Source organism: Enterovibrio gelatinilyticus, from assembly GCF_028683095.1.
Taxonomy (GTDB): Bacteria; Pseudomonadota; Gammaproteobacteria; order Enterobacterales; family Vibrionaceae; genus Enterovibrio; species Enterovibrio gelatinilyticus.
This window is the reverse complement of sequence record NZ_JAJUBC010000006.1, coordinates 1-57671: the sequence shown is the minus strand read 5'-3', so window position 1 is coordinate 57671 and position 57671 is coordinate 1. Positions and strand designations below refer to the sequence as shown.

Below are 57671 nucleotides of genomic sequence, written 5' to 3'. Positions count from 1 at the left end.
CATGTTGCTTTGACTTCAGTGTATTTTTCAAACGCATGCAGCGACTTATCACGTCCGTTACCGGATTGTTTATACCCGCCAAACGGAGCGGTCATGTCGCCACCATCGTAGTGGTTAATCCACACCATGCCAGTGCGGAGGGCTTTGGCGGTTTTGTGCGCTTTGGAGATGTCTGATGTCCATACCGCGGCGGCAAGACCATAATCAGTATCGTTAGCGATGGCGACAGCTTGCTCTGGGGTGTCAAAGGTAATGACTGAAAGCACTGGGCCGAAAATTTCTTCCCGAGCGATAGGCATTTCATTGTTCACATTGTCAAACACCGTGGGCTCAACGAACAAACCGCCAGTATCGGGCATGACTCGACGTCCGCCGCAGACCATGGTTGCACCACTTTGTGTACCTTTTTCGATGTAACCTAAAACGGTATCAAGTTGTTGCTGATCGACCACTGCGCCGACTTGCGTCTCTGGGTCGAGAGGGTGACCGGGTTGCCAGTCTTTGAGTTGTTCAACGACCTTCGCAACGAAGGCATCTTTAATGGACGCTTCTACCAACAAGCGAGAACCCGCTGTGCACACTTCCCCTTGGTTGAAAGCAATGGCAGAGGCCGCTGAAGCTGCAGCCACATCAAGGTTCGGTGCATCCGCAAAGACAATGTTTGGGCTCTTACCGCCTGCTTCGAGCCAAACGCGTTTCATGTTGGATTCGCCCGCGTAAATCATCAATTGCTTGGCGATTTTTGTCGAGCCAGTAAAAACTAACGTATCGACATCCATGTGAAGGGCGAGTGCTTTGCCTACGGTGTGACCATAACCGGGTAATACGTTCAATACGCCTTTGGGCATGCCTGCTTCTAGCGCAAGTTCCCCTAACTTAATGGCGGTTAGCGGCGATTTTTCCGATGGTTTTAATATCACTGAATTACCCGACGCTAAAGCAGGGCCGAGCTTCCAGCATGCCATGAGCATAGGGAAATTCCACGGAACGATAGCGGCAACAACACCAATAGGTTCGCGGGTGATCATACCGATTTCATTGTGAGGCGTTGGGGCTAGCTCATCGTAGATCTTGTCTACCGCTTCACCTGACCAGCGAATAGCACGTGCAGCGCCATTGACGTCAACGGCTTTGGAATAACGGATAGGCTTACCCATATCCAGCGTTTCTAGAAGGGCTAACTCATCGCCATTTTCTTCGATAAGTTCAGCAAAGCGAATAACAACCTTTTTACGTTCTGCTGGAGGTAAATGCGCCCATGAACCAGATTCAAATGTGGCGCGGGCGTTGGCGACGGCAATATTTGCATCTGCCAGATCGCAACTCGCGACCTGGGTAAGAGTTCGGCCGTCGATAGGGCTGATACATGAAAACGTATCGCCCGATACGGCGTCAGTGTGTTCGCCGTTGATAAATGCTTGCCCTTTGATTGCCAGTGAATCTGCGAATAATTCCCAGTCTTGACGTGACGTGCGAGAAGTCATATCTGCCCCTTAGTCCGTGTTAAATGCCGATATTTTGTCACTGTGCCCTATTTCAAAATATTTTACAAATAGCAGCAATAATTGTTTTTATATTGAACATAAGCCATTTACTGTTCGTTATATTTGACATAGTATTGCAAATAATGCGCACCTAGCAACAACTCATTAACAAGAATGACGGCATGGAAGGATACTTGACTATGGCAGTGCAAAAACCACACAAAGAGGGCGTCACGCTGGATAATTTCTGGATGCCTTTCACCGCAAATCGTCAATACAAAGAGACGCCACGTTTACTCGTGAAAGCTAAAGGAATGTATTACGAGGACATTGAGGGGAACTCTGTTCTTGATGCGACTGCTGGGCTTTGGTGTTGTAACGCTGGGCATAGTCGACGTGAAATTTCTGAAGCGGTGAGTCGCCAAATCACTGAGTTGGATTATGCACCGACGTTTCAGATGGGACACCCATTGCCTTTTGAATTAGCAGAACGTTTAGCTGAAATGTCGCCAGGCGATCTTAACCGCGTTTTTTTTGCGAACTCTGGGTCTGAAGCCGGTGATACCGCCCTCAAAATTGCATTGGCTTATCAACGCGCTCGAGGTCATGCCAATCGAACCATGCTGATCGGTCGTGAGTTGGGCTATCACGGTACGGGATTTGGCGGAATTTCTGTCGGCGGTATGGTGAATAATCGCAAAGCGTTTAACGGACAACTCTTACCGAGTGTGGCGCATTTACCCCACACCTTAGACATGCAGAGAAATGCGTTTTCAAAAGGATTACCAGAGCACGGTATTGAAAAAGCGGACGCCCTAGAGCAACTCATTGCTCTTCATGGTGCAGAGAATATCGCCGCTGTTATTGTCGAACCCATGTCAGGCTCGGGCGGAGTGGTGTTGCCGCCAGTAGGTTATTTGAAACGTCTTCGTGAAATCACCCTGAAGCATGACATTTTGCTCATTTTTGATGAAGTGATCACAGGCTTTGGTCGCGTCGGTGATGCTTTCGCCGCGCAACGTTGGGATGTCACTCCCGACATGATTACTACAGCAAAAGCCTTGACCAACGGCGCTATCCCAATGGGTGCAGTGTTGGTGAGTGAGCGTATTTATGACGCGTGTATGCAAGCGCCTGAAGATACGATCGAGTTCTTTCATGGTTATACCTATTCAGGGCACCCTGTCGCATCAGCAGCAGCACTTGCGTCGTTGAACATTTATCGAGACGAAAAGCTGTTTGAACATGCAAGGGAAATGGAAACTGAGTGGGAAGACGCTGTGCACTCGCTAGCCAGCCACTCCAATGTGATTGATGTAAGAAACACCGGACTTATTGCCGGTATTCAACTCACACCTAGTGATAAAGGAGTCGGTAAGAGAGGCTACGATGTCTTTACTCGTTGTTTCTACAATGGTGTGCTGGTGCGCGGATCTGGCGATATTATTGCCATGTCTCCACCGTTGATTTTGGAATCCAAACATATTGATCAGATGGTAAGCACGCTGGAACGCGCCATCAAAAACGCGTTATGAGTTAATAAAGGAAGATATGGATATGTCTGTAACACATTACATTGATGGTAAATACACAGCGGCAAGCGAGAGAAAACAATCCTTGTTTAACCCTGCGACTGGAAAGGTGTCTGGAGAAGTCTCGTTAGCCTCGGTGTCTGAAACAGAGTCCGCTATCGCGTCGGCAAAAGCGGCATTTCCAACATGGTCGGAAACATCACCGCTTCGTCGTGCTCGCGTGCTGTTCAAGTTTAAAGCGCTGGTAGAAGAACACATCGATGAACTGGCAGCGCTAATTACAAAAGAGCATGGAAAAGTGCTTGATGATGCGAAAGGTGAGCTGACTCGTGGTTTGGAAGTGGTTGAGTTCGCCTGTGGGATCCCGCACCTTCTGAAAGGTGAGATGACAGAGCAGATTGGTTCTGGCATTGATGCCTGGTCGCTTAATCAGCCACTGGGTGTGGTAACAGGGATTTCGCCGTTCAACTTTCCGATCATGGTGCCGATGTGGATGTTTCCCATTGCTATCGCGTGTGGAAATACTTTCGTGATGAAGCCATCGGAGAAAGATCCAAGTTCCACGTTGCGTATAGCAGAGCTATTGACCGAAGCCGGATTACCAGATGGCGTCTTTAACGTCGTGAATGGTGATAAAGAAGCGGTAGATGTATTGCTGACTCATCCAGATGTGCAAGCGGTAAGCTTTGTGGGCTCAACACCGATTGCAGAATATATCTACAGCACGGCGTCTGCACACGGCAAACGCGTTCAAGCATTGGGCGGTGCAAAAAACCACATGGTGGTGATGCCAGATGCCGATCTTGATCAGACGGTTGCCGCGCTAATGGGCGCAGCGTATGGTTCTGCGGGAGAGCGTTGTATGGCGATTTCTGTCGCTGTCGCTGTTGGCCATGTTGCCGACACCTTGATCGAAAAACTGGCACCGAAAGTGAAAGAGCTTCGAGTCGGGAATGGCGTTATCGAAGGGATGGAAATGGGACCTTTGGTGACGGCAGAACACCTAAAAAAAGTGGAAGGCTATGTGGCGACGGGTGTCGCTGAAGGTGCAACGCTCGTGGTTGATGGTCGTGGAGTGACACCTGAAGGCGGAGATGGCTTCTTCTTGGGTGGATGCTTATTTGATAACGTCACAGAAGACATGACGATTTATCGCGACGAGATCTTTGGCCCCGTACTCGCAATCGTGCGTGTTCCGGACTATGCCGCAGCCGTAAAACTCATCAATGAGCATGAGTTCGGCAATGGTACGGCTATTTTTACGCAAAATGGTGATGCAGCAAGGCAGTTCTGCCATGAAATTCAAGTAGGCATGGTCGGCGTGAATGTACCTATTCCTGTGCCCATGGCTTTTCATAGTTTTGGCGGTTGGAAGCGATCGCTCTTTGGCCCGCTTCACATGCATGGCCCTGATGGTGTGCGTTTCTACACCCGCCGTAAGGCGATTACCGCGAGATGGCCAACGGGTATTCGTGCCGATGCAGATTTTGTCATGCCGACAATGAAATAGCCTTTACGTACTCTAAAACAGCAGTAGAAAACGCAACGTCGCTACACAACAAGATGAAACAAAGAAGGAGCCTATTGGCTCCTTCTTTGTTTCATCAGCAGACAGTATCTGGAACTGTTTTGCTTAAGAGTTACGCAACAAATGGGTATTCAAGACGCTCAGGCTTACTGAGTTGATACCCTTGGAACAGGTCAAACCCGAGCTTACGTGCAAATTGATATTCTTCTTGAGTTTCAATTTTCTCCGCTAGGAGCTGAAAATTGAACGCTTCACCATAGTCTTGAACAAACTGGGTAATGGAATCTAATGATAGCGCGCGAAAATCGATTTTGATGATATCGGCAAGTGCCAGAAAAGGAATCCAGTCATTGGAAGGGATAAAATCATCGAGCGCGATGCGGTATCCCTTAGCCTTTAAATCGACGAGTTTTTCATATAATGCGTTGTCTGCGGTGCAGTCTTCGAGCACCTCGATAACAAGGTTTTGTGCAGGGTACTGCAGTGCAATGTCACTGAGTAAACTGTTGTAGCAAAAATTCACAAAGCAGGGCAGGCCATTAGAAATCGCTTCATCTGTCAGATTCCCTTCCAAAAAGAGGTCGTCGAGTATGCTTTGTGTGGCAATGTGAGCATCAATGCAAGGAAACGCGTCTCGAAGTCCATCTCGAAACAAAAACTCGTAAGCGACAAGGTGCTTTTGAGCGTCATAGATCGCTTGTCTTGCAAGGTTCAAACTCATAGAAAGCCACGGTACCTGTAAATAAAGAGTGTAAAACTAAGTGTATATCAATTCTCAGAACTGAGAGGGTGAGTTAAGACTGATATTTCGTGATGAAAAATAATTAAGCGGAGAGTACTTTTCAATCCTAATGTGTCAGCAACCATTGATATTCTTATCGCTTATTTTCCGAACTTTCGCGTTTCTAGGGTGCAACCTTCGGAGGTGCAAGAAAGTACGGAGCCTTGAGTGTACCAATCACCAAGTACAATTCGTTGAGCGAGATCAGTCCCGAGTGACAAATTGTGGATATTGGGTCTGTGGGTATGCCCATGAATAAGTTGTTTTACACCATAGGCTTGCATGACTCGGATGACCTCATCTGAGTCAACATCCATGATGTCTTGTGGTTTTATTTGCTTGTTTGACGTGCTGCTTGAGCGGATCTTTAGACCAATTTTTTGTCGTGTTGATAGGGGTAATCGACGGAACAACCATTGGGCAAACTTGTTATGAACTTTTTTGCGATAGCGTTGGTAGCCTTCATCTTGGATACATAACGTATCACCATGCATGATAAGCGTTGGCTCACCAAATAAGTCAATGACATGGTGTTCAGGAAGCAGTGTCATGCCAGCAGATTTTGCAAAGCGCTTTCCAATCATGAAATCGCGGTTGCCGTGAATGAAATAGATCGGCACGCCTTTATCATTCAGCGCTTTAAAGGCGTCGGCGACATCACATTGTAGCGGCGTATTTTCGTCGTCACCTATCCATGACTCGAATAAATCCCCAAGCACATAGAGCGCGCTGGCAGACGGCGCTTCTTGTTCCATAAAACGGAAGAAGCAATCGGTAATGTCTGGATGTGTTGGACTAAGATGGAGGTCTGCAATAAATAGTACGGTCATAAATATAAAGGGCAGAGGCTAAAGCCACTGCCCATTGCCACCTTATTCTTCGATGGTTACGCTGTTGATCATTACTTCTTCAACAGGCACATCTTGGTGTACGTAGCCCCAGTTTCCAGTTGCGACATCTTTGATCTTGTTGACCACGTCCATACCTTCAACCACTTCACCAAATACGCAGTAACCCCAACCGTCCATTGACTCAGATTTGTGGTCTAGGAAGGTGTTGTTACCCACGTTGATAAAGAACTGCGAGCTCGCTGAATGCGGTTCCATGGTACGTGCCATTGCTAGCGTACCAATTTTGTTGCTCAGACCATTATTCGCTTCATTTTTGATTGGCGAACGTGATTCTTTTTCTTCCATGCCAGAGGTCATGCCGCCGCCTTGGATCATGAAACCATCAATAACACGGTGGAACAGAGTGCCGTTGTAGAAACCGTCGCGGCAGTATTGCAGGAAGTTTTCTGCAGTCGCCGGAGCTTTTTCTGCGTTAAGTTGGATTTTGATGTCACCAAAATTGGTATGAAGCGTAACCATGTTGTGTTCCTTAAAAGAGCATTTAGCTTTAGATGAATGATTCTATCCCAACGAGCGCCACATTCAACCGATAGCGACAGAAAAAACCGCGCAGAAGGGGAAGGTGAGTGCAGATTGGTCTGAATTTCAACATCCTCAAATCGCTTAGGTATATAGCCTTGCCTTAAATGAAAGGAAAAGGTGTAATATGCAGTTATTAAATGACGTTAATTACTGGAATGGGTAACCCGACAGCCATGTTGAAAATTTACAACTCCCTCACGAAGAAAAAAGAAGAATTCAAACCAATTGAGCCAGGCAAAGTTGGCATGTATGTGTGTGGGGTTACCATCTACGATTTGTGTCACATTGGTCATGGTCGTACGTTTGTTTCCTTTGATGTGGTATCGCGTTACTTGCGTTTTTCGGGTTATGACCTGAAGTTTGTTCGTAATATCACTGATATTGACGACAAGATCATTAAACGTGCCGCTGAAAACGGTGAAAGCTGTGATTCGCTGACAAACCGTTTGATTGGCGAAATGCACGCTGACTTTGATGCATTGAACATGATGCGCCCAGATGTTGAACCGCGCGCGACAGAATTCATTGCTGAAATTATCGAGTTGGTTGAACGTCTTATTGAACGTGGTTTCGCATACGTTGCCTCAAATGGCGATGTGCTGTTTGAAGTCGCGAAGTTTGACGATTACGGCAAGCTGTCTCGCCAAGATTTGGATCAGCTGCAAGCTGGCGCACGCGTTAACGTTGAAGAAGCGAAAAAGAGCCCACTTGATTTCGTTTTGTGGAAAATGTCAAAGCCGGGTGAACCTACATGGGAGTCACCATGGGGCGCAGGTCGTCCAGGTTGGCACATTGAATGTTCTGCAATGAACTCAGCAATCTTGGGTAACCATTTCGATATTCACGGCGGCGGTTCAGATCTCACTTTCCCACACCATGAAAACGAAATCGCGCAGTCTTGCTGCGCCCATGACACACAATATGTGAATACTTGGATGCACAGTGGCATGGTGATGGTTGACCGCGAAAAGATGTCAAAGTCGCTGGGGAACTTCTTTACTATTCGTGATGTTTTGGGTCATTACGATGCTGAAACCGTGCGTTACTTCTTGATGTCAGGTCACTACCGTAGCCAACTAAATTACAGTGAAGAAAACCTCAAGCAGGCACGCTCTGCGGTTGAGCGTTTATACACGTCACTGCGCGGTTTAGATTTGTCTGTGGCAGCTGAAGGTGGAGAAGCATTTGTAGAGCGCTTTAAAGCCGCTATGGATGATGATTTCAACACCCCAGAAGCTTACTCAGTGCTGTTTGATATGGCGCGAGAAATTAACCGTTTGAAAGCGGAAGATGAATCTTCTGCTGCGAAACTGGCAGCGCGCATGCGTGAGTTGGCAGACGTACTTGGTCTATTGGGCCAAGAGCCAGAAGCTTTCTTGCAAGGTAACGCAGAAGGTGGTGATGATGAAGTCGCGAAAATTGAAGGTCTGATCAAAGCGCGTAACGATGCGCGTGCAAGCAAAGATTGGGCTGCGGCTGATGCAGCGCGTGACGCACTTACCGAAATGGGCATTGTCTTAGAAGACGGTGCGGGTGGAACAAGTTGGCGTCGTAAGTAAACGCGAATTACCCAGAATCGAAAATACTGAACGGAGCTTAGGCTCCGTTTTTTATTGATTATCCACAGGGTCATCCTATACGATTTTTCTATATCCCTACCGCCAAACCTTGTTCTCTCTACAAGCCCCAAACTGCGCCTACATGTCACTAACAGATTGATATAACGCGTCCAATTTTATGAGCGCGAATGCATCGAACTGAAGGTGTGTATTTTCTCAAAAATTACACAAGCATATTCTCCCTGTATTCCATCCTTTCAGTTGATGTTATTGAGTCTGAATCGCTACGCCCGAGGTGTAAACAAGGCGACAAGTGATGATGATGTTCGGCTCGATTTGTTCGTTAAATACAAAGCAAATCATTAAGGATCGATCATGAATAATACCTTCCTCACCACGGCTATCCTTGGCTCGCTCATTTCGTCAACGTCTTATGCCTACACAGTATATTCAACCGATGAGTCTTCTCTTACAGTGACAGGGCGTATTGAAGCGCGTTTCAATGTGTCGGATGCCAACAAGCTGTCGGAGGACGGCAATACAGAACCAAACAATTCTTTTGATGACATAAGTCGAATCAGAGGAAATATTGATGGAAACACACAAGTTACGGATTCGATCAAAGTGTTTGGCTATTACAGTGGGGAGATTTACTCAGACAGTTCAGATAGCAAGAATCGCTATATGTATGTAGGCGTTGGTACGTCTTATGGCGCGTTTTCCTATGGTCAGCAAGATTCTTCTCAGGTCATTCTTACCAATGTGACTGACATTATGGAAACCTTTGGTGGCAGCGCGTCAGATATCATCACAGGGAATGAAGATGAGCTGGAGAACAACTTCGTGTATCTCGCTCAGTTGCCATTAAATATGACCGCGACAGTGAATTACGTTAGAGACGATTCAAAAGGAAATTATAGCGCTGGTGGTTCAATGTTCTATAGCGCGCCAATCGGGCTGCAACTGGGTGTGGGCTATGTGTCCGGTGAACAGAATAACTTGGATGCTGAGCAATACAATATCACTGCAGCATACACGCTTGGGGGGTTGTACATTGGTGGGGTTTACGTTAATGGCGAAGTGGATCATACCGATGTGAGTGGCTTCGAAATTGCTACGGCGTACACGGTGAATGATTTCATCTTTCGCTATGTCTACAACTATCGCACATCAGATTTTCCTGCATCGCAACGTGGTGAATACAGTGTTAATTACAATGCGGTCGAGGGCGTTTATAACGTGACCAGTGATTTTGTTGCTTATGCCGGTTATGAATTTAATCGTCTTGATGGGCAAGCAAACGACGACCAATTTCAGGCTGGTGCACGTTACATGTTTTAACGCTATCGCTTGGTTTGGTATTGAAGGGGTTTCGCGAAAGGGGATTTGGTATTGATGGGTGGGTCAGGTTGTCTGTGAGGTTTCCCTAAAAGGAAAAGGAGGCGCTATTGGCTGCCTCCTTGTCATTCTTGTCATTGTGGTGTTTTGTAGTTTGGGTTAGCCACCCAAACCAGGAAACAGAGCACGCATACCGTTGGCAATAAATTCAATACCGAGAGCGCCAAGAATCAAGCCCATGATACGAGTGATCACGTTGATTCCGGTTTGGCCGAGAAACTTCACGATGGCTGGCGCCAGTCGAAACAGTCCCCAAATGCCTGCCGTAAAGATACAGATTGTGACGATTAAGCCAACGGTGTCGACAGATGTCGGGTAGCGACTTGAGTAAACAATGGTTGAACTTATTGCACCAGGGCCCGCAAGAAGTGGCATTGCCAACGGCACGACGCCAATTTGTTCGCGACTGATGGACTCTGACTGTTCTTGTTTGTTCTGTTTATCTTCACCCAATTTACCATTCATCATGGTAAACGCGATGCTGACAAGAAGCATACCGCCAGCCACCCTGAAGGAGTCCAGCGAAATGCTAAATACATCTAACAGGAGTTGCCCCGCAAGTAGAGACACCACAAGAATGGCGGCAACGGCAATACTGGCGGTGTAAGCGGTTTTATTTCGCTCGGCAGGGTCTAAGTGGGCGGTTAGCGAAACAAAGATTGGCATGATGCCAAGAGGGTTTACCGCAGCAAACAACCCGATAAAAAACTGAAAAAATATTACAAGCTCGATGCTATTCATTTCCAATCACTCGCAAGTGAACAAGACGTACATTGATGTCGATCGCAAAAGTTCGATCTCGGGCGCTAGTATAGCGTTGAAATGATAAATGCCAATGAGTAGATATCAGCATGCTTGATGGTTTTTGGCTGAAAAGGGAATTAGCGGTTAAAAGTGCCGAAATTTAACTAAGTGTACTAAATGTAATCAGAAAATTTACTGTGGCAACTAATAGATACACCTGTGACCGCAAGAGTATGTGTGATCGCGGTCACATATGAATATCTTCCCCTGATTTCGTGGTGAAAAGGAGTTATACATATGTGTGAGACACAATGCACATGTGTTACATTCACGTAGTTTGTTTGTGGAATTACGCTTTCAAAACAGTGATTGTAGAGCTTTTTGGTTAAAATTTGAGCGGTAAGTGAAAAACTTTATGAAAGTTTACTACACATGATCCGGATCAACTTTCTGCTCCTCTGAAAATCTATAATCAGTTTTGAAAGTTATTTACTAAATGCTTTCTAAGACTCACAGGACGATGTGAGTTACTTAGGCCTCTAACTAAATGAGCATGTAGTTACTAAATAATTTTTGAACTTTAGGTATGTAGGAGACAACTATGCCTGTAACTAACGTAGCCGAACTCAACGCAATGGTTGAGCGTGTAAAGAAAGCGCAGAAAGAATTTGCAACTTACTCACAAGAGCAAGTAGACAAGATTTTCCGCGCTGCATCTCTGGCTGCTAACAATGCCCGTATTCCTCTAGCTCAACAGGCTGTTGCTGAATCTGGCATGGGTATTGTCGAAGACAAAGTGATCAAAAACCACTTCGCTTCTGAATTTATCTACAACAAATACAAAGATGAAAAAACCTGCGGCATTTTGGAAGAGAACGACGAGTTCGGTACTTTCACTATCGCTGAGCCAGTGGGCATCATCTGCGGTATCGTCCCAACGACTAACCCAACTTCAACTGCTATCTTCAAATCTCTAATCTCTTTGAAGACACGTAACGGCATTATCTTCTCACCACACCCACGTGCTAAGAACTCAACGAACGATGCGGCGAAGCTAGTTCTTGATGCTGCAGTTGCTGCAGGCGCACCAAAAGATATCATCAGCTGGATTGATGAGCCTTCTGTAGAGCTTTCTAATGCGCTGATGAAGCACGACGACATCAACTTGATCCTTGCAACTGGTGGTCCAGGCATGGTGAAAGCAGCTTACTCTTCAGGTAAACCAGCTATCGGTGTTGGTGCAGGTAACGTTCCTGTTGTTATCGACGAAACAGCTGACATTAAGCGTGCAGTTGCTTCTATCCTGATGTCTAAAACGTTCGATAACGGTGTTGTGTGTGCTTCTGAGCAAGCAGCAATCGTTGTTGATTCAGTTTACGACGAAGTGAAAGAGCGTTTTGCTTCTCACAAAGCACACGTGCTGGGTAAAGCTGACGCAGCGAAAGTTCGTAAAGTACTTTTGATTGACGGCGCATTGAACGCAAAAATTGTTGGTCAACCAGCAGTTAAAATTGCAGAAATGGCAGGCGTAACTGTACCAGCAGACACCAAAGTGCTTATCGGTGAAGGCCTAGGCAAAGTCTCTTATGACGACGAGTTCGCACATGAGAAACTGTCTCCAACACTAGGTTTGTTCCGCGCTGATGATTTCGAAGATGCTGTTGCACAAGCTGTGACCATGGTTGAAATCGGCGGTATCGGCCACACCTCTGGTCTGTACACTGACCAAGACGTTAACGAAGATCGTATTCGTTACTTCGGCGACAAGCTAAAAACAGCTCGTATTCTTATCAACATCCCAACCACTCACGGTGGTATCGGTGACCTGTACAACTTTAACGTTGCACCATCACTGACCTTGGGTTGTGGTTCTTGGGGCGGTAACTCAATCTCTGAGAACGTTGGTCCTAAGCACCTTATCAACAAGAAGACTGTAGCGAAGCGAGCTGAGAATATGCTGTGGCACAAACTACCTAAATCTATCTACTTCCGTCGTGGTAGCTTGCCAATCGCACTAGGCGATTTGGAAGGCAAAAAACGCGCGATGATCGTGACTGACCGCTTCTTGTTCAACAACGGTTACTCTGACGAAATCGTTGCGCTGCTTAAAGCACAGGGCATGGAAGTTCAAACGTTCTTCGAAGTAGAAGCTGACCCAACATTGTCTGTTGTAGAGAAAGGTGCTGCAGCAATGCAGAGCTTCCAACCTGACGTAATCATCGCACTAGGCGGCGGTTCACCGATGGATGCAGCGAAAATCATGTGGGTAATGTACGAGCACCCAGAAACGCATTTTGAAGAACTAGCAATGCGCTTTATGGATATCCGTAAACGTATCTACAAGTTCCCTAAAATGGGTAAGAAAGCTGAGTTGGTATGTATCACTACCACGTCTGGTACTGGTTCAGAAGTAACACCTTTCGCGGTTGTTACTGACGACAAGACTGGCGCAAAATACCCACTTGCTGACTACGAACTAACGCCACACATGGCAATCGTAGATGCGAACCTAGTGATGAACATGCCTAAGTCGCTAACCGCATTCGGTGGTTACGATGCAGTGACTCACGCACTAGAAGCTTACGTTTCTGTACTGGCGAACGAATACTCTGATGGACAAGCGCTTCAAGCTCTGAAGATGCTGAAAGAATACCTACCATCAAGCTACGCGAACGGTGCAACTGACCCAATCGCTCGTGAGAAAGTGCACAATGCAGCAACCATCGCAGGTATCGCGTTTGCTAACGCATTCCTAGGTGTATGTCACTCTATGGCGCACAAAGTCGGTGCTGAGTTCCACCTACCACACGGTCTGGCGAACGCACTACTGATTTCTAACGTGGTTCGTTACAACGCGAACGACAACCCAACTAAGCAGACTGCTTTCTCTCAGTACGACCGCCCACAAGCACGTCGTCGCTATGCGGAAGTTGCTGAGCACTTGGGTCTTGCGAAACCAACTGACCGTACAGCTCAAAAAATTGAGCGTCTACTCGCTTGGTTGGAAGAACTGAAACTGAACCTAGATATTCCACTGTCTATCCAGGCGGCAGGCGTCTCTGAGACTGATTTCCTAGCGAAACTTGATGAGCTAGCGGTAGAAGCGTTCGATGACCAATGTACTGGTGCGAACCCACGTTACCCACTTATCACTGAGCTAAAAGAAGTGCTAATGTCTTCTTTCTACGGTACCGCATTCGTTGAAGGTGAAACCTTCGAAGGTACGACTGTTATCAAGAAGAGAGAAGACCGCGAAACGGCTAAACCAGCTGAAAAAGCGAAGAAAGAATCAGCGAAAGCGTAATGATTTGAAGTAAAAAGAAAAGCCCGCGAAAGCGGGCTTTTTTATTGGCAGTGGCAATACCCTTTGAATTAACGAAAGCCTGACAATGAACGTGAGTGCATGGCCTGATTTGGTCATTTCAATAAAAGGGCATAGAAGCGGCAACGGCTAAATTCACCTGCCGATTAACTGGCTGCTTCTAAGATCCGGCCGGTGAAACTGTCGTTTTCTACGATATATGCGGCACCATCAATCATGTCGTAATTAACGGCGGGATGGTGATGGACATTACCGTTGTCATAGTGACGCATACGCGGAAGTACACCTCCAACGCGTATGTTTGCATGTTCTAATTCTTGTGCCCAGCTACGTGTTAAACCACGAATGACCGCATTTGAGCAATCGAGGCTTTGCTCTTTTCCTATCTCAGTTTGAACTCCAGGAATGTTAACAATGACCCCTTTGCGCCCTCTGTCGAGCATGTTGAATGCTGCGCCGCGTCCAAAGAGGTATAGATTAGAGGCGATGTCAGCAATGGTTTGGTCAACCGTATCATTGCTTGCTAATAAACTGGGGAGACAACTGGCTTGCCAGTAGTTAAGTAACACGTCCACCGCACCCATCTCGCGATTAATTTCCTCAAACAGCAACGAAATATTTTCAACACTTCGATTAGCCAGAGAGAATGAGTAACAAATTCCCCCTGTTCTCATGCACGAATCGTAGGTTGTCTGAAGCTTTTCACGTTCCGTGTCGACGAGTGCGACACGAGCGTTGAGCTTGCAGAAATATTCAGCCATAGCACGTCCAGTCGGGGTGCCTGCTGCAGTAATCACAATGACGGATTTTGCGATATCCATTGTTTGACCTTACTCGATTAATGACGACTTATATCATTGTTATACGACATTCATTAACAACTTATACCCAGCTTTTTCATGGGTGGATAACAATCTTGGACCATGATCTGAGAAAGTGGTATTAAATTGTTCAAAAAAGGGTGTGCAAACTGTGTGCAAAATGATTTTTTTAGTAAGTGATCACAGTTATGTTTTTTGCGGTGGAAGAAGTTGTACGTGTGGGTTACTTATGGTATGGGCTTCTTGTTGTCTTTTGAAATCAATCAGTTAAGCTTTCACGTTCAGCTCTTGATAGCGTTTAGCAAGCACTAGTTGATTGTAAAGGTTTACAGGATCGAGTTCGGTAGTCTTCGAATTTTCAGCAGCAAGCTGTCTTCTCTGGTGTCCCGAGAGATTATGATAAACATCTTCACCCAAATCGTGGGTTCCAGAGGCAGGAAAATGTAGTGCTGACGGGGTCACACAGTGATTGAACCTTGCACTTGCAATGCCTGCTTTGTGGAATGCGTCGGCTTGCGTTCCACACAATTCATAGTCTCTTTCCTCTGCCACCAAACGGGTTGGTTCAGGCAAATTTAGTGCATAGCGAAGATCTGATTCTGTCGCTTTTTCTGGAAATGGGGGATTGAGTGGCGTTGTCTCTGTTGCGTCCCCAGAAAGTAGTGCAAGCATCAAAGCGAAATCCGAGCGACGCCCCTGCGTAACAGCATGACTTAGGTGGTCACCTAGCTGTACATCAGTAATGAGTTGGGCTTTGTCGAGCGCGTGGATTTGCATCATTCTCTTTCGTTTTTCTGGATACATCCTGTTTATCGACGAGAAAACGAAAAGCTTTAATGATTTTTTTGTTTTTTATCTGAGCGTTAGAAACAAATAAAGCCCACCTAGGTGAGCTTCATTAGCGTTTTTTGTTCTGGTGTTAAGCGTTTAGTGCTTGTTCCAGATCGGCAATGATGTCATCGATGTGTTCGATGCCAACTGACAGGCGAATCATCTCAGGAGAAACACCTGCTTGAGCCTGCTCCTGTTCGCTCAACTGGCGATGCGTGGTTGACGCAGGGTGACACGCCAGTGATTTAGCATCACCAATGTTAACCAAGCGCTTGAACAATGCCAAAGCATCGTAGAAACGCACACCAGCGTCGTAACCGTCTTTCATACCAAATGAAAGAATGGCAGAAGGTTGCCCTTTCATGTATTTCTGAGCAAGTGCATGGTGCTCAGAATCAGGTAAACCTGCATAGCTTACCCAGCTGACTTTCTCGTGACTTTGCAGGTATTCCGCCACTTTCAATGCATTCTCCACATGGCGTTCCATGCGCAATGAGAGTGTTTCTAGCCCTTGCATCAACATAAACGCATTCATCGGAGAAAGTGCAGCACCTGTGTTTCTCAATGGTACGGTACGGGCACGACCAATGAACGCTGCATCACCAAATGCTTCGGTGTAAACCACACCGTGGTATGCCGCCTCGGGTTGGTTAAGTACTGGGAATCGCGCTTTGTGTTGTGCCCAAGGGAATTTACCTGAATCCACAATCACGCCACCTAAAGTAGTGCCATGGCCGCCAATGTATTTGGTCAGAGAGTGAACAACGATATCTGCACCATGCTCAATGGGTTTACACAGAACTGGCGTCGCAACCGTGTTATCCACAATCACAGGTACACCTTGTGCGTGTGCAAGTTCAGCGACCTTCGCTAAGTCAATGATGTTGCCAGCAGGGTTGCCGATACTTTCGCAGTAAACCGCTTTCGTGTTTTCATCAATCAGCGCCGCCAGGCTCTCTGGCTTGTCGTCTTTGGCAAAGCGAACTTCGATACCTTGCTTTGGCAGCATGTGTGCAAACAAGGTGTATGTTCCACCATAAAGCTGTGGCGTAGAAACGATGTTGTCACCAATTTCCGCCAAAGTTTGAATGGCGTAATTGATAGCCGCACTGCCCGCACTGACCACCAGACCCGCTATACCACCTTCCAAAGCTGCCATGCGTTGCTCAAGCACATCGTTTGTCGGGTTCATAATACGAGTGTAAATGTTGCCAGGAACGGCAAGGTTGAACAGATCGGCACCGTGTTGGGCGCTATCAAATTCATAAGCAACAGTCTGGTAGATAGGTGTCGCAACAGATTTTGTGGTTGGGTCAGTTTCGTACCCAGCATGAATGGACAGAGTTTCGTCTTTCATTGTTCTTCCTTGAAACAAACAGAGATTCGGTAATATGACAGAAAGCCTAGGCGGTAAAGTTGCACCTGCTCAAGTTTTTGACCTGTCTTTTGGTCAACCTTCGGCAGTATCACTATTGAAATGTTTGGTTGGGGGTTAAACGCAGGGACTGCGCCTGCAATCGGCGCAGTGACATGATGGGCTGTGGTCAAGTTTTTATGGAGAAACGCTAGCGAAGACGAACGCTGATTTGCCTCATGTGAATGCGATAAATCATTGCAAGTAACAGACACACCGTTGCAGGTACGGCGAAAGACCAAGCGCCAATCAGAGGGAAAATAACGGCACTGAATGTGCCCCCCAAGATGAAACCAATGGCAATGACGACAAACAAGACCAATTTACGGCGGTTAATAGGTTGCCCTCGCAGCTTGGCACCAAACATCAACCCCAAATCCGTAATGATGCCCGTAATATGGGTGGTGCGAACAATGGCTCCGCTATAACTCGTCACCAATCCATTTTGAATACCGCACGCAGCGGCAGCTAAATAAAGCCCATAAACCGCGTTTTGTTGCATGGGATAAACCGCGCCAAACAGCAACGCAGCTTCAACTAACAGAAGCACATCATAACGTCGGCCTAGGGCCAGCGTGCCATCTTTCAAAATGAAACCTGAAAGTAACGCACCACCAAAGAATCCAGCAAGAATACTCGACAAGTGAACGAGTTGCGCAGGGTGGCTGTTAATCAAATCCGTGCCGATCAATGTGGCAGTACCTGATAGATGAGAAATGGCTTGATGCTCAAATCCGAGCAATCCAATGCCATTAACGCAACCGGCGGTGAGGGCAAGAACAAATGCCCCATACTCAACCCATTTGGGAAGCTTGGATATCACGTGTGAACCTATTTTGGCATGAGAGGTAAGACGAAAAGCTCGGCGATAAGCCGATTAACAGAGGGGATATTTTACATTAAACCGCGTCTGATCACGCGGTTTAGATCAAAAGCTCGAACAGAAAGCGGTTCGAGACTCAGGAGCAAGACAACAACCGGCCTCTAGCAGAATGATGGCGTCTAGTTGAATGAGGACGATCAGTTCACGGGAACGATCGTAATGTCACCGTATACACTGCATTGGCAAGCTAATCGACGCTTATCACCGTCCATATTTAAGGTATCAAGCAGATCGATTTCTTCTTCATTTTTGGGGCTTAGGTTGTTCATACCTGCGGTTACGTCAATGGCGCAGGTTCCACATGCTGCTGAACGACAACCGAACGGTACTTCACTTTGTCCTGCATCTTCTAAATCGATCAGAGAACCTCCGCTGGAAAGTTGCACTGAATGTCCTGTATGACCGAATGTAACGGTTGGCATAGCTATCCCTTTTTTGTATTAACTCAAGGCAGTATCTAAAAGGGTAGTCGCTAGCCACAGACTTTGCATTTGGGCATTAATCACCCCCCGGTATTTTCATGTATGGGTTGGTATCTAAGAATGGAGCTAGCACTCAATCATTGCTTACTTTTGACTTAACTCGATCAATTTGGCCGCAACAAACAGATCTTGGACAGCAATACCTGAACTATCGAAAACAGTAATATCATTGGCTGATTCACGCCCCGCAGATTCACCAGCTATAACCTTACCTATTTCAGTGATTGATGCATCTTGAGTGTGCTGGAACTCCCCAATAACAAGTGACTGCGGCTCATGATCACAATATAACTTCGCGTATTGATATAGCGCTACGGGCAATTCCTGCTTTCCAATTTTATCGGCGCCCATCGCAGAAATATGAGTGCCAGCCTTTACCCAATCAGCGACGAATAACGGCTCTTTGGCCGTGGTTGCTGTCACAATAATGTCTGTATGCTCACATGCAAACTGAGCAGTTCCAGCTTCCGCTGGTACTCCTTGCTTAGCGAGTCGGCCAACAAAACTCTCCGTATTGCTTTTGTTTCTCCCAACCACAATGACTCGGGAAATATGTCGAACAGCTGAAATGGCTAAGACTTCATACTCTGCTTGATGCCCGGTTCCGAACACACTTAATACTGAGGCATCTTTTCGAGCGAGGTAGTCAACAGCTACCGCGTCCGCAGCAGCAGTACGATAGGCATTCACCTTGCTTGCAGCAACCGCAGCGACCAATTCCCCAGTTTGTGGGCTTAACAAAAAAACAGTTGTACCGTGACAAGGTATATTTTGGTTATCAGGCCAGTAGGTGCCAGTTTTCCAACCCACCAACGTTGATGTACAAGCTGACTTTAATGAAAACACAGAGTCAGTTTGTGGGCCTGAAGCATTTACAACCGGGAATAGCCTTGTTTCGTTGCAAGTCGCGGCAACAAGCGCCTCTTTTACGGCAATATAAGCTAGATCGTGAGAGATAAGTTGTGCGGTTTGGTTCTCGTCTAAATAAATCATCTTACCACCCCAATATTCGCGTCCAGACTTCATGAGAATTATCATGTGTATCAAAAACATGATAGTGGGCGTGCATTGACGCTGTGGCGCAAGCGTGGTTCGGTAAAACATGCAAACGGCAGCCAACAGGGTACGCGTCAAAATCGATAGAGCTACCATCTACTGAACCGACAATACCGTGTTCTTGATTGACCGTGATGACCTGATGGTGAAGGAGTAACTTTCCGGATCTGTCAATGAGCAAACCATACCCGCAGTCTTTGGGTTGGTTGGCGGTACCTCGATCAGAAGAAAGTGCCATCCATCCCGCATCGATAAACAACCAGCCTTTTTCTTTGTTATGGCCTATTACCGTCGTGACCACGCTTGCGGCAATATCGTTGATATTGCACACGCCAATCCCAGCCATGATCAAATCGAAAAAGCCATAGACACCCGCTCTTACTTCCGTAATGCCGTTTAGGTCTTGGTAACTGTGCGCTGTCGGTGTGGAGCCAATACTGACAATTTCGCACGGAATGTCAGCGCAGCGAAGATGATTAGCCGCTTTTAGCGCAGCTTTCACTTCATTGTCAGCGGCAGCGCGTAAAGAGGCTTGGTCAAAACAGAGATAAGACTCGCCAGCATGGGTGAGTACCCCTTGAAAATCCGCTGAGCCGTGGTGTAATAACTGTGCGATGTTAATCAGCAAGGGGCTATCTGGTCGAATGCCTCCGCGATGGCCGTCACAGTCGATTTCTATTAAGACAGGGACAGTGCAGTGGTTATCGTTGCCGTATTGATTCAGAATTTGCGCTTGTTCTACCGTATCCAGCAACACCCTGATCTCGACGCCTTTAGAAAGGAGTTGGTGCACTCGTGGTAATTTTTCAGCGGAAATCCCAACTGCATAGATGATGTTGGTATAGCCTTCACTAGCGAGTGCTTCGGCTTCTTTCACGGTCGAGACCGTGATGGGGGAAGCCTTTTCAAGCAATAGATAGGGCGCCGCATCGAGCGATTTAACTGTTTTAAAATGTGGTCTTAATGCCGCCCCAAGACCTTCAATTTCTTTGCGTAGTCTTTCTAGGTTTCTAAGAAAGATTTGCTTATCAACAAACAAAAATGGCGTATCTAGCGTCTCGTCGTTATGTTTAAATTCCGAATTCTTGAACATAATCATCTGCCTAATGCATCAGTGGTCAAACACTCAGTGGTGTATTCAATTTCCCGTCTGACAATCAGTATCCAAAAAACACATTTTGTTTTACATTAATATTTATTAACTTATTGATTAGGTTATAACCTAATGATCACCTCTGAAGACTTAAGATTCATCGTGACGATTGCAAGCCACAGAACGCTGGCTGATGCAGCGAGAGCAATGAATATTACACCGCCCTCCGTGACGCTCAGGCTTCAACATATCGAACGAAAACTATCGGTCACGCTGATCCAACGACCATCTCGTATCGTGAGTCTGACAGAGGAGGGCCAGCTACTGCATGACAAAGGCGTAGTTATTCTCAGAGGGCTGGACGAGTTACAAGAACAGATTGATGAGAGGAAAGAGCAGGTATGTGGGACGTTAAGGGTCTTAGCACCTCTTGGCTTTGGCAATGACTATGTTGCGCCATTACTGGGCGAGTATAAATCTCAGCATCCTCAACTCGATATTGAACTGGAACTGTCTGACAATCCTAATTGGTCGAGTCACCATAAGTGGGACATCATCATTTATATTGGCGCGTTGAATGACTCGTCGTTAAAGATGATCACACTTGCTTCAAATCAACGCTATATATGCGCCTCTCCAAAATATGTACAGGAAATGGGATACCCGGATACACCTCAAGACCTCACTAAACATCAATGCATTGCATTACGAGAGAATAATGAAGATGTCACCTTATGGCAGTTTACTGATGGTTCAAATGGAAAGCATGAAGTCATGCGGATCACCCCATCACTTGCTAGCAATGAAGGTCGAGTGATTAAAGATTGGGCGAGAGCCGGCTTAGGAATCATTATGCGTTCAGAGTGGGATGTCCAACCCCAGATAAATAATGGTGAACTTATACGGTTGTTACCAAATTACTTATTACCTGATGCAAACATCGTTGCTTTATTAGGTAGCCAAGAGAAAGAGCGTTCTGCACGTATTTCTGGATTTATAGAGTTATTAAAAGAAAGATTATCCCCAGCACCGTGGCAATGAACGGCGCGTAGAAAACAAATGCGACAATATTGATACGAAATATTTAATCGCTTTTTTGGGGAGGGGGAAAGTGATCATATTTGAACAATCGATACTGTGTTTTGTATCTCATTACTTTTGATTTTTTTAGCGGTGACCGCGTACTTACATGGTTATTGCAAATAATGATGACAGAATTGACTGATCCTCGATTAATCCTGAGTCTGTGCTATTCCTCTTAATACACATATCGCAAATGGGACACATATATGACCACCGATATTGAGCTGTCTGGTCGCCGAGCATCGCTCGATACCTTGTTGACGCACATACAACAGTTGAGCCGACGCCGTGACATGACGTTCTCTGAGTGGGCGACACAGTTGCTTGAAATTGGGGCGAATTACTTTGCGGCGAATGCGGGGAAGTTAACTTGCGTTGGTGATCAAGAACTGCAGGTTGTCGAGTGTTATACAAGGCCAGCAGAGGTTGGAGGGAGTTTCTCGGCGTGTCAGGCAGGTGATACTGCGCCGTTGTCTACCTCATTTTGTGGAATCGCAGTGAGCGAGCAAACACCGATACTTGCCGCAGATACTCGCGTGCATGACAAGCTGAAGGGGCATCTGTTTATTAAAAGTTTGCCCGTCGCTTACTGGGGAGTAGCGATTTATTTCAATGGTGTCGTTTGGGGAACGTTGAGTTTTTGTGGAGAGACAGTAGGGGAGGCACATCCTCTTGACGAAGAAGCCTTGTTGCTCATGGCGGGCTTATTGGAACTGAAACTAGAAAACGAAGAGTACCGTGAAGAAGTGCGGGGTGCTCGCGAGTCCTATCGGGTTTTGAGTCAGAGACTAGAGAAAATTCAACATGTCGATGCATTAACAGAATTGCCTAACCGTGGGGCACTGTTTGATTATCTTCATCGTGAAGTGAACCAGCTCATTCGCCGAGATGGGGAAGGTGCTATTGCTTTGGTCGATATCGATTTTTTCCATATGTTCAACGAACAACATGGGCATGAAGAGGGCGACCGAATCCTCAAGGGGGTTGCAGTGGCGCTCAGACAAGCGGTTCGCAACTATGACTATGTTGCACGCTATAGTGGTGAACAATTTTTGGTATGGTTCCCTGATACCTTGCAATCAGAAGTTGCAAAAGTGTGTGTACGAATGGCTGAGCATGTGGCTCAGTGTGAAGTGGATGGGACGCCAGTGACCATCAGCGTAGGTTATTGTGCATTTCGTAGTGACAGCGAAGAGAAGATCCCTTTTTCTAAAGCGCTAGATAAGCTGATTAATCTCGCTCATGGCGCGTTGGTGGAAGCGAAAGGTAAAGGGCGTAATTGTGCGATTTCTGCTTCGAAGCGTCCGGTGACAATTACATCATTATCTTGATCGTTTACAGCCTATCTTAACCGTTTATGCGTTAACTAGCGTGATGCCGTCACGCTTGAGACAGCGTCGACAATCCGTGGATTGATCGCGAAAGTGTTGTGTTGTCGATAGTTTTACCGATAAAGATAAACAGAGAGAAAATAGTTAATTTGCTCGTTGATGTATTTCACAACACTGTGTTTATTGCTTACCTCGCCCCCTCCTGTGACATCCCAAGGAATGAACTTTGAATACTCAGGCAAAGGTTTCCCTGATTGAACCGATGACGGGGACATGGCAATGAGGTAGTCGACGCGTTCTTCCTTGTAATTGTCGATTTTTAAATGATATTTATCGCTACAGACAATGTTGTATTGATGAAGTGCGTGGCATGCCGATGTGACGTCGCAGGTACTGCTCGTGAACGCGCTAAATCCTCTGAAATAGCTATTTGCTTTGTGCGTCAGTATCGACTGAGCAACAAGAGAATATCCCTCCTTTCCATCACATAGAAACAAGACGCTGGGTTTGGCGTTTTGACGGCTAGCTTGCCCTGCTAAACCTATTTTGGTCAATGCTCCCTCTTGGCAAACTGGCTCTTGGCATGCTTGCTTTTGGCATGTGGTGGGTTCGCTTTTTCTCGTCATGCATTTTTCCTATTTTCGCGTCACCGCTAGGTGAGCCGTTTTGATTGCTGTTGTGTGCGCTTTTTGACTTTCGCGACAAACAATCACGGCAATGAGAAACCACTTGTTGGCTTTCATCATGCGTGCTCTGCGAGAAAAAACGTTGATACCTGCAAACTGCTATGAGCGCTACAGAGGCGCGGAGATTGAGGCATGGGAAATATACTCAGCAACCTGAAATCGAGCATCTTCAGGTTTATTGGGTATAACCTAAGGGTGAAATATGTCATTCGCGTGACGTATTGATTTAGTTAATGTTTCAGTGGTGATCGGGCTGCCGATGTAATGGAATGTTCACATTTCGTTAAGCTAAGCGTCACATTAGGGCTCTAACTTTTACGTCAGTTTTAACCGAAATCGAAAGCAGTTAGCGCTTTGCACTGCTTCACAGAATAGATATCGACTTGGAGGTTGATGTGAAACTTAAGACTCTGATTGCGGCATCCACAGTATGCCTGTCAACGTTTGCAGCAGGTAACGCAGCGGCAGCAACACGTGACTACATTAGTATTGTTGGTTCCTCAACAGTGTACCCATTTGCGACAGTAGTAGCGGAACGCTTCGGTCGCACCTCAGAATTCTCGGTACCAAAAATTGAATCTACGGGTTCAGGCGGCGGTTTGAAGCTGTTCTGTGCCGGCGTTGGTGAAAACACGCCAGACATTACTAACGCTTCTCGCAAAATCAAAAGCTCTGAAGTTGAGCTTTGTGCCAAGAACGGCGTCAAAGACATCGTTGAAGTGAAAGTGGGCTACGATGGCATCGCCTTCGCAAACTCGAAGAAATCGCAGCAGTTCGACATCACTTTGAAAGACCTTTTCACTGCGCTCGCGAAAGTCGTGCCAGATGCAAACGGCAACCTTATCGAAAACCCGAACAAAACGTGGAAAGACGTCAACGCGTCACTTCCAGCCCTGAAAATTGAAGTGCTTGGTCCACCACCAACGTCGGGTACTCGCGATGCATTCGTTGAACTAGCAATGGAAGGCGGCTGTAAGCAGTACCCAGCATTGAAAGCGATGAAAAAAGCGGACAAGAAAAAGTACAAAGCCGTGTGTCACGGTATTCGTGAAGATGGCGCATTCATCGAAGCTGGCGAGAACGACAACCTGATCGTTCAGAAGCTAGATGCTAACCCAAGCGCGTTCGGCATCTTTGGTTACAGCTTCCTTGAGCAAAACTCTGACAAAGTACAAGGCGCGAAAATCGGCGGTGTAGTACCTACCTTCGATGCAATTGGTGACGGTTCTTATCCTGTTTCTCGTTCACTTTACTTCTACGTGAAGAAAGCGCACTCAGATGTTATCCCCGGCCTTCAAGAGTATGTTGCGGCATTTACTTCTGAAGATGCAATTGGTGACGAAGGTTACCTGACTGACCGTGGTCTGATTCCACTGTCAGCACGTGATTGGAAACTGGTTCGCAACAGCGCAGTAGATTTAACGCCAAATCTGTAAGTTGTAACTATAGGGTCTGTTGACCCTTGGTGGTGGGCCGAAAGGCACACCACTTTAGCTGTATCAGGGATTTAAGGAATAGGGATGACGACATCCACATTGATGGTGATGGTAGTGCTGCTAACTTTTAGCGCCTATTTCCTCGCCAAAAAACGCTCCCGAGATGTTGCTACCGTAAACGGTGGTTTGAACACGCTTCACTCTCGGCCTGTATATTACGGTTCGTTTGCTGCCATTCTCGCAGCAATTCCGAGTTTTATATTGCTGGTGATTTGGCAAGCCGTCGAGCCAAGTCTGGTTGAATCATTGGTTATGGCGCAACTGCCGCAAGCGACCATTGACTCGCACCAGAATATCCAACTGCTATATAGCCAAATTATCCATATTGCTAACGGTGTTCTCCAAACAGAAGACCCAAGCCTATTGGCAGCAGCAGGACACTATCAACACCTAGAAGGCATCGGGCAGACCTTGCGTTTTGTCGCCGTTGCAGCTTTATCTCTGATGGGGTTGGCATTAGGTTGGCGTATCGTTAAACCTAAGCTGAAAGCCAGACACTATGTAGAAAGATGCCTTCAAATCTTCCTCATGTTTTGTTCAACGCTGGCGATTTTGACTACCTTAGGTATCGTCCTTTCTGTGTTGTTTGAAGCGATTCGTTTCTTCCAAATAATTCCTGTGACCGACTTTTTGTTTGGAACATCTTGGTCGCCACAAATTGCACTTCGTGCTGATCAGCAAGGTGCAAGCGGTGCATTCGGCGCAATTCCACTCTTTACCGGTACCTTGATGATCTCATTGATCGCCATGTGTATCGCCGCGCCAATTGGCTTGATGAGTGCGATTTACTTGGCGGAATACGCCTCTCCACGAGTGCGTAATATCGTTAAGCCGATTTTGGAAATTCTCGCGGGTATCCCCACCGTGGTTTATGGCTTCTTTGCAGCATTGACTGCCGCGCCATTCATTCGCGATATCGCACATTCTATTGGCCTGAGTGGCGCATCTTCAGAGAGCGCACTTGCCGCGGGTGCCGTCATGGGCGTCATGATTATCCCGTTTGTGTCATCACTGTCGGATGACGTGATCACCGCCGTACCTCAAGCGCTGCGCGATGGGTCGCTAGGCTTAGGGGCAACGCGCTCAGAAACCATCAAAAGTGTGGTTCTCCCTGCAGCATTACCGGGCATTGTCGGTGGTTTGCTGCTCGCCGTTTCCCGAGCAATCGGTGAAACCATGATTGTTGTTATGGCTGCTGGCCTTTCAGCAAACCTCACCGCGAATCCCCTCGATTCTGTTACCACAGTCACCGTTCAAATCGTGACCTTGCTGGTGGGCGACCAAGAGTTTGATAGCCCGAAAACACTTGCAGCATTCGCACTAGGTTTGACGTTGTTTGTCGTGACCTTGGCGCTTAACTTTGTCGCACTTCGAATCGTGAAGAAATATCGAGAGCAGTATGACTGATAGATTATTGAAAATCGCTGAAACTAAGCGAGCGAAAGTCAAAGCTGGCGTCGCACGTCGCCGCGCAAAAGAAAAGCGTTTCCGTTTCTATGGTGTTGCCTCTATATCCATGGCCTTTGCTTTTCTGATCGTGCTGATGACAACCATTGTCTCTGACGGCTACACCGCGTTCTACACCACGGAAATCAAACTGACCGTGGATTTGTCTGAAAGCGCGTTGGGTATTGATGGGCAAGACATCAACAAAAAGACATTAATGAATGCTAGCTTCCGCAAAGTGGTGCGCAAAGCCATTCTTCAAGAAATCCCTGTTGATGGCCGCAAGAACAAACGTGCGCTGTATTCGTTTCTATCGAACGGTGCAGAATACGATTTGCGGGACAGGGTGATTGCGGACCCATCCTTGATTGGACAGAAGCTCGAGTATTGGGCGCAAGCGGGTGATAACTTCAACCAATACAACAAGGGCAACATCAAAGCCAGCACTCCTGAAGATGGTCGTCAGTTCAAGAACCAGCAAATTGAGTGGTATGACGAATTGAAGCGTGAAGGCAATGTGCGCACTGTCTTTAACAAGAACTTCTTCACCAATGGCGATAGCCGAGATGCAGAGCTTGCCGGCATTTGGGGCGCAACCGTTGGCTCGTTCTACACCTTGTTGGTCACGTTAGCCTTGAGCTTTCCAATTGGTATATCTGCAGCAATTTACCTAGAAGAGTTTGCGCCACGCAACCGTGCCACCGAACTGATTGAAATCAACATCAATAACCTGGCAGCGGTTCCTTCGATTGTGTTTGGTTTGCTCGGCTTGGCTGTGTTCTTGAATGTGGCGGATTTACCTCGCTCCGCGCCTGTAGTGGGCGGTTTGGTACTGACCTTGATGACACTGCCAACCATCATTATTTCAAGCCGTGCCGCGATCAAAGCTGTGCCGCCATCCGTGCGTGATGCTGCATTGGGTGTCGGCGCATCAAAAATGCAAATGGTCATGCACCACGTATTGCCTTTGGCAATGCCGGGCATGCTAACTGGCACCATCATCGGGATGGCACAAGCCTTGGGTGAAACCGCGCCGCTGCTGATGATTGGTATGGTTGCATTTATCGTAGAAGTGCCTTCTGGCCCACTCGATGCAGCAACGGCGTTACCTGTACAAATTTATCTCTGGGCAGAAAACCCAGAAAAAGGTTTTGTTGAGAATACATCGGGCGCAATTATGGTGCTGCTGGCGTTCTTGGCATTTATGAACGCATGTGCCGTTATCATGCGTAAGCGCTTAGAGCGCAGATGGTAGGAGTATGGAAATGACAACCACGACCACAACTGCAATGACACATGTCGGTGAATTCCCGCAGAAAAAGAAAATGGAAGCGGCTGAGCACACTGCAGCCCCGAAAGAGACCTGTGGTGTCCCGTTTGTAGACGCACCAAGAATGACGGCTAGAAACGTCAGCGTGAGCTACGAAGCGGGCGCAAAATCAGCCATTCGTAACATCAATCTCGATATTGGTGAGAAACAAGTGCTTGCCATGATTGGCCCGTCAGGCTGTGGTAAATCCACGTTTCTTCGTTGTTTAAATCGCATGAACGATACGGTTCCTGGCTGTGAAGTGAAAGGCGAGATTTTGTTGGACGGCCATAATATCTATGCCAAAGAGCAAGAAATCGTTGAGTTGCGTTCACAAGTCGGCATGGTATTCCAACGTCCAAACCCATTCCCGAAATCCATCTATGACAATGTGGCTTATGGCCCGCGTATTCATGGTTTGGTTGACAGCAAAGACGAGCTAGACGGCGTGATCGAAGAATCACTGCGCCGTGCAGGTTTGTGGGATGAAGTAGCGTCACGTTTGGATCAGCCTGCGACTGGTTTGTCGGGTGGCCAGCAACAGCGCCTTTGTATTGCGCGAAGCATCGCGATTGCACCGGAAGTGATTCTGATGGATGAGCCGTGTTCAGCACTTGACCCAATCGCAACGGGTATCATCGAAGATTTGATTGAAGAACTGAAAGAGAACTTCAGCATCGTGATGGTCACGCACTCCATGTCACAAGCTAAGCGTGTCTCAGACCGCACCGCCTACTTTCATTTGGGCGACTTAGTAGAGTTGAATACCACCGAAAACGTATTCAACAACCCAGAGCATAAATTAACACGTGATTACATCAGTGGGCGTTTCGGTTAGTTTGTTGTTTTTAAGTGAGAAATAACATGAAAGGCGGACATGGAGTCCGCCTTTTTGATTCGTATTAAGTGATGTTATTCACCCATGTTTAGCCCGCGAATTCAAACACAGTTTTACCATCTTTGATGGTTTCTAACACCTTAATGTCTTTGATTTCCAATGGCTCAACATTCAAAGGGTTTTGTGCTAAAACGACCAAGTCTGCTCGTTTTCCCACTTCGATAGTGCCTTTTTCTATTTCTTCAAAGTTTTGGTATGCCGCGGTTTTAGTGACGGCTTCCAGTGCTTGGTAAGGGGTGATTTTGTGGTGTTCACCTAGCGTTTCGCCAGAACGCGTAACACGGTTAACGGCGGTCCACATGTTTAGCATTTGGTCTGGGAAGGCAACGGGAGCATCCATGTGAATGGTGTATGTTAGCCCAAACTCCTCAGCCCATCCCATCGGAGAGATGTTTGATGCGCGCCATGGGCCTAGAACAGAGTCGCGATGGTAATCACCCCAAAAGAAGGTGTGAGCTGGGAAGTAAGACGCCATCATTCCGGCATCACGCATGCGTTTGATTTGGTCGAGACGCATCGTTTGAGCATGAATCGTTGTAGTGCGGTGATCTCGCTCCCCGTACTTTGCGTTGGCTTTTTCTACTGCATTTAACAGTAAATCGGCAGCGGCATCACCATTCGCGTGACTGATCAATTGTGCGTTGTGTTGAAAAGCCAAATCTACGTAGTGATCCATTTCATCTTGGTTCAAGACAGGATAGCCGTGATAGTGATAAGAGTGGCTGTGCGGCACTTCAAAGTACGGCGTAGATAGGAAAGCGGTCTTTCCTTGAGGAGAGCCATCACCCGTGACTTTCATCCCCGCCAGTTTCAGGCCGTTGTTGTACTCACCAAGCTTCATGTTCTCCAAGATGGTTTCGAAATCTACCCATTTGGCATACGCCAATACATCAATTTTTAGTGCGCCAGTATCGGCCATGGATTTGATAAGCCCTAGTGTGGAAGCCGTTGCTAAACCTTCTTGCGCGGTTGTCACACCATAACTGGCAAAGAGATCTTGAGCCTTCTGACAATTGGCAAGGGCCTCCTTTTGGCTGCCAACCGTCAAATGTGGAAAAAGCGCATAAGTCGCGGATTCTTCAATCAAGCCAGTCAACTCACCGTTGCTATCTTTGTGGATAATGCCGCCGCTCGGGTTCTCTGATGCTGTGGAGTAACCAATTTGTGTCATGCCTGCCGTGTTACACACGCCTAAGTGACCAGAGACGTGCATCATACAAACGCTGAAATCACCGGTAACCTTATCCATTTCTTGTATATTTGGGTGACGCTTTTCAGCGAGAACAGAGTCGTCATAACCGAATGCAATGTGAAGAATGTCTTTATTTAATCCTGGCTGTGAAAAATGGCGTTGGAGTTCGTTTTGAATGTCACCAACACTGTCACTTGTTCCCATTGGAGAAGGGTAAACAAACAGCGAGTTTGCTAAGGGAATGTAATTCGCAAAGTGACCATGAGCGTCGATAAAACCTGGCGTGACAGTTTTGCCTTCAAGATCGCGTACTTCAGTGTTTTTGCCTTTCTGTTTGAGCACGTCTTTCGTGCTGCCAACCGCGACGATTTTACCGTCTTTGATGGCGATAGCTTGAGCGCGATCTTGTTCACTTGTTACCGTAACAATGTCGCCGTTTTTCAGAATAAGATCTGGTGCAGCGAATGCCATCGACGAGGAGAGCGCTAAAGCGATCAAAGAAAGCGGGAAAATTTTCATATCGACCTCTGCCATAAGTTTTTTTAAGTAGGATTTTGAACTCACAGTTATTTTTAACTGAAATTCATTTACGACAAAGTCAGTTTTGTTAGGGTATTACTAACAAGAGGTGCAACGGATAGGAACAGAATGCATACCTTAGAGCAACTCGCCACCTTCATTGCTGTATACGAGCAAGGCTCTTACAGTGCCGCTGCAAAACTGCTGGGAAAATCGCGAACCACGGTGCGTGAACATGTGATGGCGTTTGAAGATGGTGTGGGTTACGACCTGTTCATCATTGATGGCCGAAAAGCCATTCCTACAGAGAAAGCCAGTAAACTCTATTTTCAAGCTAAGGTGGTGGATAAACAAAACCGCGAGCTCCATTACTTCAGCCAATCACTTTTCGACAGTGATGTTCATTCACTTACGGTTGTGCATGATGTCTTTGCCCCTTTGAATTTAATGGTCAGTATTGAAAAGAGGGTGAAAGAACACTATCCCAACATGGTGGTTAACTGGCTGCACAGAACGCGTCAGGAAGCCTTGGTCATGCTGAAAGAGGGCGAAGCGGATTTTGCATTAATGCCCAACCGAGACATGGCTTTTGCTGAAACGGAGGTGACATGGAAAACGCTGGGTCATTTACATTTGAAATGCTATGCGGCGAAAGAATCCCCACTGTCTGCCATGGAGGCGGTGACTATTCATCATCTGCAAAGTGAAACTCAATATATCAGTGAAAACTTTCTGGCGCTTAACGTCGGCTTCGCCAAGATTTCACCTCGGTTTCATGTGGTAAGTAACCATGATTTGCTTTGCGAGATGATTAAGCAACAGGGGTGGGCGGCAATGCCAGAAGATTACATGCAACCCTATTTGAAGAGCGGTGAGTTGGTCGAGTTGAAGCTTAAAGAGCTACCAAAAAGTAAAATGATTGGGCTGAATGTTTTTTTCGCCATTGGAAAAGATAACCAAAAGGTATTTGCTGACACCATTGATTGGTTTGTCGAAGAAGGCCACATGTTGGGTTAAAAAAGGGGCAAGCCGGAAGGAGAGAACACTTTGGGTATATTGACGCAATCGGAGAAGCATCAATATACCCATGGCTTGCCCAAAGGTGTGAAGCGCGTTTTGGAGATAGAAGCTGCTTAATTAAAAACGAATATTCGTTCTTAGCCCAAATAGCAGGGCTTTATCTTCTGTTGATACCATGGATTCCACGTACTGAAGATCCGCAGTGAAGGTCAACCAAGGCGTTGCTTGATAGGCATAGTAGGCTTCAACGCCTTGTTCATTTCTCATGCGGGCATCAATAGGCAAATCTGCTATATCAAGAATGCTATTGACGGTGTTTTTTAAATCGTTTGAGAGCGTGAGGTGGTAGTAACCGATGCCCCAGCTGTCTTGCGGGCGATCGAAGAACAACGCCTGACCACCGTTAGGCGATGCAGATGCCAAGCAGGGTAAAAATTCGGTGGGTGCAGCTTACTTAAGCAGCCGTGTTCAGTATTTTCAGGTGCACGCGATTGATAACAACATGATGCCCGAGTCGGCTTTATGACAGATATCATTCATCAAAAAACACAGGGTTGGATGACAACCTGCGTTTAGAATGTGATTCGTCATCGATTCATTTTAGTGTGCCGAGAAAACCATTAAACTGATGAACAAACCCTCTAACTGTTTAAAGGCTGCGCAAACAAACAAATTTCAGCAAATTCAGGCTTTACAAGCAGGCGAGGGCTTTGTAATATTCGCCGCAACAACGGAGAGATGGCTGAGTGGTTTAAAGCACCGGTCTTGAAAACCGGCGTGGGTTTATAGCCCACCTAGGGTTCAAATCCCTATCTCTCCGCCAAATTAGAAAAGGCCGCTGTTCTTGCCAAAGATACAGCGGCCTTTTTGCATTCCAGCGATGGTGATTCTATCTCGGGATTTGAAAGTCCCTCTATGCCTCGAACTGGCTCCACCAAATCAGATTAAGCCCGCCTTCTCTTGATAACAGGAGTGAGCGGGCTTTTTCGTATCTGGCGTTCGGCATTCTTGGATTGAAAGGGTTAAGTGTCTATAGTGGTTCAATTCACAAGCGATGGTAGCTCGCAACTAAAGCTTTGTTTGAGAAATTCATCAGGGAGATATCGTGGAAATTTGGACGCTGCTTTTCTTCATTCCGGCATGCTTTGCGCTGAACATGACCCCGGGACCGAACAATCTCCTCTCCATGAATAATGCGCGGTGCTATGGGTTTAAATCTGCGTTTATTGCTGGGTTAGGCAGAATTACTGCGTTTGCTGTCATGATAGCGTTGGCAGCGTCGGGGTTAGCCGTGGTGCTGTATGCGTCCGAAACGCTGTTCTTTGCGATCAAACTGTTTGGCGTTCTTTACCTGCTTTGGATTGCTGTCAGCCTTTGGCGCTCAGAATCAAGCCCAGTGTCTGAAATCGATACTAATCAAAACCGCTTTGGTCTCGCGAAGCAAGAATTCATTCTGGCGTCTGGCAACCCGAAAGCAATATTGATCTTCACCGCTTTTCTTCCTCAATTTGTGGATGTTTCCGCAAACGTTCACCAGCAATTTTTCGTATTAGGTTGCACGTTCTTAGCACTGGAAATGACGGCAATATCTATCTATGCAGTGTTTGGCATCTACCTCAGGCAATGGTTCGCTAAACCCCGAATGGCAAAACGTTTCAATAAAGCATGTGCCGCCTTCTTAGCGTTTTCTGGTCTCAATCTCTTACTTAGTCGTCAGTAATTTCAAGCAGCGTTTCGGTTGTAGCCCTCACCGAATTGTGGGGCTATCTCCCTTGCTAAAATTTAGCGAGTTAGTTGATAAGCAAGTCCTGCACCTGCTTCTGCGCCACATGGCGGTCGACTCCATCTGATTGCATGGACTCACCAATGTTCACTTCAAGTTTTGACCAAAAGCGCGAGGGGCGAGTGGTGAGAGCGTGCCCACCTTTGTGGCTAAAGAACGAGCCCCACAACCCCTTGAGTGCCATTGGAACCACTAAGGTTTGTGTTCGTGCCAAAATCTTCTCAACGCCTGCTTTGAATTGGCCGAGTTCACCGTCTGATGTCAATCGACCTTCTGGGAATATGCAGACCAATTCCTCATTATTTAATGCGTCATCAATCTGCTCGAACGCGGCTTCGAACGTCTTTGCGCATTTGTATTTTGAACAGATCGGAATCACACCGGCATGGCGAAACACATATTTGAGTAGCGGAAGTTCACTGATAGATTTGTCCATCACAAATCGCACCGGGCGGGTAGATGCCCCCATCAAAATCAACGCATCAACATAACTGACGTGGTTGGCGACAATCAGGGCTGCGCCTTTTGCCGGAATGTGTTGGCGACCCTTTACCGAAACACGGTACAGGCAATGGCTGAGGAGGTAACTGATAAAGCGCTGCGTGAACTCAGGCACTTGGCGGTAAACAAATAATGCGACGACAAAGTTCCCTAATGCCATCAAAGCAAATAGCTCGACAATTGAAAAATCTAAAACACTCAGCACCAGAATTGAAACCGCCGCAGACGCAACCATAAACAGTGCATTCATGATGTTGTTCGCCGCAATTGATTGCGCACATTCGCCATCGGCAGAGCGCGATTGAATGAAAGCATACAAAGGAACGATGAACACACCGCCACTCACGCCGACAAAGAACAGATCAATCATCACCCTGTAGTGCATCGAATGCGCTAAGAACTCTTGCACGTTGTAATACTGAGCAGGGAAAGATTCGATACTCGGAACCGCCCACAACAAATCGCCCGTGAACAGCGTTAATCCCAAAATGCCAAAGGGGAGAATACCCAACTCAACATGGTTGAAAGATAACTTCTCACACAACCATGAACCTGCCGCGACACCAATCGAGAAAAGCGCGAGCAACAATGAAACTACAGTGCTGTCGGCATGCAAGTGTTCACGTGCAAAGTTAGGGAACTGCGTTAAATAGGTTGCGCCCATAAACCAGAACCAACTAATGGCAAGAATAGACATCCAAATACCTCGTTGTTTCCTTGCAACTTTCAGCGTTTTCTTCAGCCCTAAAATCGGTTCGAAACGTACCTTTTTACAATGCCTACTCGGCATAGAAGGAATGCGCAGGCTACTCAATAAACCTAACACCGACAGAGCGACAACAATGCATGATGCGAAGAAAGTACCGTTTGGAACCGCGAGTAACAGGCCAGCGCTCAGTGTGCCGATGAGAATAGAAAGGAAAGTCCCCATCTCGACCCATGCATTGCCTTTTACTAGTTCGTCTGGCTTCAACGCTTGAGGCAGCAGCGCGTATTTTACAGGGCCAAAGTAGGCCGATTGCGTACCGGTCATGAAAAGCAGAGCAAGCATAAGTGCCACGCTCTGGGTCAGAATCGCGGCCGCCGCGCATGTCATGATAAGCAGCTCAATCATTTTCAAACGGCGAATGAGTGTTGCTTTGTCCATGCTGTCAGCAACCGCTCCAGCATGCGCAGAGAATAAGAAAAATGGCAGAATAAAAAGGCCAGCGGCGAGGTTAATGAAAAGATCTACAGAAAATGGCAGTGCGTCAATCTGGCTATACGTCACCATCAACAACAGCACGTTTTTATAGAGGTTGTCGTTCAGTGCGCCAAGGCATTGTGTGATGAAGTAAGGGAAAAATCGTTTTGAGAAAAGCATGCTGGCTCCGTTGATGCAACTCACTGAGATGACTGCACCTTACGTGATGTGTACACATAAACCAGCGGCGCTGAAGGAGTGACATTATGAGAAACCCAAGGTAACAGTGGATGGAACTTTGGCGGAATAGCCTTCGTAAACAGTCTTCAATTCTAGCGGGGGGAGTAGACGCGTTTTCGCCTCAAACATTCTTTCTCTAGCACTCTCCCTTTAACACTCACTTCTCGTAACCACTAAAGCGTATCTCACCAATATGTGGTCGTTTGGGTTTATGTTCTAGATATAACCTCTGTGATACCGAGTCAGGAAGCGCAATATTCTGTACAGCGAATTGTGATCTTCAGTCAGGTCTTAATTTTGAGAAAAAATAATTTAGACAGGAAGAATTTAGACTCTGCGTTGGGTTATATGGAGACCATAATAATGAAAAAACATGCCCTTACCGCGCTGATTGCTGGGCTCATAGTGAGCACCACGTCGATAGCTGCACCGCAACAAGAATATCAGGATGAAATGGACCTCATGTTCCAGCAAATGCGAGCTCGCGTGCTTGAACTGCGTGAATACGCATCTGATGATGGCAATGTCATTCTAGAGAATGGCAAACGCTATATTATGGTCGATGGGCGACGTTTTGAAATCGACGCCATGAACTATTTGAACTTTGATTTACCGTTTCCTTATCACAACGAAGACGCCATTCGCCATGTGTTTTCGTTCTTCGATAACGACTGGTTATTGATGGAGTATGGACGTGGTGTGAATGCAGTACATCGTCTGTATGGTAACTATGAAGCGCCTGTGGGGCAGGGTTGCCAACTGGCCTATCAACCGTACAGTACGGGGGCGCATTTCGACCCTAAATCCGTTTTTGTAAAAGAAACGGAAAGTTGTGCGCTAGAAGAAAACGAAAGCCATGAACAACTCGCTTATCTGGGTAAGGCTCAGAAGCTGGATTTCGCCACCTTTGGCTACGAAAGCGAATCAGACTTTGCCCCAGAGTCTGTGGCTGTCAGCAATGGCAAAGTCTATGTGGGTAACACTCACAGCGGTTTTTCACACATCGTACGCTACGATCTGAAAACGCAGCAAGCGCTGGCTCCTATCACCGGTTTTACTTTTAACGGCACACAAGAATCTTACCGCGTCGTCAGCGATGTGACTGAACATAACGGTCGTCTGTATGTTGCATCACTTTCTTCAAACCGTGTTGATATCTACGATACCCGTGACGATTCCATCATTATGTCGTTGGGGACTGGGCAATGGGGTGGCAACACCTTCGACAAAAACCTGACTCACCCGTCAGCTGTTGCTGCCAATAACGACTATGTTTTTGTTGCAGATATCACGGGTAAAATTTCAGTGTACCTGCAAAGTGATGTCACGACAGAAAACCACAAGCGCACCACCAAGCATGCGTTCCTGAGCCTGCCTGATAGCAACAGTATTTGGTCAAATGTGAAGTTGGAAGTCGTAGGCAATGAACTGATTGCTAGCTTCGACAACAGCAAGACGTACGTTTTCGACATCACCCACATTGAAGCGAGTGATGTGCTGGTTGATGCGGAGAAAGTCTTTAACCGTACTTCACGCCGTAACGTTTATGAGTCTGCCAACGGTGATATTTTCGTGGGCACTAGCCAAGGTCAGATCGAGCAGTTCAGTGCGGGTAGTCTTGAATTTGGTGAGAACGGTGTGGTTAGCCCAACTGTTCACGAGTTTAGAACCTACCTGAATGCACAAACTAACGCAGAAGAGTCTACCTCAGCATCTTTCGACCTTGCTGTTGAAAACGACACGCTTGCGATGCTTCAAGGCCGAACTGTGCTGCTGAGTGAGATAAACAAACTGGATGTGTATGTCGATAAATACCCATCATGGGAGCAGCCTGTTGACTTTGATTTGTATGCGCCAGAAGTGGTTAAAACACCACTGTTGTTTGACGGTGAAAGCTGGGAAAGCCTGACGCAAAACCACAGTGTTCGCGTAGACCGTCTGTTGTCTGGCAAGCAGCACCTTGATGGCTTGGAAATCATCAGTTACGTGGCGCAGCGCACGCAAGATCTGACGGTGGAAGCGAGAATCGGTAAGAATACGCCGTGGATTAAACTGGGTTCACTGGTTGACCTTGACCCATTCTCGTCATTCAAACTGGATCATACGTTTGAGGATAGCTACAACTATCCGACGGTCTCTGGTGAGCAGTCAGTGGTGGTAATGGGCTTTAATGAACTCGACTACCTGCCAAAAGATTTGATTGATATTCGTCTGACATCGAAAACCGATGAATTTGTAAAGAAAATCACTGATTTCAAATCAAAATGGCGTTTGCACTTTGGTACCTATGGCTCGGGTGAAAATCCGGGTAACTGGGGGATGATCACGCCGCCATATGCACGTGAGTGGATGATCATCATGGCAAATTATGCCTATGTGATGAATAGCCCTGAATTCGAACATCTGTGGTTTAACTACAAGGCCAGTATCGGTCAGGGGCAGGAAGAGTTCTTCGGTAACGCTGGCCCTATCGACGGCCCTGGCGGCAACTTTACTCCAGCAGATTACGAGCGATACTATCAAGCGTTTATGGATCGTAGTTCTTTGCGCTTAGGAGTGTCGACTATCGGTGGTGGCTTAGGCGGCGGTAATGTGCTGGGTATTGATACTTGGTTCTACTACGCTCACTACTACAACTCAGGTATCGGTGTTGTTGGACACGAGTTCGGCCACCATTGGGGCTCGCATGACAGCAGTTTTGCCAATGAAGCACGTGGCTTACAGCGAATGACGCATGACATCCATCAAATGATGATCCGTCAGCAAAATCTTCCGTATCTGGATGATGAAATCAACGCATTCTACAAATCACCACAAGATCAGCTGCATAACAGTGTCGCGGAACATCTTCGTAAACCTAGACCAGTGGATAACGTGAACGTGGTTGAGCGTTATTTCCAAGAAAATGCACTGCCACTCAAACTATAATTTTGTTGGTAATGACATAAAAAAAGGGTCGCGAAATGCGACCCTTTTTTTGTCTCTTAGTACAGCATTAGCTGTTAGTTGAAACGGCAGGGTAGATAAACTACACAAAGTGCCCTCATCCTTTGCTAACCCACTTAACCTTCCCAGTGGTCATTTATAAAACTCGTGCTTTGAAGCGTTTGAATCACTTTTTCAAGCACGGGGCCGACGGCGTGACGACGCGAAACTAAGCACCCCACCGAGGTCATCCACCCAGTGTGTTCATGGGCGACGGGTAGGGCAATAACATTACCTTGTTGGATCATGGGCTTTGCAGACAGTTCGGGGACGTTCGCCCAACCCACACCTTTACTGACGAGACTCACCAAGGTTTGGTGAGTGTTGGCGTACCAGACTTTTGAACTGATGCCGTAGCTGAACCAAAGCTCTTTGTGCTCTGCGCTGCGATGAACGCATTGTCGGTATCGCTTTAAATCCGCATCATGAACAACAGGCAGTTCGGTCAATTTATGACGAGGTGCGGCAATGGTAAGAAACCGTGCTTGCCCAAGCAGAAAGAAATCCATGTCCACTTTCAATTCACCGTCAGCATAGATGATCCCCACGTGCGCTTTGCCGTCTCGCACCAAGTCTTCCACATCAAACGTAGAAGCCGTGATGATGTCGAAATGCGTGATAGGAAAGGCGTCACAGAGCGGCGCAAGAATAGCAATCAGGTTCTCGTCGATCAGACTTTCATCGACGGCAATCACCACTTCATGTTCGTGTTCTTGGGTCAAAGATTCGACTTTCTGATCGAAGTACTTTTGTTGATGAAGAATGGACTGGGCGATGGGTAACAGTGCCTTTCCATTTTCCGTCAAAACCGGGGTGTTTTTCTCTCGGTTAAACAACTCCTGATCGATGGCGATTTCAAGGTTTGCGATGGCTTGGCTAACGCCAGATTGGGCGCGCTTCAATTTGCGTGCGGCTGCAGAGAAGGAGCCACTTTCGCAGACGGTAACGAATATCTTTAATTGTTCGAAGCTGTACATGATGACACCAAGAAAAAACCTGTACGCTCAAGCTATCATTAATCGTGATGGCTGTTAACTTTGTTTATGGTTTTTGCCTGCCATAATCGCCACTTCGAAATCTTGGCTATCTTTCTTTTTGAGTTACCTTATGACTACCTTAGAACGTATTTTTCACTCAGTTTTGTTTGAAGCGCTTGCTATCACCTTCTCGGTGATTGGCTTATCTATGTTTACCGATCACGATCTTAAAGCGCTATCAGGAACTATGATAGTTGTGGCGACAATCGCTATGATTTGGAATTACTTTTTTAACCTGACATTTGATTACTTTGTGAAGGGTGAGAAAACAGAACGCTCATTTGGCACGAGGGTATCTCATGTATTGCTGTTTGAAGGTGGGCTACTATTTTTCACCATTCCGGTCATGGCTTACTTGTTGAATGTGAACCTGTGGGATGCGTTTATCATGGACATTGGGGTGACCATCTTCATTACGATTTACGCATTTTTGTTTAATCTGATTTACGACCACACTCGCGTATTCATCGTTCAGCAACGTCAGGTGAGCGTGTAACGCTTACGGCAATTGAAATGAGAAAAAGCCCGTCGCGCTGTTAACGGAAAATAGTTAACCAGAGCGGCGGGCTTTTGTTAGGTTTGGCTTAGTGCGAAATACCTAGCGTTACTTGGCAACTTTTCCGAGCTTGGTCCAGGTATCGACGACCGTATCTGGGTTCAATGACACTGAGCTAATGCCTTGCGCCATGAGCCATTCAGCTAAGTCGTCATGATCTGACGGGCCTTGACCACAAATGCCGACGTATTTGCCAGCACGTGTCGCGGCATCAATCGCCATTTTTAGCATGGCTTTCACTGCAGGGTTGCGTTCATCAAACAAGTGCGCGACATCGCCTGAATCACGATCCAAGCCCAGCGTTAGCTGTGTCATGTCGTTCGAACCAATCGAGAAGCCGTCAAAGTACTTTAAGAAATCATCCGCAAGTACGGCGTTTGATGGCAATTCACACATCATGATGACTTTCAGGCCTTGCTCACCACGGCGTAGGTCGAACTTCGCCAGCAAATCATTCACTTCTGCCGCTTCGCCCGTGGTGCGAACGAATGGGATCATGATTTCAACATTCTTGAGCCCCATGTCATTGCGCACACGCTTGATAGCCTGCGTTTCCAACTCGAAGCAATCTTCAAACACCGGCGAGATGTAACGCGATGCGCCGCGGAAGCCCAACATAGGGTTTTCTTCGTGCGGTTCAAACTCGCTACCACCAATCAGGTTGCTGTATTCGTTCGATTTGAAATCGGACATACGCACGATAACGCGCTTGGGCCAGAATGCTGCTGCGATGGTGGCGATCCCTTCTGTCAGCTTGCTGACGTAGAAATCGACTGGGTCTTTGTAGCCACGAATGCGTGAGTTGATTTTTGCTTTCAGCTCATCGCTCTGTGCGTCAAAGTTCAACAGGGCTTTCGGGTGAATGCCGATCATCTTATTGATGATGAACTCCAAACGCGCAAGGCCAACGCCTTCGTTTGGAATTTGTGCGAAATCGAACGCGCGGTCAGGGTTGCCGACATTCATCATCACTTTGGTAGGCAGCAATGGCAGTTCATCTACTGCGGATTGACGCACCACGAAATCGAGTTTTCCCTCGTAGACATAACCGGTTTCGCCTTCCGCACACGAAATGGTGACTTCTTGGCCATCACTGAGCTTACTGGTGGCATCGCCACAGCCGACGATGGCGGGAATGCCTAACTCACGCGCAATGATGGCAGCGTGGCACGTACGTCCACCGCGGTTAGTGACAATCGCTGCCGCTTTCTTCATCACAGGTTCCCAATCGGGATCTGTCATGTCGGTCACCAGCACGTCGCCTTCTTGCACGGATGACATTTCATCAAGCGAAGCAACAACGCGCACGCCACCGCTGCCGATGCGTTGACCAATGGCGCGGCCTTCAACCAGCACACCAGCTTTGTCGTTCAGTTCATAGCGTTCGATGATGTTGCCGTCCTTCTGCGAACATACGGTTTCTGGGCGCGCTTGCACGATGTATAGCTTGCCGTCGATGCCGTCTTTTGCCCACTCAATGTCCATTGCACGTTGGTAGTGCTTTTCGATGATCATCGCTTGTTTGGCTAATTCCGCAATTTCATCGTCAGTGAGTGAGAACTGGTTTTGTTCTTCTGGAGAGGTATCAACGATCTCGACCTGTTTGCCAATCACTTGGCTGTCGGCATAGATCATTTTGATAAGTTTGGAACCAAAGGTGCGTTTCACCACGGCAGGCGTGCCGGCTTCAAGAAGCGGCTTGTGCACGTAAAACTCATCAGGGTTTACTGCGCCTTGCACGACCATTTCACCCAATCCCCATGAAGAGGTGATGAACACGACTTGGTCAAAGCCAGATTCAGTGTCCAGCGTGAACATCACGCCTGATGAGGCTTGGTCAGAACGCACCATGCGTTGAATACCCGCAGACAGCGAGATACCACGGTGGTCAAACCCTTGGTGAACGCGATAAGAGATAGCGCGGTCGTTAAAGAGGGACGCGAAAACGTGTTTGGTGGCTTCAAGTACCGCATCAATGCCTTTCACATTGAGGAAAGTTTCTTGCTGACCCGCGAAAGAGGCGTCAGGCAAATCTTCTGCGGTGGCAGAGGAACGCACAGCGACAGAAAGCTCCGAATTTCCATCAACTAACGTTTCATAGTTATCACGAATATCCTGCTCAAGATCTGCAGGGAAGGGGGCATCTAATACCCATTGTCGAATAGTGGCGCCGGCGTGGCGCAGTGCATCGACGTCTTCAACATCGAGTTCATCAAGAATCTGATGAATGCGCTCGTCCAGCCCTTCAAAATCAAGAAACTGGTTAAACGCATACGAGGTGGTTGCATACCCGTTTGGCACGGATACGCCCGCGTTGGCGAGGTTTGACACCATTTCGCCGAGGGACGCATTCTTGCCGCCGACTTTGTCGACATCATCCATTGATAGGGAATCGAACCACAGGGTGTTCTTTTGCATTTCTTTCTCCAGAAATAGTGCAGCAATTGGGATTTTAGTGGCAATCTTGGCCTCTCAACGAATAAAACCACGATGAGTTTTAAAAGCTGTGGAGACACAAGTAGCTTGCCGAGTGTCGTTATTGTTATCGTTGTGTATATATCCTATGAAAAATTTGCGAGAAGATTAACCATCTATGCACAAAGAAATTCAAAGTCGAGACGTCTTCTATGTTTCGGATGGGACAGCCATCACATGCGAGACGTTAGGACATGTCGTTTTGGGGCAATTTGCATTTGAGGCGAATGAAAAAACCTTTCCCTTCGTCGAAACTGAAGACAAGGTTTGCGAGCTGCTAAAACGGATTCAGCATTCTTACGAACGTGATGGCGTGAAGCCGCTGGTTTTCTTTTCCATGGTGATCCCAGAGATCCGTGAACGCCTGATGGAGGCCCCAGCATTTTTCTATGATGTGCTGGAAAGCATGGTGCAACGGGTCGCGGAAGATACTCAGTTAGAACCGAAGCCGAAATTGCAGCGCTCTCGCAGTGTAGGGAAGGATTCAGATACCTATTTCGATCGTATTTCTGCCATCGAATATACCTTGGCCCATGATGATGGGGTGTCGCTGAGAGATCTCGAACATGCTGACATCATCCTACTAGGCGTGTCTCGAAGCGGGAAAACGCCAACCAGTTTGTACATGGCGATGCAGTTTGGCCTGCGGGTAGTGAATTACCCTTTTATCGCCGAAGACATGAAGATGCTGCGCTTGTTGCCTGAATTTGAATTTCATCGACACAAGCTGTTTGGTTTGACGATAGACGCAGCGCGATTGACCCAAATCCGCGAGAATCGGCTTTCAGGCAGTGAATACGCCAGCACAGAACAGTGCGAGCAAGAAGTGAACACCATTGAATCACTGTTTCGCCGTGAAGCGATTTCTTACATCAACACCACGGCGCTGTCTGTTGAAGAAATCACCACGCGTGTGCTCGAGAAAACAGGGCTTAAACGCCGTTTGTTCTGAGTCCGCTTTAATAGAACCCAAAGCCCATCTGTGTTGAACAAACTCAACCAGATGGGCTTTTTGTTGGCTCAAGTTGAGAGCAGACAAAACGCAAATCAAGGGGCGCGTGATTCTGCATCAAGCGGTGAAATGCGACTTGGTTACGGCGCATAAATCCCGCAAGCACATTATAGAAACTGCACATAATCCTCACGTCCTAGGGCAAGAATACAGAATCTGCGCGTGGGCTCTCTGTAAACTTTTTACTATCAAGCACGTGAACTTGTGCATTACCGATAGGAAAAGGACGTCATAAGCATGCTGAAACTGTCAGGGACACTTACTCATTTTTTAAATCCTCTTGCGTCTGCCAAGCACGCTTACAGCGCAGAGCAGCGTTCGGTGTTAAGTGTTGAACATGCACAAACGGCGATTCAAGATATTACTCGCTGGCCGGGATATGCGGTTACCCCGCTACATGATTTAAGTGCCACGGCAGCCGCGTCGAAGCTGGGTAAGCTCTGGTACAAAGATGAGTCACAGCGATTTGGCTTAAAAAGCTTTAAAGCCTTGGGCGGTGCGTATGCAGTAGCCCGACAGCTTCAACTTGTACTGCAAGCACGCCATGGCGAGATGCCCACTATTGATGATTTGCTGGCCGGCAAATGGCAGAAAGAAGCGGCAGACGTGGTGGTAAGCTGCGCGACCGATGGCAACCACGGACGTTCGGTTTCTTGGGGCGCTCAAATGTTTGGTTGTCAGTGCATTATTTACATTCATCGTGACGTGTCGGAAGGGCGTAAGGAAGCGATGGAAGCGTTTGGCGCGCAGGTAATTCGCATTGCGGGAAACTATGACGAATCGGTGCGAACAGCTGATGTTGAAGCGAAAAAGCACGACCGCGTTATCGTGTCAGATACCTCTTACGAAGGTTATATGGAGATCCCGAAAGACGTGGCATTGGGTTACACCGTCATGTTGTCTGAAATTGTTGAGCAACTGGATGGCGAAGTTCCTACTCATGTCTTTGTGCAAGGTGGCGTAGGGGGCTTGGCGTCTGCGGTATGCGGGTATTTCTGGGATGTATGGGGAGAGGCGCGTCCTCGATTCGTTATCGTTGAGCCTGAAAAAGCAAACTGCCTTCAGCAAAGTGCCAAAGCAGGAAAACCGGTGGCAGTGTTGGGTGACTTAGAGACTTTGATGGCAGGGCTTGCTTGTGGCGAAGTCTCTAGTTTGGCGTGGACGATTCTCTCCAATGGTGCTGATGATTTTATGACGATCAGTGAAGAGGCTATTCCAGAAGCGATGAGAATATTGGCGAAAGGCTACGACACCGAGCCTGCCATTGAAGCGGGTGAATCGGCAGTGCCAGGGTATGCAGCAGCGATCATTGCGAATCGATCGCCTGAATTTGCAAACAAACTGGGGTTAGACAGCACAAGCCGTGTGTTGGTGTTAGGCACTGAAGGTGCTACAGACCCTGAGCTATACCGAGAACTTGTTGGCTAAGCGTTAGCCAAATAATGACGAGATATTCACGTCAAAAAGCGGCGCGTTTTCGCGCCGCTTTCTTTTAAAAAAACAGGAAAATGCTTACTCTGCGTGCTCATCAATCGGCACGGACAGACCCACTTTGACAGGGTCCATCACCACATTGGTTTGAAAGCTTTTGATGTTCGCGTTATCGAAGAAGGCTTCTCGGGTGAAGGTGTCATACCCTGCCATATCTGCCGCTGTCACAATGAGAATGAAATCCGAACTTCCGGTCACGTAATAACACTGCTGTACTGAGCGATTGGCTTTCATTTCCTTTTTAAAGTTGTGCATCAAATCCACGCGCTCTCTTTCCAGCGTCACTTGCACAACAAACGTCATTGCGTAGCCCAAGGCTTTGGGGTCAACCACTGATACATCCGAACGAATGACTTTGTGTTCTCGCATGCGCTTTAAGCGACGTTGAACGGCAGCGGGAGAAAGCCCGACTTGGTCGGCAATGTAGTCAGACGTTGCTCGATTTGACGCTTGAACGATGTTCAGTATTTTTCGATCAAAGTTGTCTATCGCCGAGGAGGAAGAGTGCGCCATATTGATTCTGTCCTTAGAAAGTCGGTGTTAATAATGGGAGCGTGATGCGTTCATCTTTAAGACAAGATAGGGAAGTTAATGTCTTGTTAGCGCCTCGTTTTTTCTCCGCTACTAAAAAATGACTATAGCGCATAAAAAATGCGGATTTTCTTCATTCCTTGTCTTCTTTATTAGGATTTTCTTCAAACTCCTCGGGTGATTATTGCACTTGTGAAGGAAATGTAATGATCAAATCGGCGTTTGGATATTGAGACGTTAATTCTGAGATATGAGTTTAAAGACATGGATGAGATGCAGGTTAAAACCTTAGTACCCGCGTATGAGTTAGAGCACCTCGCACCGTTAGGACGGATTGGCGTGATTGCGTTGGCGACAGATTTCAATATTGAGCAAGACCTTAACAGCATCTATCCCAGCGATGTGCGTGCCTTCACCAGCCGTGTAAGAAACGTCAACCCACTCACGGTTGAAAATCTGCGCACCATGGCGCCGGGTATCAGTAAAGCCGCTGACAGCATCCTCCCCAACACCGACTTAGACGTGATCATTTATGCCTGCACCTCGGGAACCGTAGCAATAGGCAGCGACCGCGTGACCGAACTCGTGCATCAAACACGTCCAAACGTTGCTGTGACGAATCCGGTGACTGCCGCATTGTGTGCATTCAATGTCTTGGGGGCGAAAAAGCTATCCATTTTGACGCCATACACTGAGGCCGTGAACCGCGAGATGGCAGCGACGTTTTCGGCAGAAGGTTATGAGGTACTAAACATTGCAGGGTTCGGCTTTGAAGACGACACCGCCATGACTTATATCTCGCCAGAAGACATCGCGCAGGCTGCCATTTCAAACTGCGACCCAGAGGCGGACTTATTGTTTATCTCCTGCACTGCTTTGCGCGCAACCCATGTCTTGAAGCGCGTTGAATTGGCGCTCGATAAACCTGTAGTGAGCAGTAACCAGGTGCTGGTGTGGCATTCGCTGCGCTTGTTGAAATACCCAAAACCCATTGAAGGGTTTGGTGTGTTGTTAGATCAGTATCTCGCGCAATAGCGCATCTGTTTCTATTGTCTGAAATAGGGATGTTTTATTAATGACGACTTACGGAGCGCACACAATGTCATTGCCTTCTTCGGGATCACCTTCATTGAAATCAGGGCCGTCTTTGTCAGAGCAACTGATTACGGACATGACAACATGGCGGCGCCACTTACATCAATTTCCAGAGTGCGGATTTGAAGTCAATCTTACGGCGGATTTCATTGCAGAAAAACTAGAAAGCTTTGGTATTCAGGTTGAACGAAACGTGGGTAAAAGTGGGCTGGTGGGCATCCTTCGCAGCGGCGACAGTGATGCAAGCATTGGGCTGCGTGCTGACATGGATGCGCTGCATATTCATGAACAAAACACCTTCGCGCACTGCTCAAAACATGATGGGAAAATGCATGCCTGTGGTCACGACGGGCACTCTGCCATGTTGCTCGGCGCGGCGTGTTATTTGGCACAGTGCCCCAGTTTTAACGGTACAGTCTATTTCATTTTTCAACCTGATGAAGAGCATGGCTGTGGCGCTCAAGCCATGATTGATGATGGCTTGTTTGAGCGTTTTTCGATTGATGAGGTCTATGGAATTCACAACTTCCCTGGCCTTGCCGAGGGTGAGCTTATGGTTCGCCCAGGTTCATTGATGGCGAGCGAGAGCGGCTTTGAAATTTCCATCAAAGGTGTTGGTGGACACGCAGCGCTGCCGCATCAAGGGATTGACCCAATGGTGGTTGGCGCACAAGTGATCCTTGCCCTGCAAACGGTCGTGTCGCGCAATCTTAGCGCCATCAGTGAAACCGCTGTTGTGTCTGCCACCGAGTTTATTACCGACGGTACAGTGAACGTCATTCCCACCCAAGTAACCATAAAAGGCGACTGCCGATGTTTTACGGAAGCCACGCTTGCCCGTATTGAAGAAAGCATGGCGCGAATCGTGGCAGGGATTTGTCAGGCCGCTGGCGCAAGCCATACCTTTACGTTCACCAATACGTTTTACCCCACAGTGAATGCCAAACAACAAACGGTGTACGCCGTTGAAGCCGCACGGAAAGTATTGGGCACTGACAACGTGAATGCTGAATGCGAGCCGCTGACCATCTCTGAAGATTTCTCCAGCATGCTGCGTGTGAAACCGGGCTGCTATGTCCTATTGGGTAACGGGACTGAATCTATTGGAGGCTGTGCCCTCCACAATCCGAAATACGATTTCAATGACCGCATTCTCCCCCTAGGTGCGCGTTATTGGATACAGCTGGTCAATGACCGTTTGGGTGACGCCATGGTGAATTGACTCAGCTAAAGCTGCAAAACAGAAAGATCGAGATATGAAGTAAACCCTTAATCACCCACATCTCTGAGTGACCTGTGTCTGAGTGAAGAGTCTCCCAATGAGCCTTATCACTTGGGGGCATTCGTGCGGCGAAAATTTCGCTAAAGAGCTCAGTAAATAGCGATAAAAAGGAAGTAAAGGATGAAGCGATTTGGCATAGCACTACTGAGTTTAGGCATGATTTTCAGTGCCCACGCTGAAACATGGAAGTTTGCGTCTGAGGAAGATAAAACGGACGTGCAGGACATTTATGCGCAGAAATTTGCCGAGGTGATCAAGAAAGAATCGGACGGTGATATTCGTGTTCGTATTTACTACTACGGTCAGCTTGGTACAGAGAATGACATCGTTGAACTAGCCGCCAAAGGTACGATTCAATTCGTGTCTGTGGGATCTGGGCACTTAGGCTCCTATGTCCCAGAAGTACAAGCGGTGAGTCTGCCATATGTGTTGGGTACAGACGAAGAGATCACACACAAGGTGCTGACAAGCAGCCCAACCATTTACAACGAACTCGCACCAAAATTCGAGAGCGTGAATTTGAAACTGCTCTCCATGATGTCAGAAGGTGAAATGGTGTGGGGCGCAAACAAAGCTGTGCGTTCACCAGAAGACTTTGCCGATCAGAAGATCCGTACCTTTACCTCAACCATCCCTGTTGAAACCTACAAAACGTTTGGTGCAACGCCGACCCCATTATCTTGGGGAGAAGTGTACGGTTCGCTGCAGTTGAAAACCATTGATGGCATGGTGAACCCGATTTACTTCATCTACAACGCTAAGTGGCATGAAGTGCAGGACTTTTTGATGTTCCCAGGCCAACAACCTTACGTGGGTACCGTGTCGACCAATAGTGAGTGGTTTAACGGTTTGTCTGAAGAGAAACAAGCCATGATCCGTAAAGCGATTAAGGCGGCAGATAAAGCGGCATACGACTACCAAATCCGCATTAACAGCGAAAACATGGAGAAAATCCTCAAAGAACGCCCTGATATGCAAGTGGTGGTGTTAACGGAAGAAGAGCGCAATCGCTTCAAGGTATTGAGCGAAAATCTCCACGGCACTTACTACGATGTGGTGGCGAACGCTTACCCTGAGGACCAAAAAGACGCGGCGCGTGAGGGTGCACGAAACATCCTTCAAAACTTGCTAAGTGAAGTCGACGCAGCATCAACTGCGAAGTAAGTGTTGGCCCATGAGCGAATAAACATGGGCTGACGAGTATGCGCGATGTTCTGACAACACTCACAGACCATCGCGCGTATTTCCCTTTTACAAAGCAACGGCTTTCAACGAGTGCTCGAGAAGTATTGCTGATGCGAGTGAAGGACGTTTTATGAAAAATCTGTTGAAGAAGGTTAGCCTGATCACCGAGAAGCTTGAGCGCTTTTTGATCATGACAGGCATTATCGCCATGATGGTGAATTCCACGGCAAATGCCATCGGTCGCTACGCGTTTAACAAAAGCATTTTCTTTTCCGAGGAACTGAATCAGTTTCTTATCGTTGGCGTCACTTTTATTGGCTTTGCCTATGCCGTTCGAAAAGGGCGGAACATTCGCATGACGGCGGTTTATGATTCACTAAGCCTGCGCGCCAAAAAAATCCTAACCACAGTGATTGCGCTAACGACCTCGCTACTCTTGTTTTATCTCGCCTATTTGTCAGTGTTCTATGTAATAGAGCTCAAAAACATCAACCGCCTCAGTCCCGCTTTGCAAATGCCGGTTTATTACATCTACGCCATTATTCCTGTTGGTTTTGCCATGGCGGGGTTGCAGTACGCCATGAGCTTTGCCATGAACCTGCTTCATAAAGAAATCTATGTGTCTTTTGATGTCACGGAAGATAAAACCGACAAAGGGAGCGCATTGTAATGAACGAAGTAATACAGTTTTTTGGTGACATTATCGCAGGTGAACTCGATATCTATGTGATCACCTTTACCCTCGTTTCTGTCATGGTTGTGCTGCTTTTTCTGAGTTTTCCAATGGTGGTGCCGCTCGCGGTTGGCGCATTGATTGGTTTGATTCACTTTTCACAAGTGGACCCCGAAGTGCTGATTCAGCAAATGGTCACGGGCATTTCCCCAAATGCCTTGATTGCGGTGCCCATGTTCATTTTGGCCGCCGACATCATGACGCGAGGCCATACGGCTTATAACCTGCTGGGCCTCATTCAAGCCTTTGTTGGACACCTTCGTGGCGGTTTGCCGATCACCACCTGTATCAGCTGTACTTTGTTTGGTTCGGTCTCAGGCTCCACGCAAGCGACGGTGGTGTCGGTGGGGCAGATCATGCGCCCCAAGCTGTTGCAAGCTGGCTACAAAGACAGCTTTGTGATGGCGTTGATCATCAATGCCAGTGATATCGCTTTTCTTATTCCGCCAAGTATTGGCCTGATTTTGTATGGCACGTTAGCCAATGCCAGTGTCGGCGAGTTGTTTATTGCGGGTATTGGGCCGGGCATCGTGCTAACGGGTTTCTTCGCGATTTATAGCTACCTCTACAGTGCAAAACATGCTGATTCCATCAGCTTGGTGGAAGAAACGAATACGGCTGAGAAGATCGAGGCCATCAAGAAAGCCATTTTACCGCTGGGTTTTCCTGCGCTCATCATCGGCGGGATCTACTCGGGCGTGGTGACACCAACGGAAGCGGCGTCTTTTGCTGTGCTTTACGCCATCATTGTTGAGTGCGTTTTCTATCGCATACTGGGTGTGAAAGACATCTGTGATGCGGCACTAAGCACAGGCTTGATTACGGCAGTGGTATTCGTGTTGGTAGGGGTCGGGCAGGCATTCTCTTGGTACATCTCGTTTGAACAAATTCCTCAAGATTTGCTCGCGCCGCTGGATTTAAGCAGTGCGTCGCCTGAGTACATTTTGTTTGTTATTGCCTTGGCATTCTTCGTTGGTTGTATGTTTGTTGATTCGCTGGTGGTGTTGTTGATTCTAACGCCTATCTTCATGCCGATCGTCAATGCTGCAGGGCTCGACCCTATCCTCGTTGGGGTTCTCATTACCTTGCAAATGGCGATTGGTTCAGCGACACCACCATTTGGCTGTGACATTTTCACGGCAATTGCGATATTTGAACGTCCTTATCTAGAGGTGATCCGCGGGACATTGCCGTTCTTTCTCATTCTTTTATTTATGTCGGCATTGCTGATTTTCTTTCCGAGCATCGCATTGCTACCAAGAGACATATTATTTGGTTAGGCCATACTTAAATAGCGCATCAACGAAAAGGAAACCAATATGCCAACAAAGCCCCTAGTGGCGCCAGTGCGTGGCTTCGCAGTGGTTGAGTTTGAACATAGAACATTGCAATTGCAGAAACACATGCGTGAACAGCAGGTGGATGCGGTGTTCTTCACCACCGAACCCGAGTTTCGATATTTCAGTGGCTTTAAATCCCAGTTTTGGGAGAGCCCTACACGCCCTTGGTTTTTGGTGGTGCCCGCGGAAGGGAAGCCTATCGCTGTGGTGCCAGAAATTGGGGTCTCTGGGTTTGACCAAACATGGATTGAAGACGTAAGAAGCTGGCCTTCGCCGCGTCCAGAGGATGACGGCATCTCTTTGTTGGCGACAACCTTGGCAGAGGTCAGTACACGCTTCCGCCGAGTGGGTGCGATGTTGGGGCCTGAAACGCATTTACGCATGCCCGCACAAAACTTTGTCGCATTGCAGCAGATTTTGATGCACCACGAACTGGTGGATGTATCGAGTAGTGTGCGGGAGATTCGCAGCATTAAATCGCAGGCCGAAATAGAGAAAGTGCACTTTGCATGCGGCGTTGCTGCGGCGGGTTTTGAGTATCTTCGTGGTCATCTTTCAGCAGGCATGACAGAGCGTGAGGCGTGTAAAGCCATGCACCTCGAAATGTTGCGTTTGGGGGCCGATAACTGCCCGTATTTGATTTCATCTTCAGGACTGGGTGGGTATGACAACATCATCATGGGTCCGACCGACCGTGTGCTGAATGACGGCGATGTTTTGATCATCGATACAGGCACAAACTTTGATGGCTACTTCTGCGATTTTGACCGGAATTTCGGATTTGGTGATGTCGATTCCGGCACATTACGCGCCTATGACGCGGTCTATGCCGCCACTGAGGCCGGGCTGAATATCGCTGCGCCAGGTTGCACCACAGGCGATGTGTGGCAAGCAATGTGGACGGAGCTAGAAAAAGGCGGTGCACTGGGTAACGATGTCGGCAGAATGGGGCATGGGTTGGGGATGCAGCTTACCGAGTGGCCCTCGCATGTGCCGAATGGCGACGTAGAGTTGAAAGCGGGCATGGTGTTAACGCTTGAGCCAGGAATGGCGTTTGCGCCCAACAAGATGATGGTGCATGAAGACAACATCGTGATCACTGAATCTGGTTGCGAACTGCTGCATGACAGAACATGGCAGACGATGCCGCTTATCTGATCAGTGGGTTTAATGGTCTAGCTTGATGGCCAAGTTCAGTTGCTTAGTTTGATGATTTTATTCAATCAGCGATGACTAATAGCAAGGGGAATTGGTCGATTAGAAACGAATTCGAACAAAAAAGGGGAGGAAGAAAACTACCCAATGAATTCTCCATTCGATAGTATTGGAACAGCATTCGAATTTAGTCTGGAAACAACGTCATCATGAACAATGCTCCAACACATAAACCACGCCCGATGGTCGACCTTGTCGTCAGCATCGTCATTCCAGCTTTTGTTCTCATGAAACTAAGCGGAGAAAATGATTTAGGTGCAAGCGGTGGTTTGATTGTCGCCCTTAGCTTCCCGCTTGGCTGGGGGTTATTTGAGCTTGTTAAATATAGAAAATTTAACTTCATCGCACTGTTAGGCTTAGCCAACGTATTACTGACGGGCGGTATTGGCTTACTTGAACTGGACACCAAATGGCTCGCGATAAAAGAAGCTGCTATCCCTGCCGCGATTGGCCTTGCTGTACTGGGTTCAACCTTCACGTCTTCCCCATTAGTGAAGGCATTACTTTTCAACCCGTCCGTGATGGATGTTGAGAAGATCAATCAACAGCTTCATATGCGAAATAGCATGGCAGCGTTTGAAAGCCGTTTGATGAAAGCGACATATCTTGTTGCGGGTTCATTTGCGTTTTCAGCCACGATGAATTTCATTCTTGCTAAGTGGATTGTCACTAGCCCTGCTGGAACGCCGGAGTTTAATGAGCAATTGGGTCAGTTGACCTTATACAGCTACCCAATGATTGCACTGCCATCCACTATCATGATGATGGGTATCTTCTACTACTTGTGGCGCACCATTCACGATCTGACAGGGTTAAAACTGGAAGAAGTGTTGGCAAACAGTTCGTCGAAGTAAGTATCAGCGACTAGGGCGAGTTTAGTCTCGTCCTAGTCCATCAACAATCGCCACTGACTCGCCTTTGCACCGAATCAACATTGCCTCATATCACACTCATCCATCGTGTCATCGCTCAAATCTATTCAACCGCAACGGCTCTTAGCAATTCGACCACACGATGGTGTAAGCCCGCAGGGTCGGGGAATAGGCGTTTTGAATATAGCCAGTTGGTATGAGTGCCAATGGAGATTTGACCGCTGCTGATCTTGATACCGGGGTTGACGTAAATATCACCGTTTTGAAGAATGTTTCTCGCCATTTCTCTAGAAAGTGTCCACCGGTGACCGCTGCGCTTGTTTGGACGTCGGTCATCCAAATGACACTCAATACCGTTGATTGTTTTCTTAAGCCATGTGGTTTGGTTACTGGTTTCAAACAGCTTAATATCTTCGACATCGGGGTTAATGGGCGCGTTCTCGTCCACGACTTCTGATTCTTGACTGTCTTCTTTCAAGAAGGCTTTCCACGCTAACCACGCACCAAACCCCGCGATGCCCGTTTGTGCCACTTTGGATAGAAGGTCGACGGCTTCCGTTAACACTTCCCACATCATGTTGCTCCATCAATCACGTTTGCCATGGCTAAAGACTGGATGAAAATCAGTGACTAGGGTGTACGTTATGTTAGACGAGGGGGCAAAAGGTCTATCAACGACGGACGTGTTAAGCCGTGGGTCGGTTTGTTTGGTTTGGTGAGTGGTGTGGTTTTAACTCCAAAATTGTTTGATGTAGACGAAAGGGCTGCATTACTGGTTGAGTGTATTATACTCTAACGATGGAAACGTTTACATTAGCATGCGTAAACGTTCGGTACGCCGACGCCATCTCTGATTTATTGGTGTGGTTATCCCGAATCCTGCTCAAAATGGCGCTGATGTAATCATGACAAATGGATGAGTAATGACGATGTCGAATGTTGAATTTAACCCTGTTGATCACGCACATCGACGGTATAACCCGCTAACTGGTCAATGGATCCTTGTATCTCCACATCGTGCTAAACGACCGTGGAGTGGTCAAGACGAAAAGCCATCCTCACAGGCGTTACCGAGCTATGACAAACAGTGTTTTCTGTGTCCGACGAACAAGCGAGTGTCTGGCGACAAAAATCCCGACTACCAAGGGACTTACGTATTCAATAACGATTTTGCTGCGTTAATGGTGGAATCACCGGATGCGCCCGAATCGGATAGTCTGCTGTTCAAAACCCAAGGCGTTCGTGGGTTAAGTCGCGTTATCTGTTTCTCGCCGGATCACAGCAAAACGCTGCCTGAGCTTCCGCTTGAAAGCATTCGCGGTGTTATTGATACGTGGAACGAGCAAATCGAAGAACTGGGTGAAAATTTTGTTTGGGTGCAAGCATTCGAAAACAAAGGCGAAACCATGGGCTGTTCGCAGCCGCATCCTCATGGACAAGTTTGGGCAAACAGCTTTTTACCCAATGAAATTGAGCGCAAAGAACGCCACTTAAACGCCTACTATCAAGAGCAAGGCTCTAATCTGCTCGTGGATTATGTGCATGCCGAATTGAAAGATGGTGCTCGCGTGGTGGTTGAAACCAAGCATTGGGTTGCTGTTGTGCCTTATTGGGCCGCTTGGCCCTTTGAAACCCTGTTGCTGCCAAAAACGCACATTCGTCGTATGAGCGAATTGAGTGATGGACAGCGCGATGATTTGGCGATTGCCATTAAGAAATTGACCAGTCGCTATGACAACGTATTTCAATGTTCCTTTCCGTACTCGATGGGTTGGCATTACGCGCCATTCTTTGATGAAGGGACAGATATTGAACATTGGCAATTGCATGCGCTTTTCTATCCGCCATTGCTACGGAGCGCATCGGTTCGCAAGTTTATGGTGGGTTATGAGATGTTGGCGGAAAGCCAGCGTGACCTGACCGCAGAACAGGCGGCCCAGCGCTTACGAGAGGTCAGTGACGTGCACTATAAAGAGCAAGAATAAGCACATAGCAATACCGAATTCAGAGGGCTTGTCTTATACGGGCGGGCTCCACGTAGTTTGACATTTCATAAGAGCGATAAACATGTCTGATCTCATCCTAAATGTGAAAGCGTCTTTTGAGAAGATTTTTCACTACTCGCCCACGCACATTGTGCAAGCCCCTGGGCGCGTTAATTTGATTGGTGAACACACGGATTACAACGACGGATTTGTTCTGCCATGTGCGATCAATTATCAAACCATGGTGGCTGCAGCCAAGCGTAATGACAACATAGTGCGCGTTGTTTCTGTCGACTTTGATAATGCCTTGGACGAATTTGACCTTTCTAAAGACATCACCTTCCAAGAAGGAAAAATGTGGGCGAACTATATTCGTGGTGTCGTTAAATGCTTGCTAGACCGCGGTTTTGTGTTCAGTGGCGCTGACATTTCGGTAAGCGGGAACGTTCCGCAAGGCGCAGGCTTGAGTTCTTCTGCTGCGCTAGAAGTGGTGGTAGGACAAACGTTTAAAGCGCTATATCAACTGGACATTTCTCAAGCAGAGATTGCCCTAAATGGCCAGCAAGCGGAAAACGATTTTGTTGGCTGTAACTGCGGCATCATGGATCAAATGATCTCCGCGGAAGGCAAAAGAAATCATGCAATGTTGCTTGATTGCCGCACATTGGAAACCCAATTGGTTCCGGTGCCGGAAGACGTAGTGGTAGTGATCATCAACTCCAATAAGAAGCGTGGTTTGGTTGATAGCGAATACAATACCCGTCGAGAGCAGTGTGAAGAAGCAGCGCGTATTTTTGGTGTAAAAGCGCTACGTGACGTGACGATTGAGCAGTTCAATGCGCGCGCGGGCGATCTTAATCCGCTTGTCGCGAAACGTGCCCGACATGTGATCACCGAAAATGATCGTACGTTGGCGGCGGCGAATGCTTTGAGAGGTGGTGATATCAAGCAATTGGGCGAGTTGATGGCGGCGTCTCATGCGTCAATGCGAGACGATTTTGAAATCACGGTAAAAGAAGTGAACGCATTGGTAGATATTGTGCAGGGCGTGATTGGCAAGCAAGGTGGTGTTCGCATGACAGGCGGCGGCTTTGGCGGCTGTATTGTCGCACTTATTCCACCGACATTGGTTGATGAAGTGAAAGCGGCGGTAGAAACCAACTACGAAGCGCAAACGGGCTTGGTGGCATCGATTTACGTGTGTCAGGCAAAAGATGGCGCAGGGCTGGTAGAAGTTCTGTAAGGAACGGAGACGGAGCAATCGTTGTCGCAAGGAGTGAGCCCGTGGTCTTTCATTTCTAGCGTCTCATCCTGTTACGTTTGGGGCGTGTTTTTACCTTGGTTAGTGGGTTTTGCCCCAAACTCGTGTCAGGTCGATCGGCTCTGGCACGGCTCTGTCCCATTTCTTGCTGGGGATGCCAATTCTCCGATTTCAATGTACTGAATAATTTTTAGTCCATTCGGGTAATAAAGGTTTGCTCGTCATCCACAAAAGCCACAAAGCCGCCATGATAGATAAACACCCGACCACGTCCCTCAACGAGACAGGCAAGCTGTGGGTTCAAATCTTCTTCGTTATCCTGACTTTGAAAAGTGCCGGTATCGGTGATTACGCCGCTGAGTGTCGGCAAATATCCGTAAGTGCGCTTGGCTTGATCAATCAGGTTCAATTCGCTGGCGGTCGAGAAGCAAGAGGGGATCGTACCGGCATCTTCGATAAACATAGTTTTCAGTTCTACATAAGCTGTAATAACCAGCCAGTCGATGCCGTTAACATGATGGATAAACATAGAGTTTCTCGGTAATTCTGATGCGGAGATTTTACCACTATCAGGGGAGAACGTATTAGAGATTTAGTGGGTAAAGGAGGTAATTCTGTGCCATTTCTGGACATTTACTAGGCCAGCTTGTAACAGGCTTTTTTCCACTATTGAGCCAGAGTAGAAACTCATCAAAATTCTTCGCCACTGAATTTCCCATACCTAACTAATGACCGATAGCGTATCTGTCGGGATTTTAAGTACTGGTTAAATATGCAGCCCTGAAGGTGACGGTGCATAATCTTCAATCTCACCGATTTGTCACTTTTTAACAACGTGACTTTTGCAGGTTGGATCTTAGTTTTATAAAACAGAATGTTACGTTAGATGGTAGAATGGCAGTTTGTTGTTATTGGACTAAATGGCGTGTTTAAACACACCATTTAGGGAGCTAATACACTGTTATGCGCCAGTGCAAGGAGTCGTTATTTCAATGATTGATTCATACTTCGAAATCTTAAATGAGCTTAGTCACGAAGATATAATCGAAGTGTATCCGACAACATTGGATGTGAATCTTCCTGACAAAAGTGGAAATTATTTGTTAGATGAAGCTTGCTCGCTTTCTCAAATTGAAAATGTGGCATTTTTTATATCTAAAGGTGCAGATATAAATAAACTAGATGAATTTGGGGCTACTCCAATTCTTCGCGCTGTAAATTCTGGATGTATTGAAATTGTTGCCTTATTAATCTCATTAGGAGTAGATGTCAATATACGCGATGATTGTGGGGTAACTCCTTTACTTAAAGGGGTGGAGTCTAAGCATTGTGAAATTGTTTCTTTGCTAATATCTGCTGGGGCAGATATTGAAGGAAGGGGATTTATGGATCAGACTCCTTTTTTGAAAGCTTGCAATTATGGACCACTCAAACTTATCGAACTTTTAGTTAAAAATGGCTGTAATATTCATGCTACATACACAGACTATGGCGAGGAATATACTGCTTTTGAAAACGCACAAACGATAGAAATAAAAAAATACCTTATTGGCTTGGGTGTTGGCGCA

Annotated in this window: 48 protein-coding genes and 1 tRNA gene (1 of these 49 running past the window's edge); 28 read left to right on the top strand and 21 right to left on the bottom strand. The window is 47.2% G+C overall.

The annotated features are described in order from the left end of the window. Positions 1-1484 carry the 5' portion of an aldehyde dehydrogenase gene (locus tag LRP50_RS06965; RefSeq protein ID WP_274163740.1) on the bottom strand. The gene continues 13 nt to the left of window position 1, outside the view, so the window shows 1484 of its 1497 coding nt (coding positions 1-1484); it begins with the start codon at positions 1482-1484; its stop codon lies beyond the left edge, outside the window. A 200-nt stretch (positions 1485-1684) separates the two neighbouring features. Between LRP50_RS06965 and aptA the strand changes: the two genes are divergently transcribed. Together aptA and LRP50_RS06955 are read left to right on the top strand one after the other, a co-directional pair. Further along, positions 1685-3019, top strand: coding sequence for an omega-aminotransferase AptA (gene aptA, locus LRP50_RS06960; protein ID WP_274163739.1), 1335 nt, complete (start codon positions 1685-1687; stop codon positions 3017-3019). A gap of 22 nt (positions 3020-3041) precedes the next feature. After that, positions 3042-4526: a CoA-acylating methylmalonate-semialdehyde dehydrogenase gene (locus LRP50_RS06955; RefSeq protein WP_274163738.1), complete on the top strand. Its 1485-nt coding sequence runs from the start codon at positions 3042-3044 to the stop codon at positions 4524-4526. 130 nt (positions 4527-4656) lie between these two features. Here the strand turns inward: LRP50_RS06955 and LRP50_RS06950 are convergent, their stop codons facing one another. The 3 genes from LRP50_RS06950 to LRP50_RS06940 form a co-directional block, all read right to left on the bottom strand. After that, a complete protein-coding gene (locus LRP50_RS06950; RefSeq protein WP_274163737.1) occupies positions 4657-5265 on the bottom strand; it encodes an EAL and HDOD domain-containing protein in 609 nt (202 codons plus the stop codon). Between the two features lie 161 nt (positions 5266-5426). Continuing rightward, a complete protein-coding gene (lpxH, locus tag LRP50_RS06945; protein ID WP_274163736.1) occupies positions 5427-6155 on the bottom strand; it encodes a UDP-2,3-diacylglucosamine diphosphatase in 729 nt (242 codons plus the stop codon). Positions 6156-6197: 42 nt separating this feature from the next. After that, positions 6198-6695 (bottom strand): peptidylprolyl isomerase, encoded by a 498-nt coding sequence (locus LRP50_RS06940; RefSeq protein WP_028025068.1) that lies wholly within the window; start codon positions 6693-6695, stop codon positions 6198-6200. 236 nt (positions 6696-6931) lie between these two features. On the opposite strand from LRP50_RS06940, the gene cysS reads away from it, so the two are divergent. Together cysS and LRP50_RS06930 are read left to right on the top strand one after the other, a co-directional pair. Then, complete coding sequence (cysS, locus tag LRP50_RS06935; protein WP_274163884.1) at positions 6932-8317, top strand: cysteine--tRNA ligase; 1386 nt, start codon at positions 6932-6934, stop codon at positions 8315-8317. Between the two features lie 375 nt (positions 8318-8692). Further along, the gene (locus LRP50_RS06930; RefSeq protein WP_274163735.1) at positions 8693-9658 is read left to right on the top strand and encodes a porin; all 966 of its coding nucleotides are present in this window, start codon (positions 8693-8695) and stop codon (positions 9656-9658) included. A 156-nt stretch (positions 9659-9814) separates the two neighbouring features. On the opposite strand, the gene LRP50_RS06925 is transcribed toward LRP50_RS06930, so the two are convergent. Further along, entirely contained in the window at positions 9815-10456 is a 642-nt protein-coding gene (locus tag LRP50_RS06925; protein ID WP_274163734.1) for a YchE family NAAT transporter, read from the bottom strand. Positions 10457-11060: 604 nt separating this feature from the next. On the opposite strand from LRP50_RS06925, the gene adhE reads away from it, so the two are divergent. Continuing rightward, positions 11061-13763 (top strand): bifunctional acetaldehyde-CoA/alcohol dehydrogenase, encoded by a 2703-nt coding sequence (adhE, locus tag LRP50_RS06920; protein ID WP_274163733.1) that lies wholly within the window; start codon positions 11061-11063, stop codon positions 13761-13763. A gap of 164 nt (positions 13764-13927) precedes the next feature. Here the strand turns inward: adhE and LRP50_RS06915 are convergent, their stop codons facing one another. The 7 genes from LRP50_RS06915 to LRP50_RS06885 all read right to left on the bottom strand — a co-directional run bounded on the left by LRP50_RS06915 (position 13928) and on the right by LRP50_RS06885 (position 20361). Continuing rightward, the gene (locus tag LRP50_RS06915) at positions 13928-14602 is read right to left on the bottom strand and encodes an SDR family NAD(P)-dependent oxidoreductase (protein ID WP_274163732.1); all 675 of its coding nucleotides are present in this window, start codon (positions 14600-14602) and stop codon (positions 13928-13930) included. Between the two features lie 267 nt (positions 14603-14869). Continuing rightward, entirely contained in the window at positions 14870-15379 is a 510-nt protein-coding gene (locus LRP50_RS06910; RefSeq protein WP_337992903.1) for a VC2046/SO_2500 family protein, read from the bottom strand. A 142-nt stretch (positions 15380-15521) separates the two neighbouring features. Next, positions 15522-16790 (bottom strand): O-acetylhomoserine aminocarboxypropyltransferase/cysteine synthase family protein, encoded by a 1269-nt coding sequence (locus LRP50_RS06905; protein ID WP_274163730.1) that lies wholly within the window; start codon positions 16788-16790, stop codon positions 15522-15524. Positions 16791-16998: 208 nt separating this feature from the next. Beyond that, positions 16999-17670, bottom strand: coding sequence for a YoaK family protein (locus LRP50_RS06900; RefSeq protein WP_274163729.1), 672 nt, complete (start codon positions 17668-17670; stop codon positions 16999-17001). A gap of 197 nt (positions 17671-17867) precedes the next feature. Continuing rightward, positions 17868-18152, bottom strand: coding sequence for a 2Fe-2S iron-sulfur cluster-binding protein (locus tag LRP50_RS06895; RefSeq protein WP_274163728.1), 285 nt, complete (start codon positions 18150-18152; stop codon positions 17868-17870). 144 nt (positions 18153-18296) lie between these two features. After that, positions 18297-19238, bottom strand: coding sequence for an ornithine cyclodeaminase family protein (locus LRP50_RS06890; protein ID WP_274163727.1), 942 nt, complete (start codon positions 19236-19238; stop codon positions 18297-18299). Next, on the bottom strand, positions 19207-20361 hold the full coding sequence (locus tag LRP50_RS06885) for a DSD1 family PLP-dependent enzyme (RefSeq protein WP_274163726.1): 1155 nt from the start codon (positions 20359-20361) through the stop codon (positions 19207-19209). Before LRP50_RS06885 ends, LRP50_RS06890 begins: the two co-directional genes overlap by 32 nt. 132 nt (positions 20362-20493) lie before the next feature. On the opposite strand from LRP50_RS06885, the gene LRP50_RS06880 reads away from it, so the two are divergent. Both LRP50_RS06880 and LRP50_RS06875 read left to right on the top strand, forming a co-directional pair. Next, a complete protein-coding gene (locus LRP50_RS06880) occupies positions 20494-21402 on the top strand; it encodes a LysR substrate-binding domain-containing protein (RefSeq protein ID WP_274163725.1) in 909 nt (302 codons plus the stop codon). Positions 21403-21650: 248 nt separating this feature from the next. Next, the gene (locus tag LRP50_RS06875; RefSeq protein WP_274163724.1) at positions 21651-22775 is read left to right on the top strand and encodes a GGDEF domain-containing protein; all 1125 of its coding nucleotides are present in this window, start codon (positions 21651-21653) and stop codon (positions 22773-22775) included. Positions 22776-22888: 113 nt separating this feature from the next. On the opposite strand, the gene LRP50_RS06870 is transcribed toward LRP50_RS06875, so the two are convergent. Then, complete coding sequence (locus LRP50_RS06870; protein WP_274163723.1) at positions 22889-23401, bottom strand: hypothetical protein; 513 nt, start codon at positions 23399-23401, stop codon at positions 22889-22891. A 455-nt stretch (positions 23402-23856) separates the two neighbouring features. Between LRP50_RS06870 and LRP50_RS06865 the strand changes: the two genes are divergently transcribed. The 4 genes from LRP50_RS06865 to pstB all read left to right on the top strand — a co-directional run bounded on the left by LRP50_RS06865 (position 23857) and on the right by pstB (position 28550). Continuing rightward, positions 23857-24897: a substrate-binding domain-containing protein gene (locus LRP50_RS06865; protein ID WP_274163722.1), complete on the top strand. Its 1041-nt coding sequence runs from the start codon at positions 23857-23859 to the stop codon at positions 24895-24897. Between the two features lie 84 nt (positions 24898-24981). Then, positions 24982-26364 carry a phosphate ABC transporter permease subunit PstC gene (pstC, locus tag LRP50_RS06860; RefSeq protein WP_274163721.1) on the top strand — a complete coding sequence of 461 codons (1383 nt, stop codon included), beginning with the start codon at positions 24982-24984 and terminating at the stop codon, positions 26362-26364. Beyond that, complete coding sequence (gene pstA / locus LRP50_RS06855; RefSeq protein WP_274163720.1) at positions 26357-27658, top strand: phosphate ABC transporter permease PstA; 1302 nt, start codon at positions 26357-26359, stop codon at positions 27656-27658. The genes pstC and pstA overlap by 8 nt, the downstream gene beginning before the upstream one ends. Before the next feature lie 139 nt (positions 27659-27797). Next, the gene (pstB, locus tag LRP50_RS06850; RefSeq protein WP_274163883.1) at positions 27798-28550 is read left to right on the top strand and encodes a phosphate ABC transporter ATP-binding protein PstB; all 753 of its coding nucleotides are present in this window, start codon (positions 27798-27800) and stop codon (positions 28548-28550) included. Positions 28551-28638: 88 nt separating this feature from the next. Here pstB and LRP50_RS06845 read toward each other — a convergent pair whose 3' ends face one another. Then, the gene (locus LRP50_RS06845; protein ID WP_274163719.1) at positions 28639-30321 is read right to left on the bottom strand and encodes an amidohydrolase; all 1683 of its coding nucleotides are present in this window, start codon (positions 30319-30321) and stop codon (positions 28639-28641) included. A 129-nt stretch (positions 30322-30450) separates the two neighbouring features. On the opposite strand from LRP50_RS06845, the gene LRP50_RS06840 reads away from it, so the two are divergent. Next, positions 30451-31338, top strand: a complete 888-nt coding sequence (locus LRP50_RS06840) for a LysR family transcriptional regulator (RefSeq protein WP_274163718.1) — start codon at positions 30451-30453, stop codon at positions 31336-31338. A 120-nt stretch (positions 31339-31458) separates the two neighbouring features. Here the strand turns inward: LRP50_RS06840 and LRP50_RS06835 are convergent, their stop codons facing one another. After that, positions 31459-31764, bottom strand: coding sequence for a carbohydrate porin (locus LRP50_RS06835; protein WP_274163717.1), 306 nt, complete (start codon positions 31762-31764; stop codon positions 31459-31461). A gap of 309 nt (positions 31765-32073) precedes the next feature. Here LRP50_RS06835 and LRP50_RS06830 point away from each other — a divergent pair. Both LRP50_RS06830 and LRP50_RS06825 read left to right on the top strand, forming a co-directional pair. Then, positions 32074-32164, top strand: a tRNA-Ser gene (locus LRP50_RS06830). A gap of 282 nt (positions 32165-32446) precedes the next feature. Next, entirely contained in the window at positions 32447-33061 is a 615-nt protein-coding gene (locus LRP50_RS06825) for a LysE family translocator (protein WP_274163716.1), read from the top strand. Between the two features lie 70 nt (positions 33062-33131). Here LRP50_RS06825 and LRP50_RS06820 read toward each other — a convergent pair whose 3' ends face one another. Then, positions 33132-34988 carry an MFS transporter gene (locus LRP50_RS06820; protein WP_274163715.1) on the bottom strand — a complete coding sequence of 619 codons (1857 nt, stop codon included), beginning with the start codon at positions 34986-34988 and terminating at the stop codon, positions 33132-33134. 423 nt (positions 34989-35411) lie between these two features. Between LRP50_RS06820 and LRP50_RS06815 the strand changes: the two genes are divergently transcribed. Beyond that, a complete protein-coding gene (locus tag LRP50_RS06815; protein WP_274163714.1) occupies positions 35412-37976 on the top strand; it encodes a YncE family protein in 2565 nt (854 codons plus the stop codon). A gap of 134 nt (positions 37977-38110) precedes the next feature. Here the strand turns inward: LRP50_RS06815 and LRP50_RS06810 are convergent, their stop codons facing one another. Further along, positions 38111-39010, bottom strand: a complete 900-nt coding sequence (locus LRP50_RS06810; protein WP_274163713.1) for a LysR family transcriptional regulator — start codon at positions 39008-39010, stop codon at positions 38111-38113. Positions 39011-39140: 130 nt separating this feature from the next. Here LRP50_RS06810 and LRP50_RS06805 point away from each other — a divergent pair, with 130 nt between their 5' ends. After that, the gene (locus LRP50_RS06805) at positions 39141-39566 is read left to right on the top strand and encodes a PACE efflux transporter (protein WP_274163712.1); all 426 of its coding nucleotides are present in this window, start codon (positions 39141-39143) and stop codon (positions 39564-39566) included. A 108-nt stretch (positions 39567-39674) separates the two neighbouring features. Here the strand turns inward: LRP50_RS06805 and ppsA are convergent, their stop codons facing one another. Beyond that, on the bottom strand, positions 39675-42044 hold the full coding sequence (gene ppsA / locus LRP50_RS06800) for a phosphoenolpyruvate synthase (RefSeq protein WP_274163711.1): 2370 nt from the start codon (positions 42042-42044) through the stop codon (positions 39675-39677). A gap of 175 nt (positions 42045-42219) precedes the next feature. On the opposite strand from ppsA, the gene ppsR reads away from it, so the two are divergent. Continuing rightward, positions 42220-43053: a posphoenolpyruvate synthetase regulatory kinase/phosphorylase PpsR gene (gene ppsR, locus LRP50_RS06795; protein WP_274163710.1), complete on the top strand. Its 834-nt coding sequence runs from the start codon at positions 42220-42222 to the stop codon at positions 43051-43053. Positions 43054-43350: 297 nt separating this feature from the next. Further along, positions 43351-44541 carry a diaminopropionate ammonia-lyase gene (locus LRP50_RS06790; RefSeq protein WP_274163709.1) on the top strand — a complete coding sequence of 397 codons (1191 nt, stop codon included), beginning with the start codon at positions 43351-43353 and terminating at the stop codon, positions 44539-44541. 84 nt (positions 44542-44625) lie between these two features. Here the strand turns inward: LRP50_RS06790 and LRP50_RS06785 are convergent, their stop codons facing one another. Continuing rightward, positions 44626-45117 carry an Lrp/AsnC family transcriptional regulator gene (locus LRP50_RS06785; RefSeq protein WP_274163708.1) on the bottom strand — a complete coding sequence of 164 codons (492 nt, stop codon included), beginning with the start codon at positions 45115-45117 and terminating at the stop codon, positions 44626-44628. 291 nt (positions 45118-45408) lie between these two features. Here LRP50_RS06785 and LRP50_RS06780 point away from each other — a divergent pair, with 291 nt between their 5' ends. The 7 genes from LRP50_RS06780 to LRP50_RS06750 all read left to right on the top strand — a co-directional run bounded on the left by LRP50_RS06780 (position 45409) and on the right by LRP50_RS06750 (position 52839). Next, a complete protein-coding gene (locus tag LRP50_RS06780; RefSeq protein ID WP_274163882.1) occupies positions 45409-46170 on the top strand; it encodes a maleate cis-trans isomerase family protein in 762 nt (253 codons plus the stop codon). A 64-nt stretch (positions 46171-46234) separates the two neighbouring features. Then, a complete protein-coding gene (locus tag LRP50_RS06775; RefSeq protein ID WP_274163707.1) occupies positions 46235-47452 on the top strand; it encodes a M20 aminoacylase family protein in 1218 nt (405 codons plus the stop codon). A gap of 180 nt (positions 47453-47632) precedes the next feature. Continuing rightward, positions 47633-48676: a TRAP transporter substrate-binding protein DctP gene (gene dctP, locus LRP50_RS06770; RefSeq protein WP_274163706.1), complete on the top strand. Its 1044-nt coding sequence runs from the start codon at positions 47633-47635 to the stop codon at positions 48674-48676. A gap of 151 nt (positions 48677-48827) precedes the next feature. After that, positions 48828-49367, top strand: coding sequence for a TRAP transporter small permease (locus LRP50_RS06765; RefSeq protein ID WP_274163705.1), 540 nt, complete (start codon positions 48828-48830; stop codon positions 49365-49367). After that, complete coding sequence (locus tag LRP50_RS06760) at positions 49367-50710, top strand: TRAP transporter large permease (RefSeq protein WP_274163704.1); 1344 nt, start codon at positions 49367-49369, stop codon at positions 50708-50710. The genes LRP50_RS06765 and LRP50_RS06760 overlap by 1 nt, the downstream gene beginning before the upstream one ends. Before the next feature lie 39 nt (positions 50711-50749). Further along, a complete protein-coding gene (locus LRP50_RS06755; protein ID WP_274163703.1) occupies positions 50750-51928 on the top strand; it encodes a M24 family metallopeptidase in 1179 nt (392 codons plus the stop codon). A gap of 206 nt (positions 51929-52134) precedes the next feature. Beyond that, positions 52135-52839, top strand: a complete 705-nt coding sequence (locus tag LRP50_RS06750) for a VC0807 family protein (protein ID WP_274163702.1) — start codon at positions 52135-52137, stop codon at positions 52837-52839. Positions 52840-52960: 121 nt separating this feature from the next. On the opposite strand, the gene LRP50_RS06745 is transcribed toward LRP50_RS06750, so the two are convergent. Continuing rightward, on the bottom strand, positions 52961-53434 hold the full coding sequence (locus LRP50_RS06745) for a hypothetical protein (protein ID WP_274163701.1): 474 nt from the start codon (positions 53432-53434) through the stop codon (positions 52961-52963). 352 nt (positions 53435-53786) lie between these two features. Here LRP50_RS06745 and LRP50_RS06740 point away from each other — a divergent pair, with 352 nt between their 5' ends. Further along, the gene (locus tag LRP50_RS06740; protein WP_274163881.1) at positions 53787-54842 is read left to right on the top strand and encodes a UDP-glucose--hexose-1-phosphate uridylyltransferase; all 1056 of its coding nucleotides are present in this window, start codon (positions 53787-53789) and stop codon (positions 54840-54842) included. Between the two features lie 82 nt (positions 54843-54924). Further along, complete coding sequence (gene galK / locus LRP50_RS06735) at positions 54925-56085, top strand: galactokinase (protein WP_274163700.1); 1161 nt, start codon at positions 54925-54927, stop codon at positions 56083-56085. A gap of 208 nt (positions 56086-56293) precedes the next feature. Here the strand turns inward: galK and LRP50_RS06730 are convergent, their stop codons facing one another. Next, positions 56294-56632 (bottom strand): cytosolic protein, encoded by a 339-nt coding sequence (locus LRP50_RS06730; RefSeq protein ID WP_274163699.1) that lies wholly within the window; start codon positions 56630-56632, stop codon positions 56294-56296. A gap of 463 nt (positions 56633-57095) precedes the next feature. Here LRP50_RS06730 and LRP50_RS06725 point away from each other — a divergent pair. Continuing rightward, on the top strand, positions 57096-57671 hold a 576-nt coding region (locus LRP50_RS06725; protein ID WP_274163698.1), incomplete at its 3' end, for an ankyrin repeat domain-containing protein.

Bases quoted from the DNA above. Each gene is read 5' to 3' on its own strand.
- aptA (WP_274163739.1), top strand. From the start codon at position 1,685: ATGGCAGTGCAAAAACCACACAAAGAGGGCGTCACGCTGGATAATTTC.
- LRP50_RS06955 (WP_274163738.1), top strand. From the start codon at position 3,042: ATGTCTGTAACACATTACATTGATGGTAAATACACAGCGGCAAGCGAG.
- LRP50_RS06950 (WP_274163737.1), bottom strand. From the start codon at position 5,265: ATGAGTTTGAACCTTGCAAGACAAGCGATCTATGACGCTCAAAAGCAC.
- lpxH (WP_274163736.1), bottom strand. From the start codon at position 6,155: ATGACCGTACTATTTATTGCAGACCTCCATCTTAGTCCAACACATCCA.
- LRP50_RS06940 (WP_028025068.1), bottom strand. From the start codon at position 6,695: ATGGTTACGCTTCATACCAATTTTGGTGACATCAAAATCCAACTTAAC.
- cysS (WP_274163884.1), top strand. From the start codon at position 6,932: ATGTTGAAAATTTACAACTCCCTCACGAAGAAAAAAGAAGAATTCAAA.
- LRP50_RS06930 (WP_274163735.1), top strand. From the start codon at position 8,693: ATGAATAATACCTTCCTCACCACGGCTATCCTTGGCTCGCTCATTTCG.
- LRP50_RS06925 (WP_274163734.1), bottom strand. From the start codon at position 10,456: ATGAATAGCATCGAGCTTGTAATATTTTTTCAGTTTTTTATCGGGTTG.
- adhE (WP_274163733.1), top strand. From the start codon at position 11,061: ATGCCTGTAACTAACGTAGCCGAACTCAACGCAATGGTTGAGCGTGTA.
- LRP50_RS06915 (WP_274163732.1), bottom strand. From the start codon at position 14,602: ATGGATATCGCAAAATCCGTCATTGTGATTACTGCAGCAGGCACCCCG.
- LRP50_RS06910 (WP_337992903.1), bottom strand. From the start codon at position 15,379: ATGCAAATCCACGCGCTCGACAAAGCCCAACTCATTACTGATGTACAG.
- LRP50_RS06905 (WP_274163730.1), bottom strand. From the start codon at position 16,790: ATGAAAGACGAAACTCTGTCCATTCATGCTGGGTACGAAACTGACCCA.
- LRP50_RS06895 (WP_274163728.1), bottom strand. From the start codon at position 18,152: ATGCCAACCGTTACATTCGGTCATACAGGACATTCAGTGCAACTTTCC.
- LRP50_RS06890 (WP_274163727.1), bottom strand. From the start codon at position 19,238: ATGAAGTCTGGACGCGAATATTGGGGTGGTAAGATGATTTATTTAGAC.
- LRP50_RS06885 (WP_274163726.1), bottom strand. From the start codon at position 20,361: ATGTTCAAGAATTCGGAATTTAAACATAACGACGAGACGCTAGATACG.
- LRP50_RS06880 (WP_274163725.1), top strand. From the start codon at position 20,494: ATGATCACCTCTGAAGACTTAAGATTCATCGTGACGATTGCAAGCCAC.
- LRP50_RS06875 (WP_274163724.1), top strand. From the start codon at position 21,651: ATGACCACCGATATTGAGCTGTCTGGTCGCCGAGCATCGCTCGATACC.
- LRP50_RS06870 (WP_274163723.1), bottom strand. From the start codon at position 23,401: ATGACGAGAAAAAGCGAACCCACCACATGCCAAAAGCAAGCATGCCAA.
- pstC (WP_274163721.1), top strand. From the start codon at position 24,982: ATGACGACATCCACATTGATGGTGATGGTAGTGCTGCTAACTTTTAGC.
- pstA (WP_274163720.1), top strand. From the start codon at position 26,357: ATGACTGATAGATTATTGAAAATCGCTGAAACTAAGCGAGCGAAAGTC.
- pstB (WP_274163883.1), top strand. From the start codon at position 27,798: ATGACGGCTAGAAACGTCAGCGTGAGCTACGAAGCGGGCGCAAAATCA.
- LRP50_RS06845 (WP_274163719.1), bottom strand. From the start codon at position 30,321: ATGAAAATTTTCCCGCTTTCTTTGATCGCTTTAGCGCTCTCCTCGTCG.
- LRP50_RS06840 (WP_274163718.1), top strand. From the start codon at position 30,451: ATGCATACCTTAGAGCAACTCGCCACCTTCATTGCTGTATACGAGCAA.
- LRP50_RS06820 (WP_274163715.1), bottom strand. From the start codon at position 34,988: ATGCTTTTCTCAAAACGATTTTTCCCTTACTTCATCACACAATGCCTT.
- LRP50_RS06815 (WP_274163714.1), top strand. From the start codon at position 35,412: ATGAAAAAACATGCCCTTACCGCGCTGATTGCTGGGCTCATAGTGAGC.
- LRP50_RS06810 (WP_274163713.1), bottom strand. From the start codon at position 39,010: ATGTACAGCTTCGAACAATTAAAGATATTCGTTACCGTCTGCGAAAGT.
- LRP50_RS06805 (WP_274163712.1), top strand. From the start codon at position 39,141: ATGACTACCTTAGAACGTATTTTTCACTCAGTTTTGTTTGAAGCGCTT.
- ppsA (WP_274163711.1), bottom strand. From the start codon at position 42,044: ATGCAAAAGAACACCCTGTGGTTCGATTCCCTATCAATGGATGATGTC.
- ppsR (WP_274163710.1), top strand. From the start codon at position 42,220: ATGCACAAAGAAATTCAAAGTCGAGACGTCTTCTATGTTTCGGATGGG.
- LRP50_RS06790 (WP_274163709.1), top strand. From the start codon at position 43,351: ATGCTGAAACTGTCAGGGACACTTACTCATTTTTTAAATCCTCTTGCG.
- LRP50_RS06785 (WP_274163708.1), bottom strand. From the start codon at position 45,117: ATGGCGCACTCTTCCTCCTCGGCGATAGACAACTTTGATCGAAAAATA.
- LRP50_RS06780 (WP_274163882.1), top strand. From the start codon at position 45,409: ATGCAGGTTAAAACCTTAGTACCCGCGTATGAGTTAGAGCACCTCGCA.
- LRP50_RS06775 (WP_274163707.1), top strand. From the start codon at position 46,235: ATGTCATTGCCTTCTTCGGGATCACCTTCATTGAAATCAGGGCCGTCT.
- dctP (WP_274163706.1), top strand. From the start codon at position 47,633: ATGAAGCGATTTGGCATAGCACTACTGAGTTTAGGCATGATTTTCAGT.
- LRP50_RS06765 (WP_274163705.1), top strand. From the start codon at position 48,828: ATGAAAAATCTGTTGAAGAAGGTTAGCCTGATCACCGAGAAGCTTGAG.
- LRP50_RS06760 (WP_274163704.1), top strand. From the start codon at position 49,367: ATGAACGAAGTAATACAGTTTTTTGGTGACATTATCGCAGGTGAACTC.
- LRP50_RS06755 (WP_274163703.1), top strand. From the start codon at position 50,750: ATGCCAACAAAGCCCCTAGTGGCGCCAGTGCGTGGCTTCGCAGTGGTT.
- LRP50_RS06750 (WP_274163702.1), top strand. From the start codon at position 52,135: ATGAACAATGCTCCAACACATAAACCACGCCCGATGGTCGACCTTGTC.
- LRP50_RS06745 (WP_274163701.1), bottom strand. From the start codon at position 53,434: ATGATGTGGGAAGTGTTAACGGAAGCCGTCGACCTTCTATCCAAAGTG.
- LRP50_RS06740 (WP_274163881.1), top strand. From the start codon at position 53,787: ATGTCGAATGTTGAATTTAACCCTGTTGATCACGCACATCGACGGTAT.
- galK (WP_274163700.1), top strand. From the start codon at position 54,925: ATGTCTGATCTCATCCTAAATGTGAAAGCGTCTTTTGAGAAGATTTTT.
- LRP50_RS06730 (WP_274163699.1), bottom strand. From the start codon at position 56,632: ATGTTTATCCATCATGTTAACGGCATCGACTGGCTGGTTATTACAGCT.